Source organism: Brevundimonas sp., from assembly GCF_027484365.1.
In the GTDB taxonomy this organism is placed as follows: domain Bacteria; phylum Pseudomonadota; class Alphaproteobacteria; order Caulobacterales; family Caulobacteraceae; genus Brevundimonas.
On record NZ_JAIXTC010000007.1, the window covers coordinates 217,231 to 272,062 of the forward strand.

59 protein-coding genes and 1 pseudogene (2 of these 60 running past the window's edge) are annotated in these 54,832 nt (G+C 68.5%); 43 read left to right on the forward strand and 17 right to left on the reverse strand.

Annotation, left to right across the window (positions count from 1 at the left end; all coding sequences use genetic code 11):
- Positions 1–1,398, forward strand: the 3' portion of a protein-coding gene (locus Q0044_RS02970) for an AMP nucleosidase (RefSeq protein ID WP_298159359.1). The gene continues 57 nt to the left of window position 1, outside the view; 1,398 of the gene's 1,455 nt are visible here — the last part of the coding sequence; its start codon lies off the left edge, out of view; it ends in the stop codon at positions 1,396–1,398.
- Between the two features lie 236 nt (positions 1,399–1,634).
- On the opposite strand, the gene Q0044_RS02975 is transcribed toward Q0044_RS02970, so the two are convergent.
- Positions 1,635–2,381: an SAM-dependent methyltransferase gene (locus Q0044_RS02975; protein ID WP_298159362.1), complete on the reverse strand. Its 747-nt coding sequence runs from the start codon at positions 2,379–2,381 to the stop codon at positions 1,635–1,637.
- Positions 2,382–2,489: 108 nt separating this feature from the next.
- Between Q0044_RS02975 and Q0044_RS02980 the strand changes: the two genes are divergently transcribed.
- Genes Q0044_RS02980 through Q0044_RS03000 form a run of 5 tightly spaced genes read left to right on the forward strand, consistent with a single transcriptional unit; the run spans position 2,490 to position 6,118 of the window.
- On the forward strand, positions 2,490–3,062 hold the full coding sequence (locus tag Q0044_RS02980) for a hypothetical protein (RefSeq protein ID WP_298159364.1): 573 nt from the start codon (positions 2,490–2,492) through the stop codon (positions 3,060–3,062).
- 27 nt (positions 3,063–3,089) lie between these two features.
- Entirely contained in the window at positions 3,090–3,713 is a 624-nt protein-coding gene (locus Q0044_RS02985; RefSeq protein ID WP_298159367.1) for a hypothetical protein, read from the forward strand.
- A gap of 2 nt (positions 3,714–3,715) precedes the next feature.
- Entirely contained in the window at positions 3,716–4,018 is a 303-nt protein-coding gene (locus tag Q0044_RS02990) for a winged helix-turn-helix domain-containing protein (RefSeq protein ID WP_298159369.1), read from the forward strand.
- A 19-nt stretch (positions 4,019–4,037) separates the two neighbouring features.
- Positions 4,038–4,817 (forward strand): tyrosine-protein phosphatase, encoded by a 780-nt coding sequence (locus Q0044_RS02995; protein WP_298159371.1) that lies wholly within the window; start codon positions 4,038–4,040, stop codon positions 4,815–4,817.
- A 2-nt stretch (positions 4,818–4,819) separates the two neighbouring features.
- On the forward strand, positions 4,820–6,118 hold the full coding sequence (locus tag Q0044_RS03000; RefSeq protein WP_298159531.1) for an anthranilate synthase component I family protein: 1,299 nt from the start codon (positions 4,820–4,822) through the stop codon (positions 6,116–6,118).
- A 140-nt stretch (positions 6,119–6,258) separates the two neighbouring features.
- Here Q0044_RS03000 and Q0044_RS03005 read toward each other — a convergent pair whose 3' ends face one another.
- Genes Q0044_RS03005 through Q0044_RS03015 form a run of 3 tightly spaced genes read right to left on the reverse strand, consistent with a single transcriptional unit; the run spans position 6,259 to position 7,790 of the window.
- Positions 6,259–6,804, reverse strand: a complete 546-nt coding sequence (locus tag Q0044_RS03005) for a TadE/TadG family type IV pilus assembly protein (protein WP_298159373.1) — start codon at positions 6,802–6,804, stop codon at positions 6,259–6,261.
- Positions 6,801–7,352, reverse strand: coding sequence for a TadE/TadG family type IV pilus assembly protein (locus tag Q0044_RS03010; RefSeq protein WP_298159376.1), 552 nt, complete (start codon positions 7,350–7,352; stop codon positions 6,801–6,803). Before Q0044_RS03010 ends, Q0044_RS03005 begins: the two co-directional genes overlap by 4 nt.
- A 3-nt stretch (positions 7,353–7,355) precedes the next feature.
- Complete coding sequence (locus Q0044_RS03015; RefSeq protein WP_298159378.1) at positions 7,356–7,790, reverse strand: pilus assembly protein N-terminal domain-containing protein; 435 nt, start codon at positions 7,788–7,790, stop codon at positions 7,356–7,358.
- Between the two features lie 363 nt (positions 7,791–8,153).
- Between Q0044_RS03015 and Q0044_RS03020 the strand changes: the two genes are divergently transcribed.
- The 11 genes from Q0044_RS03020 to Q0044_RS03070 all read left to right on the forward strand — a co-directional run bounded on the left by Q0044_RS03020 (position 8,154) and on the right by Q0044_RS03070 (position 18,491).
- Entirely contained in the window at positions 8,154–8,318 is a 165-nt protein-coding gene (locus Q0044_RS03020) for a Flp family type IVb pilin (RefSeq protein ID WP_298159380.1), read from the forward strand.
- Positions 8,319–8,663: 345 nt separating this feature from the next.
- Complete coding sequence (locus tag Q0044_RS03025; protein WP_271084324.1) at positions 8,664–8,828, forward strand: Flp family type IVb pilin; 165 nt, start codon at positions 8,664–8,666, stop codon at positions 8,826–8,828.
- Between the two features lie 286 nt (positions 8,829–9,114).
- Positions 9,115–9,279 carry a Flp family type IVb pilin gene (locus Q0044_RS03030; protein ID WP_298159386.1) on the forward strand — a complete coding sequence of 55 codons (165 nt, stop codon included), beginning with the start codon at positions 9,115–9,117 and terminating at the stop codon, positions 9,277–9,279.
- A gap of 114 nt (positions 9,280–9,393) precedes the next feature.
- Positions 9,394–9,906, forward strand: coding sequence for an A24 family peptidase (locus tag Q0044_RS03035; protein WP_298159389.1), 513 nt, complete (start codon positions 9,394–9,396; stop codon positions 9,904–9,906).
- Between the two features lie 104 nt (positions 9,907–10,010).
- Positions 10,011–10,955 (forward strand): Flp pilus assembly protein CpaB, encoded by a 945-nt coding sequence (cpaB, locus tag Q0044_RS03040; RefSeq protein ID WP_298159391.1) that lies wholly within the window; start codon positions 10,011–10,013, stop codon positions 10,953–10,955.
- A gap of 8 nt (positions 10,956–10,963) precedes the next feature.
- Positions 10,964–12,604, forward strand: coding sequence for a type II and III secretion system protein family protein (locus tag Q0044_RS03045; protein ID WP_298159394.1), 1,641 nt, complete (start codon positions 10,964–10,966; stop codon positions 12,602–12,604).
- An 8-nt stretch (positions 12,605–12,612) separates the two neighbouring features.
- The gene (locus Q0044_RS03050; RefSeq protein WP_298159397.1) at positions 12,613–13,290 is read left to right on the forward strand and encodes a CpaD family pilus assembly protein; all 678 of its coding nucleotides are present in this window, start codon (positions 12,613–12,615) and stop codon (positions 13,288–13,290) included.
- Positions 13,291–13,296: 6 nt separating this feature from the next.
- Positions 13,297–14,838 (forward strand): CpaE/TadZ family protein, encoded by a 1,542-nt coding sequence (locus tag Q0044_RS03055; RefSeq protein WP_298159399.1) that lies wholly within the window; start codon positions 13,297–13,299, stop codon positions 14,836–14,838.
- Between the two features lie 3 nt (positions 14,839–14,841).
- On the forward strand, positions 14,842–16,476 hold the full coding sequence (locus tag Q0044_RS03060) for a TadA family conjugal transfer-associated ATPase (protein WP_298159402.1): 1,635 nt from the start codon (positions 14,842–14,844) through the stop codon (positions 16,474–16,476).
- Positions 16,477–16,481: 5 nt separating this feature from the next.
- Positions 16,482–17,462: a type II secretion system F family protein gene (locus Q0044_RS03065; RefSeq protein WP_298159405.1), complete on the forward strand. Its 981-nt coding sequence runs from the start codon at positions 16,482–16,484 to the stop codon at positions 17,460–17,462.
- Positions 17,463–17,471: 9 nt separating this feature from the next.
- Positions 17,472–18,491, forward strand: coding sequence for a type II secretion system F family protein (locus Q0044_RS03070; protein WP_298159408.1), 1,020 nt, complete (start codon positions 17,472–17,474; stop codon positions 18,489–18,491).
- A gap of 6 nt (positions 18,492–18,497) precedes the next feature.
- On the opposite strand, the gene Q0044_RS03075 is transcribed toward Q0044_RS03070, so the two are convergent.
- On the reverse strand, positions 18,498–18,929 hold the full coding sequence (locus Q0044_RS03075; RefSeq protein WP_298159410.1) for an SRPBCC domain-containing protein: 432 nt from the start codon (positions 18,927–18,929) through the stop codon (positions 18,498–18,500).
- Between the two features lie 101 nt (positions 18,930–19,030).
- On the reverse strand, positions 19,031–20,320 hold the full coding sequence (locus Q0044_RS03080; protein ID WP_298159412.1) for an MFS transporter: 1,290 nt from the start codon (positions 20,318–20,320) through the stop codon (positions 19,031–19,033).
- Between the two features lie 104 nt (positions 20,321–20,424).
- On the opposite strand from Q0044_RS03080, the gene Q0044_RS03085 reads away from it, so the two are divergent.
- A complete protein-coding gene (locus Q0044_RS03085; protein ID WP_298159415.1) occupies positions 20,425–20,826 on the forward strand; it encodes an SRPBCC family protein in 402 nt (133 codons plus the stop codon).
- Between the two features lie 190 nt (positions 20,827–21,016).
- Here Q0044_RS03085 and Q0044_RS03090 read toward each other — a convergent pair whose 3' ends face one another.
- Positions 21,017–21,361, reverse strand: coding sequence for a hypothetical protein (locus Q0044_RS03090; protein WP_298159418.1), 345 nt, complete (start codon positions 21,359–21,361; stop codon positions 21,017–21,019).
- Positions 21,362–21,454: 93 nt separating this feature from the next.
- Between Q0044_RS03090 and Q0044_RS03095 the strand changes: the two genes are divergently transcribed.
- From Q0044_RS03095 to Q0044_RS03105, 3 genes are all read left to right on the forward strand, one after another.
- Positions 21,455–22,774, forward strand: coding sequence for an amidohydrolase (locus Q0044_RS03095; protein ID WP_298159422.1), 1,320 nt, complete (start codon positions 21,455–21,457; stop codon positions 22,772–22,774).
- Between the two features lie 84 nt (positions 22,775–22,858).
- Positions 22,859–23,008, forward strand: coding sequence for a hypothetical protein (locus tag Q0044_RS03100; protein WP_298159424.1), 150 nt, complete (start codon positions 22,859–22,861; stop codon positions 23,006–23,008).
- Between the two features lie 38 nt (positions 23,009–23,046).
- Positions 23,047–23,271 (forward strand): hypothetical protein, encoded by a 225-nt coding sequence (locus Q0044_RS03105; RefSeq protein ID WP_298159426.1) that lies wholly within the window; start codon positions 23,047–23,049, stop codon positions 23,269–23,271.
- Here the strand turns inward: Q0044_RS03105 and dapE are convergent.
- Entirely contained in the window at positions 23,268–24,440 is a 1,173-nt protein-coding gene (gene dapE / locus Q0044_RS03110; protein WP_298159428.1) for a succinyl-diaminopimelate desuccinylase, read from the reverse strand. The two genes, Q0044_RS03105 and dapE, sit on opposite strands and share 4 nt — an antisense overlap.
- Positions 24,441–24,555: 115 nt before the next feature.
- Here dapE and Q0044_RS03115 point away from each other — a divergent pair, with 115 nt between their 5' ends.
- From Q0044_RS03115 to Q0044_RS03135, 5 genes are all read left to right on the forward strand, one after another.
- A complete protein-coding gene (locus Q0044_RS03115; protein WP_298159431.1) occupies positions 24,556–25,161 on the forward strand; it encodes an IPTL-CTERM sorting domain-containing protein in 606 nt (201 codons plus the stop codon).
- A 59-nt stretch (positions 25,162–25,220) separates the two neighbouring features.
- A complete protein-coding gene (locus tag Q0044_RS03120) occupies positions 25,221–25,370 on the forward strand; it encodes a hypothetical protein (RefSeq protein WP_298159434.1) in 150 nt (49 codons plus the stop codon).
- A 187-nt stretch (positions 25,371–25,557) separates the two neighbouring features.
- Complete coding sequence (locus Q0044_RS03125; RefSeq protein WP_298159437.1) at positions 25,558–26,349, forward strand: IPTL-CTERM sorting domain-containing protein; 792 nt, start codon at positions 25,558–25,560, stop codon at positions 26,347–26,349.
- Between the two features lie 65 nt (positions 26,350–26,414).
- Positions 26,415–26,897 (forward strand): cupin domain-containing protein, encoded by a 483-nt coding sequence (locus Q0044_RS03130; RefSeq protein ID WP_298159439.1) that lies wholly within the window; start codon positions 26,415–26,417, stop codon positions 26,895–26,897.
- The gene (locus Q0044_RS03135) at positions 26,894–28,189 is read left to right on the forward strand and encodes an MFS transporter (protein ID WP_298159442.1); all 1,296 of its coding nucleotides are present in this window, start codon (positions 26,894–26,896) and stop codon (positions 28,187–28,189) included. The genes Q0044_RS03130 and Q0044_RS03135 overlap by 4 nt, the downstream gene beginning before the upstream one ends.
- Before the next feature lie 5 nt (positions 28,190–28,194).
- Here Q0044_RS03135 and Q0044_RS03140 read toward each other — a convergent pair whose 3' ends face one another.
- Entirely contained in the window at positions 28,195–28,806 is a 612-nt protein-coding gene (locus Q0044_RS03140) for an IPTL-CTERM sorting domain-containing protein (RefSeq protein WP_298159444.1), read from the reverse strand.
- Positions 28,807–28,969: 163 nt separating this feature from the next.
- Positions 28,970–29,989, reverse strand: a complete 1,020-nt coding sequence (locus Q0044_RS03145) for a 2'-deoxycytidine 5'-triphosphate deaminase (RefSeq protein ID WP_298159445.1) — start codon at positions 29,987–29,989, stop codon at positions 28,970–28,972.
- Positions 29,990–30,065: 76 nt separating this feature from the next.
- Here Q0044_RS03145 and apaG point away from each other — a divergent pair, with 76 nt between their 5' ends.
- Both apaG and Q0044_RS03155 read left to right on the forward strand, forming a co-directional pair.
- Entirely contained in the window at positions 30,066–30,470 is a 405-nt protein-coding gene (apaG, locus tag Q0044_RS03150) for a Co2+/Mg2+ efflux facilitator ApaG/CorD (protein ID WP_298159449.1), read from the forward strand.
- Positions 30,467–30,835, forward strand: coding sequence for a VOC family protein (locus Q0044_RS03155; RefSeq protein ID WP_298159452.1), 369 nt, complete (start codon positions 30,467–30,469; stop codon positions 30,833–30,835). The genes apaG and Q0044_RS03155 overlap by 4 nt, the downstream gene beginning before the upstream one ends.
- A 163-nt stretch (positions 30,836–30,998) precedes the next feature.
- Here the strand turns inward: Q0044_RS03155 and gcrA are convergent, their stop codons facing one another.
- Positions 30,999–31,517, reverse strand: coding sequence for a cell cycle sigma 70 cofactor GcrA (gene gcrA, locus Q0044_RS03160; RefSeq protein ID WP_298159455.1), 519 nt, complete (start codon positions 31,515–31,517; stop codon positions 30,999–31,001).
- A 282-nt stretch (positions 31,518–31,799) separates the two neighbouring features.
- Here gcrA and Q0044_RS03165 point away from each other — a divergent pair, with 282 nt between their 5' ends.
- From Q0044_RS03165 to argF, 4 genes are all read left to right on the forward strand, one after another.
- On the forward strand, positions 31,800–31,922 hold the full coding sequence (locus Q0044_RS03165; protein WP_298159457.1) for a hypothetical protein: 123 nt from the start codon (positions 31,800–31,802) through the stop codon (positions 31,920–31,922).
- Between the two features lie 54 nt (positions 31,923–31,976).
- A complete protein-coding gene (locus Q0044_RS03170; protein ID WP_298159460.1) occupies positions 31,977–32,798 on the forward strand; it encodes an ABC transporter permease in 822 nt (273 codons plus the stop codon).
- A 235-nt stretch (positions 32,799–33,033) separates the two neighbouring features.
- A complete protein-coding gene (locus Q0044_RS03175; RefSeq protein WP_298159534.1) occupies positions 33,034–34,215 on the forward strand; it encodes an aspartate aminotransferase family protein in 1,182 nt (393 codons plus the stop codon).
- A complete protein-coding gene (argF, locus tag Q0044_RS03180; protein WP_298159462.1) occupies positions 34,215–35,129 on the forward strand; it encodes an ornithine carbamoyltransferase in 915 nt (304 codons plus the stop codon). Before Q0044_RS03175 ends, argF begins: the two co-directional genes overlap by 1 nt.
- Here argF and Q0044_RS03185 read toward each other — a convergent pair.
- The 3 genes from Q0044_RS03185 to Q0044_RS03195 form a co-directional block, all read right to left on the reverse strand.
- Positions 35,126–35,482 (reverse strand): MmcQ/YjbR family DNA-binding protein, encoded by a 357-nt coding sequence (locus tag Q0044_RS03185; RefSeq protein WP_298159464.1) that lies wholly within the window; start codon positions 35,480–35,482, stop codon positions 35,126–35,128. The genes argF and Q0044_RS03185 overlap by 4 nt on opposite strands.
- A gap of 66 nt (positions 35,483–35,548) precedes the next feature.
- Positions 35,549–36,058, reverse strand: a complete 510-nt coding sequence (locus Q0044_RS03190) for a pyridoxamine 5'-phosphate oxidase family protein (protein ID WP_298159467.1) — start codon at positions 36,056–36,058, stop codon at positions 35,549–35,551.
- Positions 36,059–36,115: 57 nt separating this feature from the next.
- Complete coding sequence (locus Q0044_RS03195; RefSeq protein WP_366941095.1) at positions 36,116–36,313, reverse strand: hypothetical protein; 198 nt, start codon at positions 36,311–36,313, stop codon at positions 36,116–36,118.
- Positions 36,314–36,535: 222 nt separating this feature from the next.
- Between Q0044_RS03195 and Q0044_RS03200 the strand changes: the two genes are divergently transcribed.
- The 4 genes from Q0044_RS03200 (at position 36,536) to Q0044_RS03215 (ending at position 41,859) form a co-directional block, all read left to right on the forward strand.
- Positions 36,536–39,529, forward strand: coding sequence for an SEL1-like repeat protein (locus Q0044_RS03200; RefSeq protein WP_298159472.1), 2,994 nt, complete (start codon positions 36,536–36,538; stop codon positions 39,527–39,529).
- A 166-nt stretch (positions 39,530–39,695) separates the two neighbouring features.
- The gene (locus tag Q0044_RS03205; RefSeq protein ID WP_298159474.1) at positions 39,696–40,622 is read left to right on the forward strand and encodes a sulfite exporter TauE/SafE family protein; all 927 of its coding nucleotides are present in this window, start codon (positions 39,696–39,698) and stop codon (positions 40,620–40,622) included.
- Entirely contained in the window at positions 40,619–41,443 is an 825-nt protein-coding gene (locus tag Q0044_RS03210) for a TIGR02186 family protein (RefSeq protein ID WP_298159476.1), read from the forward strand. Before Q0044_RS03205 ends, Q0044_RS03210 begins: the two co-directional genes overlap by 4 nt.
- Positions 41,443–41,859, forward strand: a complete 417-nt coding sequence (locus Q0044_RS03215) for a DUF3429 domain-containing protein (protein ID WP_298159477.1) — start codon at positions 41,443–41,445, stop codon at positions 41,857–41,859. The genes Q0044_RS03210 and Q0044_RS03215 overlap by 1 nt, the downstream gene beginning before the upstream one ends.
- On the opposite strand, the gene pdeM is transcribed toward Q0044_RS03215, so the two are convergent.
- Together pdeM and Q0044_RS03225 are read right to left on the reverse strand one after the other, a co-directional pair.
- Positions 41,856–42,599, reverse strand: coding sequence for a ligase-associated DNA damage response endonuclease PdeM (pdeM, locus tag Q0044_RS03220; RefSeq protein WP_298159480.1), 744 nt, complete (start codon positions 42,597–42,599; stop codon positions 41,856–41,858). The genes Q0044_RS03215 and pdeM overlap by 4 nt on opposite strands.
- Positions 42,596–45,238: pseudogene (locus Q0044_RS03225) on the reverse strand (ligase-associated DNA damage response DEXH box helicase). The gene pdeM and the pseudogene Q0044_RS03225 overlap by 4 nt, the downstream one beginning before the upstream one ends.
- A gap of 58 nt (positions 45,239–45,296) precedes the next feature.
- Here Q0044_RS03225 and Q0044_RS03230 point away from each other — a divergent pair.
- From Q0044_RS03230 to hisC, 7 genes are all read left to right on the forward strand, one after another.
- The gene (locus Q0044_RS03230) at positions 45,297–48,191 is read left to right on the forward strand and encodes an ATP-dependent DNA helicase (RefSeq protein ID WP_298159482.1); all 2,895 of its coding nucleotides are present in this window, start codon (positions 45,297–45,299) and stop codon (positions 48,189–48,191) included.
- Positions 48,192–48,553: 362 nt separating this feature from the next.
- Entirely contained in the window at positions 48,554–49,153 is a 600-nt protein-coding gene (locus Q0044_RS03235; protein WP_298159484.1) for a hypothetical protein, read from the forward strand.
- A 44-nt stretch (positions 49,154–49,197) separates the two neighbouring features.
- Positions 49,198–49,833, forward strand: coding sequence for a L,D-transpeptidase (locus Q0044_RS03240; RefSeq protein WP_298159487.1), 636 nt, complete (start codon positions 49,198–49,200; stop codon positions 49,831–49,833).
- Between the two features lie 430 nt (positions 49,834–50,263).
- Complete coding sequence (locus tag Q0044_RS03245; RefSeq protein ID WP_298159490.1) at positions 50,264–50,827, forward strand: IPTL-CTERM sorting domain-containing protein; 564 nt, start codon at positions 50,264–50,266, stop codon at positions 50,825–50,827.
- A gap of 434 nt (positions 50,828–51,261) precedes the next feature.
- Positions 51,262–52,311, forward strand: a complete 1,050-nt coding sequence (locus Q0044_RS03250) for a DUF2125 domain-containing protein (RefSeq protein ID WP_298159492.1) — start codon at positions 51,262–51,264, stop codon at positions 52,309–52,311.
- Positions 52,312–52,319: 8 nt separating this feature from the next.
- Complete coding sequence (locus Q0044_RS03255) at positions 52,320–53,027, forward strand: hypothetical protein (protein WP_298159494.1); 708 nt, start codon at positions 52,320–52,322, stop codon at positions 53,025–53,027.
- A 14-nt stretch (positions 53,028–53,041) separates the two neighbouring features.
- The gene (gene hisC / locus Q0044_RS03260) at positions 53,042–54,133 is read left to right on the forward strand and encodes a histidinol-phosphate transaminase (RefSeq protein WP_298159496.1); all 1,092 of its coding nucleotides are present in this window, start codon (positions 53,042–53,044) and stop codon (positions 54,131–54,133) included.
- Here the strand turns inward: hisC and Q0044_RS03265 are convergent.
- On the reverse strand, positions 54,130–54,832 hold the 3' portion of the coding sequence (locus tag Q0044_RS03265) for an isochorismatase family protein (RefSeq protein WP_298159498.1). The gene runs 23 nt beyond the window's last position; the window shows 703 of its 726 coding nt (coding positions 24–726); its start codon lies off the right edge, out of view; its stop codon occupies positions 54,130–54,132. The genes hisC and Q0044_RS03265 overlap by 4 nt on opposite strands.

The window sequence follows — 54,832 nt, forward strand, 5'->3', positions numbered from 1 at the left end:
CAGCTCTACACCCAGTCCGTCGCCGCCCTGAGGGGCGCGGTCCGCACCTTCCTCGCCACCGGCGAGCGGGCGGATCCCGATGCAAGGGCCAACGGCCTCTTCTCCTACCCCTCGCTGAAGATCAGCTGGTTCGGCGACCGGCCGACCCATCTGCCGATCCGGTCCTATGCCCGGATGTCGCGCCAGGGCGTCTACTCGACGACCGTCACCCGGCCGGACCTGTACCGCCCCTATCTGATGGAGCAACTGACCCTGCTGCAGCAGGACTACGACGTCGCCTTCGAGGTCGGGCCGTCGGAGCAGGAAATCCCCTTCCCCTATGTGCTCGACGGATCGGACGTGGTGCTGGACCCGTCGCAGACGGCGGCCATCGCACGTTACTTCCCGACCACGGACCTGGCCCATATCGGCGACGAGATCTCCGACGGCCTGTTCGATCTGGACGAGGACTTCCCCCTGTCGCAGTTCGACGGGCTGCGCACCGACTTCTCGCTGGCGCGGCTGCGGCACTACACCGGCACGCCGGTCGAGGACGTCCAGTCCTACATCCTGTTCACCAACTACAACCGCTACGTCGACGACTTCGTGCGCTGGGCCTGCGAGCAGTTGAAGGACCCGAACAGCATCTACGAGACCCTGTCGTGCGCCGGCGGTCTGGTGATCACGCGCGACACGGCGGACGCCGATGCGGTGATGGATGCGGCCTGGAAGAAGCACCAGATGCCCGCCTATCACCTGACCGCGCCCGGCCATGAAGGCATCACCCTGGTCAACATCGGGGTCGGACCGTCGAACGCCAAGACCATCTGCGACCACCTGGCGGTGACCCGGCCGCACGCCTGGATGATGATCGGCCACTGCGGCGGGCTGCGCCCGTCCCAGACGATCGGCGACTACGTCCTGGCCCACGCCTATCTGCGCGACGACCACGTGCTGGACGCGGTCCTGCCGCCCGACATCCCCATCCCCTCGATCGCCGAGGTCCAGCGCGCTCTTTATGACGCCGCCAAGATGGTCTCGGGCGCGCCGGGCGAGGAGGTCAAGCGCCGTCTGCGGACGGGCACCGTGGTCACCACCGACGACCGGAACTGGGAGCTCCGCTATTCCAAGTCGGCGCTGCGCTTCAACCAGTCGCGGGCCGTGGCCATCGACATGGAGAGCGCCACGATCGCGGCCCAGGGCTATCGTTTCCGCGTGCCCTACGGGACCTTGCTGTGCGTTTCTGACAAGCCGCTGCACGGCGAAATCAAGCTGCCCGGCCAGGCCAACCGCTTCTACGAGGGCTCGATCTCCGAGCATCTGCAGATCGGGATCCAGGCCATCGATTTGTTGCGCAAGGAAGGGGCCAGCCTCCACTCCCGCAAGCTGCGTGCCTTCGACGAGCCGCCGTTCCGCTGATCGATCCGGCTCGTCCGGACGAAAAACACCCTGACGAAACGGACGAAACGGACGAAGCGGACGAGATTTCCTTTGCTCTGCTGCGGGCGAAGGCCCGGATTGCGAGCATTATAGTCCGGCCGGGAGGGGCGCCTGACAAAAGGGGTCTCTTCAGGGCCGGGCCCTGAATTCAAAGGCGGATTCCGGGGATGTGTTGATGGGTATGGGGCGTCCAGACCTCTCCGCCGGGAGAGGGTTCAGCGTTTCCGGAACAGGTAGAGGCCGAAGCTGAGCCAGGGGCGGCCGAAGTCGAAGGTCGCCTTCGTCAGGTCGGCGCGCTGGCGGATCGAAGCGGCGGCCGGGTCGTCGGGATACCGCTCCAGCCAGTCCCGGACCCGCGCGTCGGCGCCGTCGAAGAAGGCGTCCCAGTCGGCGTCCGGTGCGATTTCGGCCGATATGACGTCCAGCCCGGCGCTTTCCGCCGCCGCCAGCCAGCCTTCGTGGGCGGCGTAGTCGCCGGTGGCTCCGATCACCTGACGCAGCGGCTCCGGCGGTTCGCCCTTCCAGGTCAGGTCGCCCCACAGGAGCCAGCCGGGCGAGGCCAGCCGAGACGCCAGTCGCGCGAAGATGTCGGTCGCCGAGCGGATGCCCGGGCCTGCCGGTTCGGTTGACCCGAGCGCCACGATCAGGTCGGCCGGCGCGAGACGGTCGAGGGCGGTGGCCGAGCCCTCCGCGATGACCGTGACCCGGTCGGTGACGCCCGAGGCTCCCGCGCGGTCGCGGATCATGTCGGCCATGTCGGGATAGCGTTCGATCGCCTGCACCCGCAGGCCGAACGTCCGTGCGAGGGCGATCGAGACCCCGCCCGCGCCGGCGCCGATGTCCAGCGCCGAAGCGCCGTCCGTCAGGCCGGTCCGGGCGACGAGCGCCAGGATGGCGTCGAGGGTCACGGGGTTGGCGACCGCAAATCCGGCATAGGCGATGCTGTGGTAGGTCGGCGTCATCGGCCGGTTCTAGCCGAGCCGGATCGACCGTGCATCCGGCGAGAAGAAAGAACTTTACAACACAAAGTGCATGTGGGATTGAGGCTCATCAACAACGGACGCCCCGCGATGACCGCCACGACCTTTGATCCTGTTTCCGGTGCGATCGGCCAGCCGACGCTGCGCGTCGCGGCCGGTCGTAACCTGATCGCGGCCGGCGCGATCTTCGGCGCAGCCAACCTGTTTCAATGGGGCGTGTTGAGCGGCGCCCTGCACCTGCATCCCGCAATGCTGTCCCTGAGCTGGCCGGCGGCGGCCGCCGCCTTCATCATCATCGTGCGACGCCTGCGTGCCGCCGGCGGTGAACCGGCGAAGCGCGCCGCTTCATGGTCGCGCTGGTCGATCCTGTTCCAGATCGTCGCGGCGGCGTCGCTGGCGGTGGCGTCCGGCGTAACGCAAAACTGGGGCCTGATGATGTGGACGTCGCCGGTCGGTCTCGCCTTCTACGGCGTCGCATGGACCGTTGCTGCGGTCCGGGGCGGGCCGGGCTGGATGGTCGGGGTTGCGGCCGGCGCCCTTTGCGGCGCGATCGGCGTCGCCGCACTGGTCGGGACGCCGACCCAATACCTGGCCTATGCCTGCGGCCTGGTCGCCTTCGCCTTCATCCCCGGTCTGGCGCTGGCCTACGGCCGCGCACGCTGAACCGGACTCGTATACGGAACCCTGAGCATGACCGAACCCCATAACGACACCGCCGACATCGCCTGGCTGAGGACCCTCGCCGCCGAGAGCGCCCGGACACCCTATCGAGGGGGCTCCGCCATGGTTTCCGCCGGCCTGATCTACGGCGCGGCCAGCCTGCTGCAATGGGCGGCCCTCACCGGGCTGGTGTCCCGCGACCTGACCGCAAACGGCGTCCAGTGGCTGGTGGCGACCGTTCTCTTTCTCGCGACCCTGCCGATCCTGATCTGGCGGATGAAGGGCGCGGCCGGGGTCAGAACCACCGCCAATCGGGTGGTCAGCACGGTCTGGGGCTGCGTCGGCTGGTCGATCTTCGTCCTGTTCGCCTGTATGGCCATCAGGGACGCTCGGCTGGGCGGCGGCGTGGACGTGGGAGCCTTCTGGCTGGTGCCCTCCATCATCATGGTCTTCTACGCCCTCGGCTGGGCGGTGACGGCGAGCCTGTATGGCAACGGCCGCCTGTGGTGGCTGAGCATCGGGTCCTTTGTCGCGGCTGCGGCCCTGGCCGCCCTGACGGGAGACGCCGGCCTGTATCTCGGTTACGCCGTCGCCCTGTTCCTGCTGATGGCGCTGCCCGGCTATCTGCTGATGCGCGTCGCGAAGCGGGGCTGAGGATGGCCGACGATTTCGATATCGGCCGGATCGACGACGTCATTCACGGACGGGTCCGGCTCGGCATCATGGCCGCCCTGTCCGGCGTCGAGAGCGCGGACTTCGGCACGCTGAAGGCGCGGCTGCAGACGACCGACGGCAATCTGTCGGTCCATTTGCGGAAGCTGGAGGAGGCGGGCTTCGTCGCCGTGACCAAGCGGTTTGTGGGTCGAAAGCCCCTGACCGAGGCCTCGATGACCGAGACGGGCAGGGCGGCCTTCCTCGCCTATCTGGACGCCATGGCCGGGCTGGTCGGGCCCCGCTGAAACACCCTATAGGGAGGCCATGACCTCCCGCATCCACACCTTCGACGCGCTTGATAATTTTCGCGACTACGGCGGGTATGACACCGCCGCCGGCCGGGCTCTGAAGACGGGCCGGCTCTTCCGCTCGGCGCACCAGGCTTCGGTATCCGAAGCGGACCTGGAACGGCTTGCGGCGCTCGACCTCGGCCTTGTCGTCGATTTGCGCCGGCCGGTCGAGCGCCGGAGACAGCCGTCGAAGCGGGCCGCCAACTTTTCCGGTCAGGTGTTCGAGAGCGACCTCGACGAGCGGGGCGAGGCGCCGCACATCACCTTCCTCAAGACGGCCGACCTGACGCCGGACTCGGGCCGACGGTTCATGACCGACACCTATCGTGAGCTTCCCTTCGCACCGGCGCACATCGACCTGTTCAGCCGGTATTTCCGTGCTCTCGGCGAGACCGACCGGCCGGTGCTGATCCATTGCGCCGCGGGCAAGGACCGGACGGGCATGCTGGCGGCCCTGACCCATCATCTGCTGGGCGTCGGTCACGACGATCTGGTGGAGGATTATCTCCTGACCAACACGGCAGTAGATCTGGTCGGCCGGGCCCCGGGTATCGCCGAACAGCTGAAGGGTTTCACCGGACGCGAGGCGTCGCACGACGCCGTGGTCGCCTTCATGGGGGTCGAACCGGCCTATCTGGACGCGGCCATCGCCGCGATCACCGAACGACACGGGTCCATCGACGCCTATCTGGAACAGGCGCTCGGCGTCGACGCCGCCCTGCGCGACCGCATCCAGGAGCGGCTGGCGGCGTGACCATGACCGTCCGCGTCGTCCGGGTGCTGGACTGGGTCGAGCCCCTGGCCGTGTCGGCCGGGCTGGCGGATCGGGAGGGGGCCCTGTGCCTGCTGTCCGACGGAGGCCCCAATGGGCGGCTGTCCTGGGTCGCCTGCGACCCGGACCGGATCGTGACGACACGGATGGAGGCGGATTCGCCCTTCGCCGCCCTGGCCGGGGAGGGGATGGACCGGTTCGTGCTCGGGCTGGCGACCTATGACGCCGGGGCCCGGCCCGCGACCGGAGACCGGGGGGCCTCGCCGGGCGACTGGCCGGATCTGATGCTGGCCCGCTATCCGGCCATGCTGGTCTTCGATCATGAGGCGGGGACGGTCTCGGCCGTCGGGTTGGGACCGGACGAGGCCGGGGCGGCCGCGGCCGCGGACGCAGCCGCCAACTGGATCGACGTCGCGATGCCGGTTCAGCCCGGCAGCAGCCCGGCCGCGCGCTTCGAGCCCGAGCGGCCGGACGAGGCCTATACCGCCGCCGTCGCGGACGTCGTGGCGCGGATCGCGGCCGGCGAACTGTTCCAGGCCAATATCGCCCGGGCCTGGGGCGGCGTGCTCGAACCGGAGGTCGACCCGTTCGCCGTTTTCGTCCGGCTGGCGGGGGGGACGGCGCCCTACAGCGCCTTCTGGCGGGTCGGGGCGCGGGTGCTGGTGTCGAACTCGCCCGAGCTCTTCCTCACCTTCGATCCCCGGACCCGGCGGATCGAGACCCGGCCGATCAAGGGCACGCGCCCCCGAGACCCGGATCCCCGGATCGATGCGGCGAACGCGGCCGAACTGGTCGCCAGCGCCAAGGATCGGGCCGAGAACCTGATGATCGTCGACCTGATGCGCAACGACCTGTCGCGGGTCGCCCGACCGGGTTCGGTCGCGGCCGAGAAATTGTTCGAGCTCGAGAGCTTCGCCACCGTCCACCATCTGGTCTCCACAGTGACCGGCGAGGCCGCAGCGGATGTGGGGCCGGCCGAGGTGCTGGCAGCGTCCTTCCCGCCGGGCTCGATCACGGGCGCTCCGAAGCATCAGGCCATGCGGGTGATCGCGGAACACGAAGGGCCGCGCGGCGCCTGGTGCGGCAGCCTGTTCCTGCTGGACGACGCCGGCGCCCTGACGGCCTCGGTCCTGATCCGGACGATCGCCTTCTGGCGCGAGGGCGAGACATGGGCGTTCCGGACCCTGGCCGGGGCAGGGATCGTGGCGGACAGCGACCCGATTTCGGAGCTTCAGGAAACGGACATCAAGATCGCCGCGATCCGCCGGGCGCTTGTCGGCTAGGGCCGGCAGAGCATGATCGCTTGAGACAGAACCGCAACGCGGTTCTGGCAAAGGCGTGAATCATGCTCTCGCTCATATCTGGAACCTGATTCACCGCATCGGCGGAATCGCGTAGCGATTCCTCCTCAACGGATCAGGCTCTAGCAGTTGGTGCAGGGGATCGTGTTCACCAGTCGCGGTCGCAGCCAGTAGGTGTGGCTGAACTGCTTTGTCGTCAGGACCTGGCTGAGCGGCGAGACATAGTCGTAGGTCCCCTCGCTCATGATGATGCTCTCGCCGTTCTCGATCAGGCCTGCGGGAACTGTTACGGTCCCTGTCCGCGCGGTCATGCCCCGGCCACGGCTCCAGGTCACCCGCGCCACGCCGTCGGTTCCCCGGGTGATGGCTGTCACCCGCAGCTTCAGCGCGCTGTCCGGGAAGGGCGCGAGCACCAGGCTGCCGACGGCGAAGGTGTCGTCGATCAGGGCCGTGTCGACGGTCTGGTACTGGGCCACGATGTCGGCGACCTGGGAGGTCGAGTGCCCCATGCGGCGCTGGGCCATATAGGCCTGGCAGAACTCGGCCAGACCGAAATAGATCAGGATCAGAACGGGGGCGAGCAGGGCGAACTCGACGGCCGACACGCCGGACCCGTCGCGACCGAAGCGGCGCAGGAAGCCGAGGCTGGCGGAGCGGCGCGGTCTCACGGCGTCGACCCCCGGTAGGGTTCGTTGCGGAAGGCGGTGGCGACCGAGATCACGGCGTCGCCGGAGTTCAGTCGGGACATGGCCTGCTGCATGAAGGGCGTCACCAGCGGCTGGGTGTACCAGACCCGCACGAGCATGAGGTCGCCGGGCTGGCCGCGGTCGTAGTCGAGGTCGCCGGTGTTGAAGACGCCGTTGCTGATCGGGCTGTCCGGGATGCCGTCGGTGAACTGGGGCATGACCCGGACATCGACCTGGGCGCGGCTGGCGCAGTCGCCCTGGAAGGCGCTCATCTCGGCGCAGAGGGCGGTCTTGAACTGGGCCGCAGAGATATTGCCGGTGTCGGCCTGACCGGTACGGACCAGCCGGCTGGCGCTCAGCACGGCGTTCTCGAGCGTGGAGTCGATCAGGAAGACCAGACCGAGCTCCAGCACCGCGAAGATCATGAAGAAGAAGGGGGCCGCGACCATGGCGAACTCGACCGCCGCGGCGCCTTCGCGACGGGGGCGGGGGGCGGCCCGGCCGCGCCTGCGGAACAGGGACCGGCTCATGGATCAGGGTGTCGGGGTCGAAGCTGCCGGGGCGGCACCCCCGCCGTTGCGGATGCTGGCGACGCAGGAGGCGGCGCAGGCCATTTCCGTCGCCTGGGCGCCGCGCCACACGCGGACCGATCCGGTCGATCCGCCGGTGACGACGATCTCGCCCTGGAAGATGGTGCGGCCGACGCCGTCGACCGCGACGACCTCGGTCACGCCATACCCCTTGCCCGTGACGAACAGGGTGTTGGCGTCCACCACTGTGACATCGGCGATGGCGGGGTTGCCGACGATGACCGAGGCGGCCGATCCCGTCAGACCGATGCGCGCCGAGCGGTCGATCTCGACGTTCAGGGTCTGGGCCCATGCCTGGGTCAGGGGGGCGGCCCCTGCGGCCAGCAGAAGGCCCGCGAGGAGGGTGGGGCGCAGCAGGGCGGCGATCGATCCGGCCATTCTTGGTTTCCTTCTAGCTGAACGGGCGCGCGCGAGGGCGAGGCGCGAAGATCGCCCCGAAACCTCTACAAATCCTGAAGTGAGAGACCGTCGGCTACGTTTCGTTCACAAGCCTGAACAAACAGGAGCAAATGAACTTGACGGCCGCCGCTCGTGTTTCCGGTTTGTTGAACGGCGGCGGGCCTTTGCTGCCGGAATGAACAGGTTCGGTCGAATTTCTATAGTAAACGATCCGGTAGCCATACCTTCTAGCCCGGCCTTAACAGGTCCGGCGCAATCTGTCCCTGCGTTTGGGGGACAAGCGGGCAACCGAGACTCCCAGCTATCGTTGCTCGCTTCACAGATTTCAAAAGGAAGATCACCATGACCAAGTTCGTTTCGCGTTTCGCCAAGGATGAGTCGGGCGCCACGGCCATTGAGTACGGCCTGATCGCGGCTCTGATCGCCGTCGTCATCATCGGCGCCGTGCAACTCGTCGGCACCAATCTGTCGGCCACGTTCGGCAAGGTCTCGGCCAAGCTCGGCTAAAAAACCCTCACGGGTCTTGAAAGCGGGGGCCGGCGCGGAAACGCGCCGGCCCCTTTGCGTTTTCCGATCCGGTCATCCCGGCGCACCGGACGTGCCCCGCTCCCGGCCTGCCGATGATCGATTCGATGGACTTTCAGGGTGTCGAGCCGGTCAGCGCTGAAGAGTATTTGCTGATGAACCGGACCGGCCAGGACCGCTTTTTACAATGAACAGCCGGGTAACCATGCCTTCTAGCCCGGCTTTAACGGGTCCCGGCCAATATGCCCATGCGTTTGGGGGACAAGCGGGCGACCGAGCCTCCCAGCCATCGTTGCTCGCTTCACAGATTTCAAAAGGAAGAACACCATGACCAAGTTCGTTTCGCGTTTCGTCAAGGACGAGTCGGGCGCCACGGCCATCGAGTACGGCCTGATCGCGGCTCTGATCGCCGTCGTCATCATCGGCGCCGTCCAGCTGGTCGGCACCAACCTGTCGGCCACGTTCGGCAAGGTCTCGGCCAAGCTCGGCTAAAAACCCTTACGGGTCTTGAAACAGGGGGCCGGCGCGGAAACGCGCCGGCCCTTTCGTTTTTCCGGCGGTCCGAAAGGGCTGCGAACCGGTCAGCGCTGGACCGTGTCTGCTGGGGTGACGGACCGACCTGGCCGGGTTTTCCAACAATTAACAGCCGGGTAACCATACCTTCTAGCCCGACCTTAAAGGGTCCGGTCCCAGATACCCCTGCGTCTCGGCGACAGGCGGCGGACCGTGCGTCCCGGCCGTCGTTGCTCGCTTCACAGACTGCACAAGGAACAAGCCCATGACCAAGTTCGTTTCGCGTTTCGCAAGGGACGAGTCGGGCGCAACGGCCATTGAGTACGGCCTGATCGCGGCCCTGATCGCCGTGGTCATCATCGGCGCCGTTCAGTTGGTCGGCACCAACCTGGGCAAGACGTTCGGCAAGGTTTCCGCCAAGCTCGGCTAGGTCCTGACGAATCCTGAAAGCGGGAGCCGTTGCGGAGACGCGCCGGCTCCATCGTTGTCCCGGCCGGGCCTTCGCGGCAACCCGGATTTAACCCGCTCCATGCAGGATGCCGTCATGGACCTCGTTTCACTCGCCCTTCTCAGCGTTCTGCCCGGTCTCGTCATTGCGGCGGCCCTGTCGGACCTGACGACGATGCGGATCCCGAACTGGCTCTCGGGATCGCTGATCGTCGGCTTCTTCCCGGCCGCCCTCGCCGTCGGCCTGCCGCTCGACGTTGTCGGACTGCATGGGGGTGTGGCCGTCATCGCCCTTCTGGTCGGGATGGGGCTGTTCGCATTGAGAGTCATCGGCGGCGGCGACGCCAAGCTGATCGCCGCGGCCTGCCTGTGGCTGGGCCCGTCCGCCTCCTTCGAGTTCATTCTCTGGACCGCCGTATTCGGCGGCCTGCTGTCGCTGGCCCTGATCGTCGCACGGCGCGATGTCGCGCCGCACATCGTCGGCGGCCCGGGCTGGGTCCACACCCTGCTCGAGACCAAGGGCGACATCCCCTACGGCATCGCCATCTGCATCGGCGCCCTGATGGCCTTCCCCTCAAGCGCCCTCCTGACGACCTTCGCCGCAGGCTGACACGCGTCGGCGTTTAGGGCCGCGTTAACCCGCGCCCGCCATGGTCGTTAACGGTAGGCCGTCCGCGTCACGATTCGCGCGCGCGGTCTCGCCGGAGACCGTCGATGAAGCCCGCCCGTATCGCCGTCATCTGCATCGCCGCCGTGGCCGCCATCGGTCTGGCCCTGGTCGTGCGCGCCATGGGATCGTCCTCGGGCGAGCCTGCGGCGGTCGCCGACGCCGCCGAACCCGCCCGCCCCATGGCCAAGGTCCTGGTCGCCGCCCGTGATCTCGCTCCCGGTCAACGCCTGACTGACGCGGATCTGGAGTGGAAGGACTGGCCTGCCGACGAGGTCAATCCCGCCTTCATCACGGACGGCTCCGTCCCGGTGCCCCAGGCCGAACCCGCCGACGGCGAGGAGGCCGCCGAGGCGCCGGCTGAAGACGAGGCGAAGCCTGAAGGGACGGTTGCCCGCGTCGCCCGCGCCGCCGAGGCCCTGACGAGCGGCGGGGCCAAGTCGGAGTATTTCGGATCGGTGGTTCGCGAGCCGATCCTGGCGGGAGAGCCCATAATCGGCCGCAAGATCGTTCGCGCCGGCGACAGCGGCTATATGGCCGCCTATCTGGAACCCGGCATGCGGGCCATGGCCATCGCCGTCTCGACCGAGACCGCCGCCGGCGGCTTCATCCTGCCGGGCGACCGGGTCGACGTCATCGTCACCGTGGAGCTGGAGGGGTCCTCGGAGGACGAGCCCAACCGCGCCAAGTTCGCCAGCCGCCTGGTGCTGCAGAACGTCAAGGTTCTGGCCATCGACCAGTCGACCCGCGCCGAGGACGACCAGCAGGCCGTGGTCGGCGCCACCGCCACCCTGGAAATCGCCCCCGGCGACACCGAGACCCTGGCCCTGGCCAAGGCGGCCGGGACCCTGTCCCTCACGCTGCGGTCCTATGCCGACACCGCGGGTCCCTCAGGCCGCGTTGGCGCCCCGGCCCGGGCGCCGGTCGCCAGCCGCCCGGCCACGGTGCGCATCTTCCGGGGCGGAGAACCCGAAGTGGTGAGCGTCCCATGAGCTCTCGCATGAACCGTATCGTCGCCCTGGCCTGCGCCGGCCTCGTGGTCGCCGGCGCCGCCGCGCCCGTGAGCGCCCAGACCTACGGCGCGCGGCAGACCGTGGCCGCCGGCTCGGGCCCGCAGCTGGTCAACCTGCCGCGCGGCACCTCCTTCGCCGTCGACCTGCCCGCCGATGCGCGGGACGTGATCGTGTCGAACCCGGCCGTGGCGGAGGCCAATGTGCATTCGCCGCGCCGCATCACCGTCATCGGCATCGCGCCCGGCGAAACCGACGCGGTCTTTCTCGACGCCGCCGGCCGCCAGATCCTGACCTTGCGCGTCCGTGTCGACGCCGGCACCTCGGCCCTTCAGGACACCCTGAGCCGCATCGCCCCCGGGGCCCAGGTCCACGCCGAGGCGGTCAACGACAGCATCATCCTGACGGGCATGGTCACCAGCGCCGCCGAGGCCGAACGGATCGTCTCGGTCGCCCGCGCCTTCGTTTCCGCGCCCGAGAAGGTGCTGAACATGCTCAGCGTCGCCGGCTCGGACCAGGTCACGCTGAGGGTTCGCGTGGTCGAGGTGCAGCGCAACGCCATCAAGCAGCTCGGGCTCGCCACCAACGTCGTCTACAATGACGGCAACTCGTCGATCGGATTCGGCCGGGGCAATACCTGGGGCGCGAACGGCAACTATCTGGGCGGCAACGGCCTCTGCTACGGCGAGAACAACGCCCGCACGACCAACTACGACAACCAGGTCCAGACCGGGTCGAACTCGACCAACGGCACGACCACGACCACCAGCAACGGCACGACCAACATCAACCAGGTGCAGGTCGGCATGGAAGGCGAACCGGGCACCTATTCGCTGGTCGGAACCGCCGTCACCGGCGCGATCACCAGCACACTCGGCAGCACGGTGACCAACGCAATCACCGGTCTGGCCCAGACGCTCTATTCGACGGTCACAGGCACCAACACCCAGAACTGCCTCGAGGCGTTCGAGCGCGTCGGCCTGGTGCGCACCCTGGCCGAGCCCAATCTGACGGCCGTCAACGGCGAGAGCGCCAGCTTCCTGGCCGGCGGCGAGTTCCCGGTGCCGATCGGTCGCGACCGCGACGGCAACCTGACCATCGAGTACAAGCCCTACGGCGTCAGCCTCGCCTTCCGGCCGATCGTCCTGTCGGGCGGAAACATCTCGCTGCAGGTCTCGATGGAGGTTTCCGAACTGTCCTCGACCGGCGGACTGACCATCGGCGCGGGCACGGTCTCGGCCATCTCCCTGCCGGGTCTCGGCGTCCGCCGCTCGGCCACCACGGTCGAACTGCCCTCGGGCGGGTCGATGATGATCGCGGGCCTGCTGCAGGAAAGCACCCGCCAGACGGTCGATTCCCTGCCCGGCGTGACCAGCCTGCCCGTGCTCGGCTCGCTGTTCCGGTCGCGGGACTATCTCTCGGGCGAGACCGAACTGGTGATGATCGTCGAGCCCTATATCGTCAGCCCGACCTCGCCCGGCCGGATGCAGACGCCGGCCGACGGCCTGCGCATCGCCAACGACGCCCAGACCATCTTCTTCGGCCAGTTGAACCAGGCCTATGGATCCCCCGCCCCCACCGCCTCGCCCTCGGCCGGATGGCAGGGCCCCGTCGGCTATGTGATCGAGTGAGCGCCGCCATGACCCGTTCTTCCCTGATCGTGCTCGCCTCGGCGATCCTGCTGGCCGGGCCTCTGGCCGCCTGCGGCGGCGCCGCCGGTCCGGGTCCGATCCCCCTGACCCCGACCTCGCGTTTCGCCCTCCAGATCGAGCCCGGCATCGATCGCGTGGCCTTCGCCGTGCACGAGACGGGTCTGTCCGAAAACCAGACTCTGGCCTTGGGCGATATGGTTAATCGCTTCGCCAGCGAAGGCGCGCCCATGCTGACGGTCGAGGCCCCGTCGGGCGACGACCCGGTCTCCTCGGACATCGCCTGGCGGATCAAGGGCGCCCTCGAAGCCCAGGGCGTGCCGCCCTACCAGGTGCGGGTCGTGACCTATGTCGCCCCCGATCCCCGCGCCCCTGTGCTGGTCGGGTTCGACACCGTCCGCGCCGCCGTGCCCCAGTGCGGGACCAGCTGGACCAATCTCGGCCGCACCGGCGCGAACGCCGGCTACGCCAACTTCGGCTGCGCGGTGAACGCCAACCTCGCCGCCCAGATCGCCGATCCCCGGGACATCGTTTCGCCGCGCGCCATCCAGCCGGGCAGCGCCGCGCGCCGGGCCGTGGTGTTCGACAAATACCGGCTGGGCGAGCCGACGGCGGCGACGCGCGAGCCCATGATCGAGAACGAGCGCGTCTCGAATGCGGTGGACTGACGCGACATGACCAACGCCTTCGCTTCGCGCCCCTTCGACGACCTCGACGACGAGTTCGACGCAGATCTTGACTTCATGCCGCCCGCTGCGCCCGTCGAGGGCGGCGACATCAATCCGCGCGAGCCCCTGCAGTTCACGGCGCCCGGCGTCCCGACGCCGGTTCCAGCGCCGACGCCGGCTCCGGTCCCGGCCGATCCGGTCGTGGCCCACCCCGGCCTGCCCGTCACCCAGGGGCCGGGACCCGCGCCCGGATACAATCCCGTGGGTGAACTGGTCGCCGGCGCCTCGGCCGCCCTGGCGCCGCAGCCGGCCGGGCTGCAGGTCGAGGTGACGGTTCCCCGGATCGCGATCCATGTCTTCGCCGAGCGTCAGGACACCCTCGCCGCCGCGGAGCGCGCGGGTCAGGACCGGCGCATGTCCCGCGCCACGACCCAGATCCGCGTGGGCGGCATCCCGGGCGCCCTTGAGGCCTATGCCCACGAGCCGACTCCGCCCCTGATCATCGTCGAATGCCTGCAGGATCCGCAGACCCTGCTGTGGCAGGTCGACCGCCTCGCCGAGGTTTGCGACGCCGGCACCAAGGTCGTCGTCATCGGCGCGACCAACGACATCATCCTGTTCCGCGAGCTGATGAAGCGGGGGGTCAGCGAATATCTTGTCGCCCCGATCCAGCCGCTGCAGCTGATCGCCGCCATCGGCGGACTGTTCTCCGACCCGGCCCAGCCGTTCGTCGGCCGCTCCATCGCCTTCGTCGGGGCCCGGGGCGGGGCCGGAGCCTCCTCGGTCGCTCACAACACCGCCTATGCAATGTCGGAGCGGATCGGCGCCAATACGGTGATCGTCGACTACGACCTGCCGTTCGGCACCGCCGGTCTCGACTTCAATCAGGATCCACTGTCGGGCATCGCCGAGGCCCTGGGTCAGCCCGACCGGCTGGACGCCCTCCTGCTGGACCGGATGATGGTCCGCTGCACCGACAAGCTGTCGCTGTTCGCCGCGCCCGCCACGCTGGACAGCGACTGGGACATCTCGCCGGACGCCTTCGAGGAGGTGACCAGCCAGATCCGCGGGACCGCGCCCTTCGTGGTGCTGGATCTGCCGCACATCTGGACCGGATGGATGCGCAAGACCCTGATCTCGGCCGATGAGGTCGTGGTCGTAGCGACGCCCGACCTGGCCAGCCTGCGCAACGCCAAGAACATGATCGACCTGATCCGCTCGGGTCGCCCGAACGATGCGCCACCCCGTCTGGTGCTCAACCAGGTCGGCGTGCCGGGCCGTCCGGAAATACCGGCCAAGGATTTCGGCGCGGCCCTGGGCATTCATCCCAGCCTGTCCATTCCCTTCGATGCGAAGCTGTTCGGCGCGGCGGCCAACAACGGCCAGATGATCCTGGACGCCGGCGGCAAGTCCAAGGCCGCAGACGCCTTCCAGACCCTGGCCCAGATCGTCTCGCGCCGGGAACTGCCGATGCTGGCGGCCCCCGGCAAGGCGGCCAAGGGCGAGTCGAAGTCGATGTTCGCCGGCCTGTTCAAGAAGAAGACCTGACGGGTGTTCGGAAAGCGTACATCCCAGCCCGGCGGCGTGGCGGTCGAGCCGAGGCCCGCCCCCGCGCCTCCGCCTCAACCGGACGAGGCGTTCGACGACGGCTTCCCGCCGCAGCCGGCGCAGGGCCATCAGACCCAGGCCTTCGCCTTCAACGCCGAGGCTCCGCCCGCAGAGGCCGGGTTCGCCCACACCTCGGGTCGCGGGGCCTCCGCGCCGCCGTCGCCGGCCGCCGACCGGCTGGACGCGCTCGCCGCCCGACCCAAGGCCGCCGCCCCGCCGCTGAACGCCGGTCCCGGCCCCAAGGCCACCCCGGGCTTCGAGCAGCTGAAGAAGGCCCAGGCGGTCGCCGAGATCGTCCGCGAGCAGAGCGACTACTACCACGCCACGAAGACGACGATCTTCAACGCGCTGATGAACACCATCGACCTGGCCCAGCTGGCGCAGCTGGAGACCAAGGCGGCCTCCGAAGAGATCCGCGACATCGTCGCCGAACTCGTGGCGATCAAGAACGTCTCCATGTCGGTGGCCGAGCAGGAGCACCTGGTCCAGGACATCGTCAACGACGTCCTCGGCTACGGTCCGCTGGAACCACTGCTGGGCCGCGACGACATCGCCGACATCATGGTCAACGGCGCCGGCCGGGTCTTCATCGAGGTGAACGGCAAGGTCCAGCTGACCAACGTCCGGTTCCGCGACAACACCCAGCTGATGAACATCTGCCAGCGGATCGTGTCCCAGGTCGGCCGCCGTGTGGACGAGAGTTCGCCGATCTGCGACGCCCGCCTGCCCGACGGCAGCCGCGTCAACGTCATCGCCCCGCCGCTGGCCATCGACGGCGCGACCCTGACGATCCGGAAGTTCAAAAAAGACAAGCTGACGATGAAGAACCTGGTGGAGTACGCCTCCATCAGCCCGGAAGGGGCCCGCGTCCTCGGCGTGATCGGCGCCTGCCGCTGCAACATCGTCATCTCGGGCGGCACGGGTTCGGGCAAGACGACCCTGCTGAACACCCTGACCGCCTTCATCGACCCGACCGAGCGCGTCATCACCTGCGAGGACGCCGCCGAACTTCAGCTGCAGCAGCCGCATGTGGTGCGGCTGGAAACCCGCCCGCCCAACCTCGAGGGCCAGGGCACGATCACCATGCGGGATCTGGTCAAGAACTGCCTGCGGATGCGTCCCGAGCGGATCATCGTCGGCGAGGTGCGCGGCCCCGAAGCCTTCGACCTGCTGCAGGCCATGAACACCGGCCACGACGGCTCGATGGGCACGCTGCACGCCAACTCCCCGCGCGAGGCCATCAGCCGGATGGAATCGATGATCACCATGGGCGGCTACGGCCTGCCGTCGCGGACGATCCGCGAGATGATCGTCGGCTCGGTCGACGTCATTATCCAGGCGGCCCGTCTGCGCGACGGCTCGCGTCGCATCACCCACATCACCGAGGTGGTGGGTCTGGAAGGCGATGTGATCGTGACCCAGGACCTGTTCGTCTACGAGATCACCGGCGAGGACGAGAACGGCAAGATCGTCGGCCGCCACCGCTCGACCGGCATCGCCCGGCCCCGCTTCTGGGACCGCGCCCGCTACTACGGCCTCGAGCGCGAGCTGGCCGAAGCCCTGGACGCGGCGGAGTAGGCGAGATGCTCCCGATCCTCGCGGCCGTCCTGGCCTTCATCACCATCGGCGGCCTCGGCTGGGCCTTCGTCGGCGGCGACGATTCCAGCGGCCAGGCCCTGAAACGCGCCGAGGGCTTCACCTCGCCCGCGACGCGCAACGCCCGGGCCAAGGCGGCCAAGGCCGAGGCCAATACGCCGGAGGCCCGGCGCAAGGTGATCGAGCTTCAGCTCAAGGAGGCCGACCGCAAGGAGCGCAAGGCCCGCATGACGATGGCGGCCAAGCTGAAACACGCCGGCCTGGCCATGACGATCAAGACCTTCACGATCATCAGCATCGCAGCAGGGGTCGTCGTCTTCCTGCTGGCCTTCCTGTTCGGGCCCAACGTCTTCGTCGCCCTGGGGGCGGGCCTGGTGGCCGGCCTGGGCCTGCCGCGCTGGGTCGTGGGCTTCATCGGCAAGAGCCGGATGAAGAAGTTCGCGGCCGAGTTCCCCAACGCCGTCGACGTCATCGTGCGCGGGATCAAGACCGGCCTGCCGGTCCACGACTGTTTCAAGATCATCGGCAAGGAGAGCCCGGCTCCGCTCGGTCCGGAGTTCCAGAAGCTGGTCGAGGGGCTGGGCGTCGGTCTGACCCTGTCGCAGGCCCTGGACCGGATGTACGAGCGGATGCCGACACCGGAGCTGAAATTCTTCGCCATCGTCATCGCCATCCAGCAGAAGACCGGCGGCAACCTGGCCGAGGCGCTGGGCAATCTGTCGACCGTGCTGCGGGCGCGGCGGATGATGGGCGAGAAGATCAAGGCCCTGTCGTCCGAGGCCGTGGCCTCGGCCGGCATCATCGGCTCCATGCCGCCCGTGGTCATGATTCTCGTGTCGATCACCACCCCCAGCTACATGCTGCTGATGTTCACCGACTTCCGCGGCCAGATCATGCTGCTGTGCGGAGGCACCTGGATGGCGATCGGCATCTTCGTGATGAAGCGCATGATCTCGTTCAAGTTCTAGGAGGGCGACATGGAATCCATCATGCGCGCCATCGTCGAGCCGGTGAACCTGATCAGCGGCCTGGTGGCCCTGCTCGTCTTCGCCACGGTCCTGACCCTGCTCGGCGGCATGGGTAGCGGCGTGGCGCTCGAAAAGCGCATGAAGGGCGTCGCCGTCCGTCGCGACGAGCTCAAGCGTCGTTCGCGTCAGGCCATCGCGGCCGGCGGGGGCGGTCTCCGCCACACGGACGACGGGTTCAAGAAGACGGTCGTCGACCGCCTGAACCTGACCAAGATGCTGGAGGACCCCAAGGTCGCCGAACAGATGTCCCAGGCCGGCTTCCGCGGGCCGCGGCCGCTGACGACCTTCTACTTCTTCCGTTTCGCCTCGCCGTTCATCGGCTTCCTGGTCACGGGCATCTACATCTTCTTCGTCAACGACTTCGGCCAGCCGCTGATGGTCAAGGTGGCGATCGTCATGGCAGGCGCCGTGGGAGGGTTCTACGCCCCGAACATGTTCCTCCAGAACGTCATCGCCAAGCGCAAGCAGTCGATCATGGAGGCCTTCCCTGACGCGCTCGACCTGATGCTGATCTGCGTCGAGGCGGGCATGTCGATCGAGTCGGCGATCGTGAAGGTGGCCCAGGAGATCGGGACCAACTCCATCGCCCTGGCCGAGGAACTCAGCCTGCTGTCGGCCGAGCTCAGCTATCTGCCCGAGCGCCGCATGGCCTATGAGGGCCTCGCCAAACGGACCAACCATCCGGGCGTCCGCGCCGTCGCGACCGCCATGGTCCAGGCCGAACAGTACGGCACGCCGCTGGGCTCGGCGCTGCGGACGATGGCCAAGGAAAACCGCGAACTGCGCCTGTCGGCGGCGGAGAAGAAGGCCGCGGCCCTTCCGGCCCAGCTGACCGTGCCGATGATCCTGTTCTTCCTGCCGGTGCTGTTCACCGTCATCCTCGGTCCGGCGATCATCAAAATCCAGGACACCATGGCCTCCAACGCGGCCAAGGACGTGCCCCGGGCGGAACAGGGCGCCGAGAAGTAGCCGGGTCTAGAGGCTGTCGACCTTCAGTCGCAGCGCCTCGCCGATCGCTTCGCAGGCCGTCCGGATCGTCTTCCTGTGCCTGTCGTGGAAGCCTTCGCCGCGGAAGCCGGAGAAGATGAAGCCGTTGGCGATGATGCAGCTGCCGGGCTCCAGCTCCTCGATCTCGTAGTAGCGGACCACGTTGAACAGCCAGCCGCGCTTCTCGGTCCAGACCAGCTGGGCGTTCGGCTGCCAGTCGGCGACGCGGCCGATGACCTGACGCCCGGGCAGGCCGTCGATGGATTCAGTCAGGTTGATCTGGCCGCCGAAGGCGATGGTTCCGCTGACGCCGGTCTCGACCGGGTTCCAGCTGTCCCAGCCCGGCAGGTCGGCGATGACCTCCCAGATTCTGTCGGAAGGGGCGCGGACGCCGACGCGTTTTTCGATCTTGAAGGTCATGCTGACGATTTCGCAAGCCGGTTGAAACGACGCAAGCCCGACCGGCCCGGAAGACGGCCGTCGTTTGCGGCGTGGCCGGTCGATGCCTGACGCCGCGCCCCCTACCGGTTGCCTTCAGGTCCCGGCTGGGAGGCGGGCGGTGCGTCGGGCGGGGGGTTGTCCTCGACGCCGGGCGTGGGGTCGAAGCGCAGCACCGGACTGAGGAAGGCTAGGGCGACCGCGACCAGAAGTAGCAGGGCGTTGCCCGCGAACGGCGCCCATTCGGCCATCTCGTACAGGGCGACCCCCGCGACCGGCGGAGCGAGGAAGCCGATCCCCGCCAGCGACATCATCAGGCCCGCGACCGCGCCCTGCTCGTGCGGCCTGACCGCGATCGAGGAGCCGGCCGTGAAGCCGGGTCGGGCGAATCCGACCCCCATGGAGACGATGGCGTAGCCCACGACGACGCCGTAGTAGCCCGGCGCCCCGATGCTCACGAGATTGCCGAGCAGGGCGAGCGCGGCGCCCCAGCGCATCAGTTCGCGCGGCTGCAACTTCAGCAGCGGGATCAGCCCCCACTGGACCATCAGGGTCGCGGCGGCGCCGGCGAACATCGCCACGGCGATGAAGGGTTGGGCCTGACGCACCTCCAGCCCGGTCGCGGCCATCTCGTCGATGATGTGGAAGCCCAGGACCGAGATGTTCACGGCCTGGGCGCCGGTGACGAGGATGCCGTAGATCAGGAAATCCCGGACGCGACGGTCGCGCCACAGCCCCTTGTCGCCGCGATCGCCGCTGGGCGAGGGCCGCCGCACGACCTCGCCGCTGGGGAGTTTGCGCCAGACGACGATCAGCACGATCAGCCCCAGCAGGGCGTAGGCGTACATCGGTCCCGCCAGACCGACGAGCGGCAGGATGAAGATCGGGGAGATCACCGGACCGATCACCGTCCCCAGCCCCTGGGCCGAGGCCAGAAGCGACATGGCCTGGGTCCTCTGTTCCGGACTGGTGCGGTCGGCGACATAGGCCTGGGACGCGATCGGCGAGGCGGAGCCGAAGACGCCGTAGATGGTCCGCGCCGTCGCCATCAGGACGAAGGCGACGATCGCCCCGAGCCAGCCTTCTATGCCCGAGGTTGCGGCCAGGCCGAAGCCGGTCATCGACACGACGAATCCGGTCAGGCCGATGAGAATCACCTTCTTGCGTCCGATCCTGTCGGACCACCGGGCCCAGACCGGCGAAGCGATCGTCCACATCAGGGCGGAGATGGCGAAGGCGCCCGCGACCAGGGTGTCGGACAGCTGGAACTCGCGTCCGATCGCCGGCAGCACCGACTGCAGTCCCATGTTCCCCGCCGTCGCGATCAGGCTGACGGCGAACAGGATCATGAAGGCGGGGGATCGGGGAGACATTCGGGATGCATAGCCTGATCCGCTCCCTTCGGGGAGGATTTGGTCCGAAAGCCGCGAGACATCAGACGACGGGTTCGCCACCTTGCAGCGAACGGGAGACAGACATGGCTACAATCCATATCGAGCGGATCATCCAGGCGCCGGCGGATTTCGTCTGGGACCGGCTGCGCGACTTCGGCGCCCTGCACACCCGGGTCGCGCCGGACTTCATCCTCGACACTGTGGTGGAGGGCGACGTCCGTACCGTCACCTTCCACGGCGGCCTCGTGATGCGAGAGCGACTGATCGCCATCGACGACGAGCATCGCCGCATCGTCTATTCGATCCTCGCCGACCTGTTCGAACACCACAGCGCCTCGAACGCCCTCGTGCCGGAAGGCGAGGACCGGTGCCGGTTCATCTGGATCGTGGACTTCCTCCCGGACGAACCGAAGGCGCGGATCGAGGCCATGATGAACGCCGGGGCCGACGCCATCAAAGCCGCGATGGAGAAGGCGGTGGGTTGACGACAGTAGTCCCTTCTCCCCTTGTGGGAGAAGGTGGCAGCCGAAGGCTGACGGATGAGGGGTCGTGCGGGCGGCTGGAATTAGGACCATGCGAACGGTCTGAGCCGGTGCGACCCCTCACCCGATCGCGCGAGGATGACGGCTCCGCCGCCGTGCGCGATCTCCCTCTCCCGCAAGGGGAGAGGGTCGGTCAGATCACCGTCAGCGTCGGTTTCAGCCGTCGTCCGTCGTCGAGACGCAGCCGCGCCTTGACCTCGAACAGGTCGGCGCCGACCGGGACGATCAGCAGGGCCTTGGGCTCCGCCGCATTGACGCAAACGACCGCATTTTTCGGACAGATGTCGAAACAGGCCGTTTCGATCACGGCCAGCTCGGCCTTGCGGCCCTTGCCGTCGCCGGGCTTCAGATACTTCTTCAGCGCCTTCTTCAGGCTCTTGTCGCCGTGCGGGCCGAAGCCGCCGTCGAGCTTCTTCTGGCACTTCTTGCAGACCAGGACGACATCGCGCCATTTCGTCTTCGAGGTCTTGATGGCCATGACCTGATGTCGGTCAAGGCGCGGCGTTACGCAAGTCGCTTGCGTCCGGTCGTCGGGCGCCGCCATCATCGGCGGACCTTCCCGGGAGCCTTCATGATCCGCACCGCCCGCCTCATCGCCTTCGGCGCCGCCGCCCTGACCCTGCTGACCGCGCCCGCCTCGGCCCAGACCGTCCCTGCCGCCGATATCGCCTCGGCGGCGCAAGGGGTGGAGGCGGACGTGATCGCCTGGCGCCGCGACCTGCACGCCCATCCGGAACTGGGCTTCGCCGAGACGCGCACGGCCGCCTTCGTCGCCGGACATCTGCGCGAAATGGGTCTCGAGGTGCGCGAGGGCGTCGGACGGACCGGCGTCGTCGGCGTGCTGCGCGGGACGGGATCCGGGCCGCAGCATGTCGTGGCCCTGCGCGCCGATATGGACGCCCTGCCGGTGCTGGAGGCGACAGGCCTGCCGTTCGCCTCGACCGCGACCGGGACCTATCAGGGCCAGACCGTGCCGGTCGCCCACGCGTGCGGACACGACGCCCATGTCGCCATGCTGCTGGGCGCCGCGCGGGTGCTGAGCGGGATGAAGGACCGGTTCTCGGGGACCGTCGTGTTTCTCTTCCAGCCGGCCGAGGAGGGGGCGCCTCCGGGTGAGCCGCTGGGCGGCGCCCGGCTGATGATCCAGGACGGGGCGCTGGAGAATCCGAAGGTCGAGGCGATCTTCGGCCTGCATGTCGTGCCGGGCCGGGCGGGGACGGTCTTCTACCGGCCGCAGGGCTTCATGGCTGCGTCCGACCGGGTCGATATCACCCTGCACGGTCGCCAGACCCACGGTGCCTGGCCGTGGCGCGGCATCGACGTGATCGCCGTGGCCGGTCAGGTGATCCAGACGGTCAACACCCTGACGGCGCGGACCATCGATCCGACCACCACCCCGACCGTCTTCACCATCGCCACGGTCCAGGCCGGCGTCCGCTACAACATCATCCCCGAGGAGGCGGTGCTGTCGGGCACGCTGCGCACCTTCGACGTGGCCCAGCGCGACGACCTGGTGACGCGCGCCGAGGCGGCGATCGACCATGTGGCCGCCGCCTATGGCGCCACCGCCGACTTCTCGATCCGTCAGAACGCCGCCCTGGTGTTCAACAACGAAGACCTGTCCGCCTGGCTGGCCCCGGTCCTGACCGAGGCCGCGGGCGAGGGGAACGTCAATCCGGCGACCCCGCCGACCACGGTGGCCGAGGACTTCTCCTATTTCCAGAACGAGGTCCCGGGGGTCTTCTATCATCTGGGCGGCACAGCCGACGGAGTCGATCCGGCGACGACGGCGCCGAACCATTCGCCCCAGTTCGACGTCAACGAGGACGTCCTGGTCCTGGGGGTGAAGACCCACGCCCTGTCGGCCTTGCGCTTCCTGGAGCGGGAATAGGGTCAACGGCGCGTTCGCCATAGTCGTATACGGACGTTCAACACAGCCGGTGCACCGTCCTGAGGTTACGCCCGGAGAATGACCATGAGGGTTCTGAACTTCCACCTGCCCGCCATCGAGCCCATGCCCCGTCATGAGCTGTGGAGGGAGACCTTTTTCTTCCTCGCGTCGTTCATCGCGACGATGGGCGGGGCCATGGTGATGATGAACCACGCGGCCGCGGTTCTCGCCTGAAGCTTGACCTCCGACGCCAGGGCGGCGAGGGGAGGGGGATGAGCTCCCCCGACACCGAACTCGACCGGTTCAAGGCTGCGCGCGTCACGGCCATCCATCGCCTCGACCTGATCGCGAGAGGGGCCCGGATCACCTACGAGGACGGGACGCCGGTGGACATGGCGTCGGAGAAGGCGCGGCTGGAAGCGGTCGTCGCCGACATGGACCGCCGCATCGCGAAGCTCGATCTGGCCACCGCCAAGCCCGTCGGACCGCTGAACTAGACGGCGGTCTGCACCGTCTCGATGACCCGGCGATAGGTCGCGGTCAGGGCTTCGAGTTCGGCGACCGGCACCCGTTCATCCACCTGGTGCATGGTCTGGCCGACGAGGCCCAGCTCCAGAACCGGACACATCGCCCGGATGAACCGGGCGTCCGAGGTGCCGCCGGTGGTCGAGGCCTCGGGGCGGAGGCCGGTGGCGGCCTCGACCGCGTCCTGGACCGCCGTGACGAAGGCGCCGTGGGGCGTCAGGAAGGCTTCGCCTGAACACATGTGCTCCAGGGTGATCTGAAGTCCGGTCTCGGCCTGCACCCGGCCGGCCTCGCGGTTCAGCCAGTCGATCAGGCCGTCGCCGGTCTGGGCCGGGTTGAAGCGGATGTTCAGCCGGGCCCGGGCCTCGGCCGGGATGACGTTCGTCGCCGGATTGGCGATGTCGACGGTGGTGATTTCGAGATTGGACGGTTGGAAGGCCTCGTAGCCGGTGTCGAGCACGTGGGCGTCGAGGGCGGCCAGCAGGCGGACCAGCGCCGGGGCCGGGTTCGCCGCGCGGTCGGGGTAGGCGACGTGGCCCTGTTTGCCGTGGACGGTGATCCAGGTGTTCAGCGAGCCGCGCCGGCCGATCTTGATCATGTCGCCGAGCTGCCGCTGCGACGACGGTTCGCCGACGACGCAGGCGTCGATGACCTCGCCCTCGGCCATCAGGGTCTCGACGACCCGTTTGGTGCCGTGCAGCGCCGGACCCTCCTCGTCGCCGGTGATGAGGAAGGACAGGGAGCCGGGCAGATCGCCCTCCGCCAGGACCTGCGAGACGGCGGCGACCCAGGCGGCGATCCCGCCCTTCATGTCGACCGCTCCCCGGCCGAAGAGGACACCGTCCCTGACCTCGGCCTCGAACGGGCCGGAAGACCATGCGGTGTGTTCCCCGGTCGGGACGACATCGGTGTGGCCGGCGAAACAGAGGTTGGGCGAGGCGGTTCCGCGCCGTGCGTAGAGGTTCTCGATCCGCGCTTCCCGGCCCTCGCCTCCCGGCCCCTCGAAGGCCATGCGGCGGCAGGTGAAGCCGAGGTCGGTCAGGACCCGCTGCAGGGTGTCCATGGCCCCGGCGTCGGCGGGTGTCACGGAGGGGCGACGGATCAGGTCGCGGGTCAGTTCGACAGGATCGATGATGCTCATGGACGACGCCCTATCTCACCCTGCGAGGCCGCGCCATGGAACGCGCCCGACGATCTGGATTCGCAGAAGGTCCGCATGCTAGCCAGAGCGCACCACATGTTTGGGGGAACGGTTCATGAGTTTGTCTTCCAGGCTTGCAGTTGTCCTGCTTCTGATCGCGCTTCCGGGCGCCGCAATGGCCCAGGCTACGGTCGGCAATATCGGGCCCGGAAACGCGAGCGCCTTCGGCAACATCAACGATGTCCAGTCGTTGCTCGCACCGGCCGATGCGGCGACCCTGACCGAAGTCAGTCTGGGGATGGCCCACCCAACCTCTGCGCAAAACTACACAGTCAGTATCCATCGCGACAACGCGGGTTCCCCGGGACCGGCCGTCGCCACGTCCGGCACATTCACGACGACGACTGCCGTCATCAACTACGGGGTCCAGGTCTATACGCTCTCGACTCCGCTGACGGTCACGCCGAACGAGCGACTCTATATTCAGGTCAATGCGCCGGCCAATACAGCCTGGTGGGCTGTGACCAACGACTACTATCCGGATGGCGGCCTGATCGAGAACGGCACGAGCCGTCCCGAGTATGACGCCTATTTCCTGGCCCAGTTCACGACCATCCCGACGCCGGTTCCCACGCTGACGGAGTGGGCCATGATCCTGTTCGGTCTGGGTCTGGCGGGCGGCGCTGTCCTGATGATCCAGCGCCGGCGGCTGACCGTCTGAGGTTTGACCGGGGCCTCGGGGGCGGCGCATAGGTCGGCGGCTCCCGCAAAGGCCGCGCCATGCCCAAGATGGACATCGAGACCGCCCCGACCGGCCACGGGACCTCCTGTCCCGAAGAGCACGCCGGGCCCTGCAAGCCGCGTCGGCGGTGGCGGCTCGGCGACGCGGCGGGGCTGGATCAGTTCGACAGGATCGATCACAGGAGCTGATGCGCCGCTCATGCGGTCATGCTTCAGGGGGACTTCGCAGCCGCGAGACGTGCATTCCCAGGATCGACATCGACCGGGCTCGCCTGAATGCCAGTCAGGTCTTTGTCGTACGCCTGTGCTTTCCCAGCCCTAGCTTGATCGAATCGATCTTGGCACGCTTGGCCGTACCAGAGGGAGGAGGGTGGTCGTGATTGCAAGACTGGTTTTCGGATTGCTTTTGGCAGGCTTCCTCGGCGTCAGCCAGGCAAGTGCTCAGACCTACCGCCTCTCTGGGGATTTCAACACCGGAACGGGCTCGCTTTCCGGCAACATCACGGTCAATCCGGCCACGGGACGAGTGACGCGGGCGGACGTGGCCGTTACGGCGGGAACGGGCGCTTCGAGCATCTCTGGGCCAATGTCGGCACGCAGCAGCACGCTCGTTGTTGAGGACGGCCCTAACGTCGTTAGACTCCGTGAAAGCCCGGTCAACACGGGTGTGTTCGGCCTTTTTCTGGTCTTCAACCCTCAACTTGACCAACTGGCGCCGGTCTTTACTGCTGCCATTGAAACGCGATGCTTTAATGCTGACTGCAGTGTGACCGACACGGGCCGTCAGAACCTGATCAACCGGGTTCTGACCCGCATCCCCGGGATCACCAGCCTTTCCAGCAGTGCGGCCCCGCCTGGCTCGACCGTGGTGATCACGGGCACCGACTTCACCGGTGCGACGGCGGTCGCCTTCGGTGCCACGCCTGCTGCAGCGTTCACCGTGAACAGCGCAACCCAGATCACCGCGACCGTTCCGGCCGTCGCGCCGGGCACGACGGTGGACATAGCCGTCACTGGACCGACCGGGTCCAGTCCGAATACGACGGCCGACAACTTCCTGTTCCCCGCCCCCGTTCCGACCATGGCGGAATGGGCCATGATCGCTCTTGGGTTGCTGCTCGCGATGGGCGCTGCGGTTACAATTCAGCGCCGTCGTCTGGCGGCCTGATACATCGGGTTTGATCCTGGCTTCCGGGGGCGGTAACGCGAGGGACAGCCGTCGGGAGCCCACCTTTGCCGAAGATCGACATCGATGCCGCACCCGAGCGCAACGGAACCGCCTATCCGCCGCCTTTTGACGCTCCTTGCCGGGAACGGCGTCGCAGACGGTTGGGGAACGCGGCGGGCCTCAGCCAGTTTGGCGTCAACAGGCTGATTCTGCCGCCGGGCGGCTGGTCCTCCCAGCGCCATTGGCACACCGCCGAGGATGAGTTCGTCTGGATCCTGTCCGGTGAGGTGGTGCTGGTTGAGAATGAGGGCGAAACGGTGCTGAGGGCGGGGGATTGCGCCGGTTTTCCGAAGGGGGTGGCGAACGGCCATCAGCTGGTCAACCGGTCGGAGGAGGTCGCCGTGGTTCTGGAGGTCGGCGGCCGAAATCCTGATCAGGACGCGGTCGATTATCCCGACATCGATCTGATGATCGCCGGCCAGGGCGACACCACCTATCGGCATAAGGACGGCACGCCCTACGAGACCGCCCCGGGCCGGGTGAAGTGACGGACTCGCCTGAGGCGCCCGAGCCGAACACCAGGCCGAACGCCGAAGCCGCGCTGGCCGCCCATGGGACCAACCCCTGGGTCATCAATGACTTTCGCCTGATCTGGCTGGGTCGGATTGCGGCGGTGCTGGCGATCCAGATCCAGTCCTCGGCCCTGCTGTGGCAGGTCTATGAGATCGCGCGCCGCGACCATCCGATCGAACAGGCCAGCCTGTATCTCGGCATGGTCGGACTGGCCCAGTTCATCCCCCTGCTGTTGCTGACCCTGCCGGCCGGCGAGATGGCGGATCGGCGGGACCGCCGGCGCACGGTGGTCTGGTCGATCCTGGCCGAGGCGACGTGCGCCCTGTCCTTCCTGGCCATGGCCCTCCACGGCCATCCGCCGCTGTGGGGCCTGCTGGCGGTGGCGGTCGGCTTCGGCGCGTCGCGGGCCTTCCTGGCTCCGGCGAGCCAGGCCTATCTGCCGATGGTCGTGGGTCGGGCCGCCCTGCCGCGCGCCATTGCGGCCCAGTCGATCGCCTTCCAGACCGGGGCGATCGCGGGGCCGGCGCTCGGCGGCGTGATCGTCGGCATCAACGTGCCTCTGGCCTACGGAGTGTCGCTGGCCCTGTTCGGCGTCGGCCTGGTCTGTTTTCTGATCCTGAAGACCAGCGGCAGGCCCGCACCGATGGAGGCCGTCGGCAGCCGCTGGGAGGCGGTCAAGGACGGGCTGAAATACGTCTGGGACACCAAGATCGTGCTGGGCGCCATCTCGCTCGATCTGATCGTGGTTCTGTTCGCGGGGGTGGCCCTGCTGACCCCGATCTTCGCGCGCGACATCCTGCATGTCGGACCGGAAGGGTTCGGGTTGCTCCGGGCGTCGTTCGGCGGCGGCGCCTTCCTGATGGCCCTGGTCCTGGCCCGTTATCCGATCCCGGGTCGGGGCGGGATGCTGATGTTCGCCTCGGTCGCCGTGTTCGGCGTCTGCACCATCGTCTTCGGGCTGTCGAAGGTCGTCTGGATCTCGGCGGCGGCCCTGTTCATCGGCGGCATGGCCGACATGGTCAGCGTCAACATCCGCCAGACCCTGATCCAGCTGTCGACGCCCGATCACATGCGGGGCCGGGTGTCCTCGGTCTCGATGCTGTTCATCGGCGCGTCCAATGAGCTCGGCGAGGCCTACTCCGGTGTGATGGTGCGGTTCCTGGGACCCATCGGCGCGGCGGTGTTCGGCGGGGTCGGGGCGCTGGCCGCGACGGGGCTCTGGGCGAAGCTGTTCCCCGACCTCAGAAAGGCGGATCGGCTGGTGTGAGTCCGTCAGGCTCCAGCGAGGCGCGCGCGCCGCTGGAGATGCACAGCCGCCGCGCCGGCCAGCGCCAGTCCGAGCAGGATCATCGCCCACTCTGACAGGGTCGGGACGGGAGCGGCAGCGACCTGCACGACTTCGAAGATCAGGTCTTGAGCCTGGACCATGTCTCCATTCGCGAACCAGGCTCCCCCGGGGTAGGAGTTAACGTCATTGTTGCGCGTCAAAGTCGACGAGCCGAAAGCGAAGGCATAGGTGGACCCGGCCGTAACCGGCAGCGGAGTGCCGAGAACGAATTCATCGAAGCCGCCGCCGGTCCGGTCAGTCAGACTTACCGCTTGCGATGAGACGAACGCACCTGCAGCGTTGAACGCGCCGGTATTTGCCCCGTTATAGAGATAAAGGGTGGTGTTCTGGGCGGCACCCGGCCTTACCCGGATCCTGGTGACCGTGCCCGTCACAGTCGCCGTGAAAGACTGGCCCTGGAAGCTGATCGAATTGGTCACAAACGGGTTTGCATCCGGCGACGCGATCGTCTGGGCCGATGCCTGGGTTGCCATGCCTGTCCAGAGTGCGGCCAGCATGACCGCTACAATGGCGATGTTACGAGCGGTCGAGGACAAGGTGCATTTCCAAAGCATCACCGGCCAGTGCCGGCCAATGCGTTTAGTATATCCGCGGTTGTGAAGGCCTGACAATCGGGACAAGGTCCGACCGAGTCCGTGTCCGGCAGCCCCTCCGTGACAGTCCTGCGCACCCTGCCGCCTCCCTGCGAGAGGGAGGTGATTACCAGGCGCGGAAATGTTTGCTCAGCTTCAGCCCCTGCCGCTGATAGTGGCTGCCGCCCTCGCCGTAGAGGCGTGACGGGCGTTCGGTCAGGGGTTCGTAGACCAGCCGGGCGACGATCTGGCCGTGTTCCAGCAGGAAGGGGGTGTCGTGGGTACGGACCTCCAGCACGCCCTTTGAGCCCGCGCCGTGCGCCTCGTCGGTGCCGAAGCCGGGGTCGAAGAAGCCGGCGTAGTGGACGCGGAACTCGCCGACCGACGGATCGATCGGGGTCATCTCTGCCGCCTGATCCACGGGGATCTCGACCGAGTCCGAAGACGCCAGGATGTAGAACTCGCCCGGATCGAGCAGCAGTTCGCCGCGACGCAGGGTCAGCGGCTCCCAGAAATCCTTCGGGTCGTGGCCGTCGATCCGGTCCAGGTCGACGACGCCCGCGTGACGACGGCCACGGAAGCCGATGATGTCGCCGCCTTGCAGGTCGACCCCGACGCTGCGGGTCTCCAGCTTGGGCGGTTCGCCCGCCTTGAGCCGCAGCTGGTTCAGCCGTGTGCCGGGACGCACGAGGATTGAGAAGGTCTGGGGTGCGATCTCCAGATAGAGCGGCCCCGCATAGCCCTCGTCCACATCGTCGAACGAACCGCCGCGATCGGTCAGCAGGCGCACGAAGACATCGACACGGCCGGTCGAGGACTTGGGGTTGGCGCGGGCGATCAGGCCGGGCGGCAGGCTCAGCCGCTCCTGAAGCTCGGCGATATAGACACAGCCTTTTTCCAGAACGACGCCGTGGGTCATGTCGATGGGGTGCATCTCGACGTCGGCGATCCGCTCGGACACCAGCCGCTTGCCGGGCAGGAAGGAGGCGCGCACCCGCCAGGCGCGGTCGGACAGGCGCAGGTCGAGACTGGCCGGCTGGACCTGGTCGGCGTCCCAGGGCGTGGCCGAGGATATGGCGCCGCCCGCGATCAGGGCTTCGATGGACTGGGAGGGCAGGATGCCGTGCGTGGGGAATTCAAGAGACATGGCGAACGCCATACACACGGATCGCCGGACGCGCGACCACGCTTGAACTGCGGCCTGCATCGGGCGACCATGGATCATGCACGACACGCGACCCTATGTGGCTGAAACGGAAGGCGTCATCGTGCGCGTCCGCCCCAGCTATCTGGCCGGCCAGTCCGATCCGGCCGAGGGCCGCTGGGTCTGGGCCTATCAGATCGAGATTGAGAATTGCGGGCCGGAGGCGGTGCAGCTGATGGCGCGGCGGTGGGTCATCACCGACGCCACCGGCCATGTCGAGACGGTGCGGGGGCCGGGCGTGGTCGGGGAACAGCCCCTGATCGCGCCGGGCGACAGCTATTCCTACGCCTCGGGATGCCCCTTGCCGACGGCGTCGGGGTCCATGGAGGGGGCCTATACGATGACGGACGCCAGCGGCCGGTCGTTCGAGGCGGTTATTCCGGCCTTCAGCCTGGATGTGCCTGGCGGGAGGGTCCTGAATTGACGGATCGACTGATCGACGCCGCGCCCTTCGTTCCGGCCAGGGAATTCGAGGTCAGCAAGGCCTTCTATCGTGCCCTGGGCTTCGAATGTCTCACGGACGGAGAGGTCGCGATCTTCCGCACGGGAACCAGCCGCTTCATCCTGCAGAATTACTGGCAGGAGGGCTGGGCCGCCAACTTCATGATGCAGCTGGTCGTCGCCGATCTTGACGGCTGGTGGTCGCGGATGACGGCACTGGATCTGCCGGGCCGGTTCGGGGTGCAGCGGCCGAAGCCGCCTGTCCTGCAGCCCTGGGGCCTGATCGTCGGCTATGTCTATGATCCGGCCGGCGTGCTCTGGCACGTCACCGGCGAACGGCCCGCCTGAGGCGGGTGGGGGGCTGCGTCAACCCGGAGAACCGCAGCCCCGCCCCGATCTCGCCAGGGGACCCTGACGAGGCGGATGCGGCCCCTTACGGGATCGGCATGACGAAGGCGCGACGCACGCGACACGGATCGCGCCCAGGCAGCGAGCGACAGCGCCCCTTGAACTAGATGTAGCGCCGCAGGCTGCGGGCCAGCTCTTCCTTGCCGCCGCGCTTCATCTGCGGCTGGTAGGCGACGCGGGCGTGTTCCTGGCAGTAGACGCCTTCCGAGGCGCGGCGGCCGCAGAAGCTGAACTCGGTCGAGGACGGGTCGCCGATCGGCCATTTGCACATGTGGGCGCCCAGGGTCATCACCGTGGCCGTGCCGGGCATCTCGGCGACGGCGGGCAGGGCCGGAGCGGCCACGACCGGCCGCGGCGCGGGCTGGGCGGCTTCGATGCGGCGGGGCGCCGAGGGCTGGGCCGGGGGCGTGGTGCGCGTACGGGCCGGGCGGAAGGTGGTGGCGGTGCGCGCCGGCTGCGACGGCGTCGCGCGGCCCGACAGGCCGAGGCGGTGGACCTTGCCGATCACGGCGTTGCGGGTGACGCCGCCGCCCAGCTGTTTGGCGATCTGCGAAGCCGACTGCCCTTCCAGCCAGAGCTTCTTCAGCGCGCCGACGCGATCTTCGGTCCAGCCTGCGGTCATGCCACCCTCCGGGGAACAGTTTTGATTCAACATTTGGCGCCTGAGGCCCCTCCCGGGTCTCGTCGGCCACAACTAATCGTAAACGAGACCTTAACAGACGCAAGATGTGCGAATCAGTCGTCCACAGGAACTACATCTTGAATCGGCGTTCGCTGAGCGGACCAAGCGCCGCGATACGGAACGGGCCCCGGCGCCCGGGGTTGAAGACCCATGTCCGACACGCCGCACGCAGCCCCGCCGATTACGCGTAAACCTTTGACTCCCCTGGCGGGGGACGGCTGTGTGCGTGTGGTTGATCCGCCCGAGATCGCCATCACCCTGACCCCCGACGCCGCAGAGATTTCCGGGCTGCGCCTGATCGCGGAGGCGGACGCGGCGCGGCGCAAGGTCAACCCTGCCGGTTGAGGCCGGGTGCCGGAGCCCTTGCGCACCGCGCCCTGCGGCTGCATCTGACGGCCCATGACCGATCTCGCCTCGACGCGGCCTTCAGGCCTTCCGACCCCACGCAACTATGCCGGGGTCAACTGGATCGGGGTCCAGACCCTTTATCTGCGCGAGGTGCGCCGCTTCTGGAAGGTCGGGGCCCAGACGGTCGCCGCCCCGGTCGTCACGACCCTGCTCTACATGCTGGTCTTCGTCGTGGCGCTCAAGGGCACGCGGCCGCCGCTGCACGGCACCCCTTTCTCGGAGTTCGTGGCTCCCGGCCTGATCATGATGGCCATCCTGAACAACGCCTTCGCCAATGCATCGTCCAGCCTGATCCAGGCCAAGATCATGGGCACCTCGACCGACTTTCTCACGCCGCCGCTGAGCCCGCTGGAGCTGACCATCGGCTTCTCGCTGGGCGCCGCCACCCGCGGCATCGTGGTCGGCCTGGTCACGGCGATCTGCGTCATGCCGTTCGCCCGCCTCGGGGTGAGCCATGTTGCGGCCATCGTCTGGTTCGCCCTGATCGCCTCCCTGCTGATGGGGATGGTGGGGGTGCTGGCCGGTCTCTGGTCCGAGAAGTTCGACCAGTTGTCGGCGGTCCAGAACTTCGTCGTCCTGCCGATGACCTTCCTGTCGGGGGCCTTCTATCTGGTCGAGAACCTGCCCCAGCCGTTCGCGGCCATCAGCCACTGGAACCCCTTCTTCTATCTGATCGACGGCTTCCGCTACGGCTTCATCGGCCATGCCGAGGGGAACCTGATGGTCGGGGTGGTGATGAGTGCGGTACTGACGGTCGGGATGGCCGTCTGCTGCTGGCTGGTGTTCAGGTCCGGGTGGCGGTTGAAGAGCTGAGCGAGGCAGTAGGCGGTAGGCAGTAGGCAGTAGGGGCGCTGCGTCTGCAGCCTCCCGCCGCGTCGAGCACGATGCTGGCCGGAAACGACCTACTGCCTATTGCCTACTGGCTACTGCCTCACCCGGTGTTGACTCCCCCACGCTCCCATCCGACAACCTCCGCTCCTGAAAAGTCCCGTCGCACCCGCGCCGGGGCTTCGTTTCTTTTGGAGGTCAGTCCGTGTCCGGTCATTTGATGGGTGTCTACAATCGCGCGCCGCTGGAAGTGGACCGCGGGCGAGGCGCGCGTCTGTGGAGCGTGGACGGGACCGAATACCTCGACTGCGTCCAGGGCATCTCCACCAACGGTCTGGGCCATGCCCACCCGGTTCTGGTCGAGGCTGTGAAGGCCCAGGTCGAGAAGCTGTGGCACGTCTCCAACATCTACAAGATTCCCGGCCAGGAAGAGCTCGCCGGCAGGCTGACCGACGCCAGCTTCGCCGACGTGGTCTTCTTCACCAACTCGGGCACCGAGGCGGTCGAGTGCGCCCTGAAGACGGCGCGCAAATATCATTCGGCCAACGGCCAGCCCGAGCGGATCGACATCTACGGCTTCGACGGCGCCTTCCACGGCCGGACCTACGGTGCGATCAACGCGGCCGCCAACCCGAGCTACACCGAGGGTTTCGGCCCGAAGATGCAGGGCTTCCACCAGCTGAAGTGGGGCGACCACGAGGCGCTGAAGGCCGCGATCGCCGAGCCCACGACGGCGGCGATCATCGTCGAGCCGGTGCAGGGCGAGGGCGGCTGCCGGGCCATGCCGGACGTCTGCCTGCGCGGGCTGCGCGACCTGTGCGACGCGCACGGCGTCCTGATCATCTTCGATGAGGTCCAGTGCGGCATGGGCCGGACCGGCAAGCTGTGGGCCCATGAATGGGCCGGGATGACGCCCGATATCATGGCGGTCGCCAAGGCCCTGGGCGGCGGCTTCCCCATCGGCGCCTGTCTCTCCACCGCCCATGCGGCGAAGGGGATGACCGTCGGCGCCCACGGCTCGACTTTCGGCGGCAATCCCTTGGCCATGGCCGTCGGCAATGCGGCCTTCAGCGCGATCAACACGCCGGAGATCCTGGGCAACGTCAACGAGATCGCCGGCTACCTGAAGCAGCAGCTGCACGGACTGAAGGAACGCTTCCCCGATGTGATCGTGGACGTGCGCGGCAAGGGTCTGCTGATCGGCCTGAAGCTGGTCCCGAACAACCGCGACTTCATGGGCTGGGCGCGCGACGAGCAGCATCTGCTGATCGCGGGCGGCGGCGACAACTGCGTGCGCATGCTGCCGCCCCTGAACCTGACCCTCGACGAGGCCCGCGAGGCCGTCGAACGGCTGGAGCGGACCTGCGAGTTTGCGCGGGACAAGATCAAAGCGGTCGCCTGATGGTCAGACACTTCCTCGACATCCACCGGCTGGAAGCGGCCGAGCTGCGCGCCATCCTTGACGACGCCCATGCCCGCAAGGCCGCGCGTCAGGGCAAGCCCCAGGGCTGGGTCGACGCCGACGCGCCGGGCAGGGACCGGGTGCTGGCGATGATCTTCGAGAAGAACTCGACCCGCACCCGCTTCAGCTTCGACGCCGCCATTCGCCAGCTCGGCGGAGACTCGATCATCGCCACGGCCTCGGACATGCAGCTGGGGCGCGGCGAGCCGGTCGAGGACACCGCCAGGGTCCTGTCGCGCATGGTCGATGCCGTGATGATCCGGGCCAACACCCACGAGGACGTCGAGCGGTTCGCCCGGGTCGCCACCGTGCCGGTGATCAATGGTCTGACCGACCGCTCTCACCCGTGCCAGATCCTGGCCGACATCATGACCATCGAGGAGCAGCGCGGTCCGATCGAGGGCAAGACCCTGGCGTGGATCGGCGACGGCAACAACGTCTGCCACAGCTTCATGCACGCCGCGCCGAAGCTCGGCTTCCACCTGAACGTGGCCTGCCCGGCCGAGTATCACCCCGACCTGCACGACCTGGCGAAGGGCGGCAGTTCGGTCAGCCTGACCTCCGATCCGCGCGATGCGGTCAAGGGCGCCGACGTCGTGATCACCGACACCTGGGTGTCGATGGGCGACAGCGACTATGAGGCCCGTCTGCAGGCGTTCGAGAGCTACACCGTCGACGAGGCCCTGATGAACCTGGCCGATCCGGACGCGGTCTTCCTGCACTGCCTGCCGGCGCACCGGGGGGAGGAGGTCACCGACGCCGTGATCGACGGACCGCGCTCGCTGGTCTGGGACGAGGCGGAAAACCGCATCCACGCCCAGAAGGCCGTGCTGGCCTGGTGTTTCGCGGGCTAGATCGCCTTCGATTTCCTGAACGACGGCGGAGCCTGGATGCGCCACCCGGCCTCGAGCAGGGCCTGCAGCTCTGCGACCTCGATCGCCTCAAGCCGGACCAGCACCGCCGGATAGCCGCGATAGTGGTCGTCGTCGAAAAACCGGTCGGGCGCGGCCTCGATCAGCATGTCCTTTGCGGCGATGTCGCAGCGGATGGCGACGACGCCCGGCACGGCCTCGCGTTTTGACTTCGGTCTGGCGCGGGCCAGATAGGCCCAGCAGACCGCCCTCCGGCCGACGCCGAAATTGACGCCCTCGCCCTCCATACCGGGCAGGGCGAGGGCCAGTCGGGACAGGTCGGTGGTCGTGGCCATGGAGGCCGACCATACAGGAAAAGGGGCGCCGTCGCGAAACGGTGCCCCTGGTCCCGGTGCGCGAACCTACTGCAGGTTGACGTCCGCGACCCCGCCGGCGTCCGGGATGGTCCCGGTCAGATTGGCCCTGGCGATCTCGAAGGCGAACTTGACGAGCCCGCCCTTCGATACCCAGACCCGGCCGTCGTCGGCGTCGAAGCGCAGGATGGTCAGGTTGGGGTCGTCCTTGCCGCCCGGATACCAGGCGGCCAGCACCGGGTTCCAGTAGCGGTCGACGATCTCGCGGTCCTTGCCGTGGACCGACAGCTCCCCGTGGATACAGGCCCAGGTGTTCTGGTCCTTCGAGCCGTAGTGGAACATGGCGCTCTGGCCGCCGCCGACCCCGGCGTCCTTCGCCAGATCGGTGTCGTCGCGGGTGAAGAACCAGATCGTGCCGGTCTCCTCCTCGCGATGGGCGGTCATCGGCTGGGCGTGATAGCCCGGGGTGTCGATGCCCAGCATGCCGGTGTTGGAGTCCTTGAGATGCTTCCAGAACTCTTTTTCGGCATCGGCGGCGGAGAGGGGTTCGTCAGCCATGGTGGCTCCTGCGTGATTGTTCGGCCGGGATAACCGCCCAGCCTCCACGCCGTTCCGTCAGCCTCCCCGGTGCGTGACACCCAGCAGGGTTCCCAGATGGATCAGCAGCAGGAAGGCGAGCGCCCCGGCCAGCAGCATGACGAACCGCCAGGGCACCATGCGGGGCTTGAGGAAATCGCTGGGCTGCGCGCCGCGCCAGCCGGCGAAGACGCCCACGATCAGGGCGCCGGCGAGCAGCGAAAGGGTCAGGGTCATCGACATGGGCGCGATGTGGCGGCAAGTCCCCGGATGCGCAAGCGAACTCTTACCGGGGTCTTAATCTTCACCGCCCGTTAACCACGTCGGCGCGATGAAATGAGCTGTGACGGGGGCTATCCACAGATGAATGGGCAACCGTCAAGATGTTGGGGTTAACCACACGTTTACACCCCGGATATGGGCGATTAGCGTGATGCCTATGGGTCGGGAGTCGAATCAGTGAGCGCAGCCGCAGCGCCTTGGAGCGTGAAGGGCATCGACCCGAAAGCGCGCGAGGTGGCCAAGGATCTGGCGCGTCGTTCGGGCATGACCCTGGGCGAGTGGCTCAACACGATGATCATGGACGACGAGGATGACGGCGTCTCGCCGTTGCCGCGTCGCCCCCATGCCGCCGAGACCTTTGATCGTCGCGGCCGGTCGCGCCGTCTGGACGACGCCTACGAGATGGACGGTCGCGGCTACGGGCGCGACGACGAGACCCTGCAACGGGTCGCCGCCTCGGTCGAGGCGATCGCCTCCCGCCTTGAGGCTGCCGAGCGTCGCTCGACCATCGCCATCCAGGGCGTCGATCAGGCCGTCGCCGGCCTGGTGCGCAAGATGGAGGCGCAGGACCAGCAGGCCGGTCAGTACGGCCGCCGCATCGACGACATCTCCGAAGAGCTGAAGGAAGGCCACAAGCGCCTGCGCCGGTTCGAGCAGGACGCGGGTCCGAAGACCGCCGAGACCATCGGCAAGGTCGAGCAGGCCCTGGGCGGTCTGGCCGGCCGTCTCTACGACATCGAGGAGCGTCAGCGGTCCGGCCTGAACGAGGTTCGCCAGCGTCTCGAAGGCGTGGAGAAGGCCGACGCCTGGGGCAAGACCGACACGGCCGTCGCCGCCCTGACCAGCCGTCTCTACGACCTTGAAGAGCGGAACCGCGCGCACAGTCAGACCCTGCTGTCGCGACTGGAAGCCGTCGAGAAGGCCGCGGGCCCCGGCGTGGGCGCGGACGTTCTCGCGCGCGTCGGCCAGCGACTGGACGCCGCACAGGGCCAGACGACCGAGGCTCTGCGCAATCTGGAGCGCTCCTTCGCCGGCCTCGATCAGCGTCTGCGCGCCACCGAGACCCGCGTGGAGCCGGAAGGCGTGCGGGAGGCCGCCCGCTTCGAGAAACTGGCCGAGACCCTGTCGCGTCAGGTCGACGCCAACCGCACCGAGATGATGCGTCGGCTGGAGACCGCCGAGAGCGAAGGCCGGATGGCCCGTATCGAGGCGACGATCGCCTCGCTGGGCGAACAGGCCCGCTCCGCCGAGCAGCGCTCCGCCCAGGGCATCGACGCCATGGGCCGCGAGGTCCTGCGCATCGCCCAGAATCTCGACAGCCGCGTCGACAAGATGGAGACGGCGGGCGATTCACGCCTCGGCAAGTTCGAGGAGGCCCTGACCCGGACCCTGTCGGACAAGATCGCCTCGGACATGGGCCGCTACGGCCAGGCGATCGAACACCGGCTCAACCGCGCCGACGACCAGAACGCCATCGCCCTAGAGAAGCTGGGCGTCGAGATTACCCGCATCTCTGACCGGCTCGCCGACCGTATCGCCCAGTCGGAGCGCAAGTCGGCCCAGGCGCTGGAAGACATCGGCCGCCGGATGGTCGAGGGCTCCGACCGGATCGAGCAACGCTACGACCGCGCCTCCGGCGAACTGGCCGAGCGGATGCGCCTGTCCGAGGAACGTACGGCGAAACTGCTGGCCGAGGCGCGTGAGACGCTCGACCAGCGCCTGACCCAGCCCGCCGCCTTCGACCCGACGCCCCAGCCCCTGCCCCAGGTCGAACCCCCTGCCGCCGCCGAGTTCGCCCAGCCCGACTGGCGCGCCGCCGCCTTCCCGGTCGAGGACTTCGCCTCGCCGGAGGACGGCTGGTCGATCGATTCCCTCGCCGCCGACATCGAACCCTTCCCTGAAGCCGCGCCGGAGCCCGCTTTCGGCGCTGCGCCTGCGGCTGCGGTCGCTTCGATCCTGCCGGAGGAAGACAGTTTCGACGCCCTGCCGCGCCGGTTCGAACCGGTCGCGCCCGAGCCGGCGCCGTTCGGTTCGGCGGCCCAGCCCTTCGGCGGGTTCGGCGGCGCAGACGTTTCAGACGCGCTCGACGCCATTGCCGAGGCGGCTCCTCCGGCCGCGCCGCAGCCCGCCTTCACCGGCGCGGTCGCCGAAGCCTTCCCCTCGCCGCGCGCCTACGATGACGGCGACGAGGACTTCGCGGCCGAGACCGAATTCGTCGATGCCCGCCGCCTGCGCGCCGGCCTTGTCGGCGGCGCCGCAACCGGTCGCGCCGCCTCGACCCGCGACGCCATCTCGGCCGCCCGCGCCGCCATGAACACCCCGGCCGCCGCCGAGGTCGCGCCTCGGTCCGGCTTCGGCCTGGGGGGGCTCAAGAAGGGCGGCAAGTCGCGGCTGCAGGAGCGTCTGGACAAGCAGGCGTCGCGCGACGGCACCGTCAAGAAGGCCTTCCTCGCCTCGGTCACCGGCGTCGCCGTCGTCTGCGGCCTCTACGCCACCGGCCGCCTGACGGGCTACGAGATCATGGACGTCGGCCAGTTGCTGGGACAGGCGGGCGGCGATACTGAAGCGACGCCGATCGCGGCCCTGGCGCTCAGCCCGAACGATGCCCCGCTCGAGGCTGCGCCCGCCGACGCCACCGAGGCCCAGACCCTGTTCGCCCAGGCGACGGAACAGCTGGACCGCAACGACCCGGCCGGGGTCGAGACCCTGACCCGCGCCGCCAATCTCGGCGAGCCCCAAGCCCAGCTGAAACTGGCGAGCCTCTATCAGTCCGGCGAAAACGGCGTGTCCGTCGACGCCGAAGAAAGCCGTCTGTGGGCCCGTCGCGCGGCAGAGGGCGGCGACGCGCGCGGCATGCATGCCTTCGGCATGTATCTGTTCGACGGCGTCGGCGGCGCCCGCAACCGGCCCGAGGCTCTCGACTGGCTCAAGAAGGCCGCTGACCTCGGCCTCGTCGACAGCCAGTACAATGTCGCCCGCATCTATGAGAACGGCGACGAGGGCATCGCGCCCAATCCGACCCAGGCCTACCGCTGGTACCTCATCGCGGCCCGTGCCGGCGATCCCCAGGCCCAGGCCGCCGTCGACCGACTGGCCCCGACCCTTCCGGCGGCCGCCCGCCAGACCGCCCGCGCCCAGGCCGAGGCCTTCGCCCTGGAACCGCTCGCCTAGACCCTTCCTTGATTTCCGCTCATCCCCGCGAAAGCGGGGACCCAGTTCTTTCGTTCCTACGGTGCGTCGGATTGACCTTCCGTTCAAACCCCGCCCATTGAACGCCCACAGCACTGGGTCCCCGCTTTCGCGGGGATGAGCGGTTAAGAAGGGGAAGGCCCGCCCTTTGGAGATCTATCTGCCGATCGCCGAGGTTTCGGTGAACTGGCCGTTCCTGGTTCTGCTGGGCGCGCTGGTCGGATTCGTGTCCGGCCTGTTCGGCATCGGCGGCGGCTTCCTGATGGCGCCGGTGCTGGTTTTCCTCGGCATCCCCCCGACCGTGGCCGTCGCCAGCCAGGCCAGCCACGTCGTCGCCTCCTCCACCTCCGGGGTCATCCGCTACACCGGCCAGGGCGCGGTCGATTTCAAGATGGGGGGCATCATGGCCGCCGGCGGCGCGGTCGGCGCCCTCGGCGGGGTCGAGGTGTTCCGCTACCTGCGCCTGCTGGGCCAGGCGGACCTGGTCGTGGCCCTGTCCTACCTCGTCTTCCTCGGCGCCATCGGCCTGTTGATGCTGCGCGAGAGCCTGACCGAGATTCTGCGCCGCCAGCGCGGAGAGATCGCCCCGCACAAGGAGCGCCGTCGTCCGCTCTGGCTCTACGGCCTGCCGTGGAAGGTGCGGTTCCCGAAATCGGGCCTCTATATCTCGGCCATCCCGCCCCTGGGCCTCGGCGTCTTCGCGGGCGTCCTGTCCGCCATCATGGGGGTCGGCGGCGGCTTCATCCTGGTCCCGGCCATGCTCTATGCGCTGCGCATGCGGGCCGGGGTCGTCGTGGGCACAAGCCTGTTCCAGATCATCATCACCACCGCCATCACCACCATCCTTCAGGCCGGTCGCAACCAGACAGTCGATATCGTCCTGTCCACACTGTTGCTGATCGGCGGCGTGGTCGGAGCCCAGTTCGGCGCCCGCTATGCCGGTCGGTTCCGGGCCGACATCCTGCGGGCGGCCCTGGGCCTGCTGATCCTGTTCGTCGGGATCCAGATGGGGCTGGAGCTGTTCGTGCGGCCGAACGACATCTTCCTGCTGGCCCCCGGGATCTCGGACCGATGATCCAGGTCCCGCCCCCTCCGCCGCCCGCGATCGAGGCGCCCCGTCTTGCGGAGTCGGGCCCGGAGATGTCGGTCGGGACCCAGGGCGAACTGCGCGTCGCTGCGGCCCTGACCGATGCGCGGGTCCAGGTTGATTCCAGCTTCCGCGGCGCCTCGATCGTTCTCTACGGCGCGGTCTTCAACCCGACCGACGACCCGACGGACGTGGTCGTCGTCGTGCGCGGTCCCGACGCCCCGATCCGTCTGGTCAAGAAGACCCGCAACCTCGGCGTCTGGCTCAACAGCCGTCCGGTCCTGTTCGAGGGCGCGCCCGGCTTCTACATGACTGCCTCGACCCGCCCCCTTCCAGACATCGCCGGATTCGGCCAGCTGAGACGGCTCGGCGTCGGCGTCGATCACCTGCGCATCGACGCGCCGGAGGAGAGCCGGACGGTCACCCGCTACGGCGTGCGCGACGTGGTCATCTCGCGCCTGGGCGAGGACTATCTCGACTGGCGCCGCGCCGTGATCCGGCTGAAGGAGGCGGCGGCGCTGTACGACACCGATCCGGACGGCGTCACCTTCGTCGATCGCGGCCTGTTCCGCGCCCAGGTCGAACTGCCGGCCGTCGCGCCGACCGGAGAGTATCATGCCGAGGTCTGGCTGTTCCGGGACGGCGAGCCGGCGGGCGTCTCGCACCTGACCCTGACGGTCGAGAAGGTGGGGATCGAACGCGACATCTACGAGTTCGCGCACCGGCGGCCCTGGACCTACGGCATCCTGTGCGTTCTGCTGGCCGCCGGCATGGGTTATCTGGCCAGCCGGGTCTTCAGGAGAAGCTGATGGATCGAACGCGGACGACCGCCTGGGCCCTGACTCTGGCCGGCCTGATTCCCTTTCTGGCCGGGGCGGGACTGATCGTCTTCAATCCCGGCGAGGCGGCCCGCTGGGTCGAGCCCCTTGCCGCCTATGGCGCGATTATCCTGTCCTTTCTGGCGGGGACCCGCTGGGGCAAGGGACTGGCCGAACGCGATCCGCGGCCCGCGACCCTGATCCTCAGCAACCTGCCGCCGGTCGCCGCCTGGCTGACCTTCCTGCCGGGCGTGCCGGACGGGCTTCAGCTGGCGGTGCTCATGGCCGGCCTTGTGGCCATGCTTTACTGGGATGTCAGGGGATCGACCGACTGGTACGCCCGGCTGCGTTGGGTCGCCACGAGCGGCGCGGTGCTCAGCCTGGGGTGCGTCTGGTTGCTGCTCTAGACCAGCCCGGCCCAGGCCAGGGCATGGACCCTGTCCTTTCCCAGCGCCGCCGCCATCGGGGCTTCCCCGAACAGCCCCGCGATCGCCGCATCCCGCACGTTCAGCCCCCCGGTGAAGGCGCCGAAGGCCGGCAGGATCAGCCTGCGCCCATCCGTCACGAAGCAGGGTCGCCGCACCATGCGCGCATGGGCAACGACCCGGGCGCAGGGGTGCAGGTGCCCCGCCACCTCGCCGGGTCGGGCGTCCGGCATGGGTTCGTGGGTCAGGAACAGCGCTCCCAGTTCCATCTCGCCGACGACCCGGCCGGGCAGGCGGGACACGGCCTCCGCATCGGCCTGTGTCAGGGCCTCCCGGTCGTGGTTGCCCTCCAGCCAGACCCAGTCGCGACCCGCGGCCAGCCGCTCGAGCGCGTTTCGGTCATCCTCCGCCATCCGCCCGATCGAGCGGCTGTCGTGGAAACTGTCGCCGAGCAGGACGATGCGGTCGGGCTTGAGCTCGGCGATCTCCGCCGCCAGTTTGGCCAGTGTCGCCCGGCTGTCGTAGGGCGGCAGCATCTGGCCGCGCGCGGCAAAGGCGGACCCCTTCTCGAGGTGCAGATCGCCCGCGACCAGGGTCCCGTGATCCGGCAGCCACAGGGCCCCCGAACAGCGCAGCACGCACAGTTCGCCCATGACCCGGACCGACAGGGAGCCGCAGGGTCGCCGCGCCGGGGTCAGCGTCTCTCGCAGGGCCGCGTTCATGCCGCGCCCTGCAGTTCAGGCGGCGCGTCTTCCATGACCTCGTCGATCAGGTCCTGGGCCGAGGCCTCAAGGATCATGTCAGCCGCGTCGCCTCCGACCCGCTCGCGCCCGATCATCACCAGGACCGGCACGCAGAAGGGCGAGGCCCGCTCCAGCGCGGCATGGCGGATGTGGCCTGCGATACGGCTCAGCAACTGCCCCAGTCGCGCGACATCCAGCAGGCCGGACGCGGCGTCCGACCGGGCGGTTCTCAGCAGCAGGTGGTCGGGCTGATGGCGGCGGAGCACGTCGTAGATCAGGTCCGTGGAAAAGGTCACCTGACGCCCCGTCTTCTCGGCGCCCGGCTGTCGCCGCTCGATCAGGCCGGAAACGAGGGCGCAACTGCGGAAGGTCCGCTTCATCATGAAGCTCTCCTCCAGCCAGGCCTCGAGGTCGTCGCCCAGCATGTCGGGCTGGAACAGGGCGTCCCAGTCCAGAGCATCCATCGGCTTGATCGACCAGATGGCGAAGGAATAGTCGGTCACGACGAAGCCCAGCGGCCCGACGCCGAGCCGATCCAGCCTGCGGGTCAGCAGCATGCACAGGGTGGAGTGGGCCAGCCTGCCCTCGAATGGATAGGCGACCATGAAGTGGCGACTGCCGCGCGGGAAGGTCTCGATCAGCAGACTGTCGGCGTCGGGGATCATCGACCGCTCAGCCTGCAGCTCCAGCCATTCCTGCACATCGACGGGCAGCACCCGCCAGTGGTCGCGGTCCTGGATCATGGCCCTGACGCGCGCGGCCAGAGAGGTGCCCAGCGGAAACTGGGACCCGCCCCAGCTCGGGATCTTGGGATCCTTGCCGGTCGCATGGGTCACCAGGGCGTCCATGCCGTTGATGCCCTGGAAGGCCCAGACCTGACCGGCGAAGACGAAGGTGTCGCCGGGCGTCAGCTGTTCGAAATACCATTCCTCGGCCTCGCCGACCTTGCGCCCGCCGATCAACTGTTTCGAGGCCCCTCCTCGCCGTGAGGCGACCTTCACGTTCAGCGTCCCCGCCGCCACGATGGCGCCGACATTCATCCGGTGCCGCTGGGCGATCAGTTGATTGCGCACGGTCCATCGGCCTTCGGGCGTTCGCACGATCCGGGCGAACCGGTCGTAGGTGCGGAGCGCATATCCGCCGGTGGCGACGAAATCGACCACCTCCTCGAACGCCTCATAGCTCAGCCCGCGATAGGGTGAGCAGCCGGTGACCTCCGTATACAGATCATCCATATCGAAGGGCTCGGAACAGGCCACGCCCATGACGTGCTGGGCCAGGGTGTCGAGGGTGCCGATATGGTGCGGCTCCCAGTCGAAGGCATTGTCGGCCACGGCCTCCTTGGCCGCCTGGCATTCCAGCAGCTCGAACCGGCTGGCCGGGACCATCAGGGCGCGGCTCGGCTCGTCGAGCCGATGGTTGGCCCGGCCGATACGCTGGACGAGGCGGCTCGATCCCTTGGGCGCCGCCATCTGGATCACCAGGTCGACGTCGCCCCAGTCGATGCCGAGATCGAGCGTCGAGGTGCAGACTACGGCGCGCAGATCGCCCCGGGCCATCGCCGCCTCGACCTTGCGTCGCTGCTCCGCCGCCAGCGACCCGTGGTGCAGGCCGATCGGCAGACTTTCATCATTTATCGCCCACAGCTGCTGGAACACGAACTCGCACTGCCAGCGGGTGTTGACGAAGATCAGAGACAGGCCCGACCGCTGGATGGCGGCATAGACCTCGGGGATCGCATGCTGGCCCGTGTGCCCGGCCCAGGGCACGCGACCTTCCGAAACCAGCACGTCGATGATGGCAGGCGCGCCGGGGTCACCGCGGACGATGATGATTCTTTCTCCCCTCGGGGGAGAAGGTGGGCCCGAAGGGCTCGGATGAGGGGGTTGCCTCAGTGAACTCGCTGGCGAAAGCTGGCGCACGGACCCGGCCCCCTCATCCGTCTCGCTCCCCGCTCCACCTTGCCCCCCGCGGGGAGAAGGTCACCCCGGCACCAGCCATTCCGCGATCAGATTCGGATCGTCGATCGTCGCCGACAGGGCCACCCGTCTCAGCCCCGGCGAAAAGCTCTGCAGCCGCGCCAGCCCGAGGTTCAGCAGGTCCCCCCGCTTGCCCGACCAGATGGCGTGGACCTCGTCCAGAACGATACATTTGAGGTCGGCGAAATACGCCCGCGCGCCGCCCCAGGCGCAGAACAGGGCCAGCTGCTCGGGCGTGGTCAGCAGGATGTCGGGCGGGTTGTCCCGCTGGCGCTGCTTCTTCGATTGCTTGGTGTCGCCGGTGCGGCTCTCGACATGGATGTTCAGCCCGATCTCGCGGATCGGGGTCATCAGGTTGCGCTCGACGTCGGTCGTCAGGGCCTTCAGCGGCGAGACATAGATCGTGTGGATGCCGCTGCCCGGCCCGTGCTCCGGCCTCGGCCCACGCTCGGCCAGATCGATCAGACTGGGCAGGAACCCCGCCAGCGTCTTGCCGCCGCCGGTCGGGGCGACCAGCAGGGCGTGGGCCCCGGCCTCGGCGGCCGCGATCATCTCCAGCTGATGGCGGCGCGGTGCCCATCCCCGCGAGGCGAACCAGTCGGCGAACAGAGGCGGCAGACTGGCGGCGGGCGACGTCACGAGCGGGATATAGCATGTTCCCGTTCCGTTTCACCCCGTTAGACGCTATCTCTCTGCCGTGTCCGACGAATCCGTCCTTTCCAGTCCAGCGGGGGCCAACCGCAGCCTGACCGGAGCCGAACCGTGGCTGGTCCTGCCCCCTGCCCTGGCCGTGCCCCCGGGGGCGGGGGCGATCTGCGACGACGAGGGGGCGAGGAAGATCGGGCGCGGCGCGGCCGAGGGCGTGTTCACCGGCGGTCCCGTGCTGGTGGCCCACGCCAGCCTGACCGCCCGACGGCTGGGCCTGTCCGCCCCGCCCCGGTCGCCGGACCTTCTGGATGTGCTGGAGCTCTGGGCCTTCATCCGGCCGGCGACCTTTTGCGCCCCCTCGCCGAGCGGCCTGGCCCTGGCGCTCGGCATGGCCGAACCGAAGGGGGCGGAGGCCCAGGCGGCGGCCCTGCGCGCCGCCGCCGCCGTCCTGCTGAAGGAACTGGCCGACCCGGCCTACCCCCACCGTGAGGACGCCTTCACCCTGGCCGAGACCCTCGGCCGCGCCGGCTGGTCCTGGGCCTGGCGGGTGTCCGGGGCCTTGCAGGCCGGTCCGCTGCGGGCCCGCCAGCATCGAGGCTCGGGCCTCGACGCCTGGTCGCGGCTGGCGGAGTGGGAGGACGAGGCGCCGCGCGGGGAGGCAGGCTCGGCCCCGGTCGATTCCGAATCCGCGCGTATCCGGCTGGAGAAACTGCTGCAGGCCTCGGGCCTCGACGAGACCCGCCCGACCCAGTCCGACTATGCCGCCGAGGCCGCCTACGCCTTCTCGCCCCGCAACGAGGAGGGCAAGCCCCGGATGCTGCTGGCCGAGGCGGGGACCGGCACCGGCAAGACGCTCGGCTATCTGGCCGCCGCCTCCCTGTGGGCCGAGCGCAACCAGGGCGCCGCCTGGGTCTCGACCTATACCCGCGCCCTCCAGCGCCAGATCGATCGCGAGAGCGCCGCCCTGTGGCCCGATCCCGTGGAGCGGAAACGCAAGACCGTCGTCCGCAAGGGGCGCGAGAACTACCTCTGCCTGCTGAACCTTCAAGACATGGTCCAGGCGGCCCAGCTGGGCAACGGCGACCTGATCGGCCTGGCCCTGACCAGCCGCTGGGCGATGCATACGCGCGACGGCGACATGACCGGCGGCGACTTCCCCGGCTGGCTGCCCGGCCTGTTCGCGGTCGGCCCCAGCCATCAGGCCTCGGCCGGGAACCTCGTCGACCGGCGCGGCGAGTGCGTCCATGCGGCCTGCCCCCACTACCGCACCTGTTTCGTCGAAAAGACCATCCGCGCCAGCCGCCGGGCCGACCTCGTCGTCGCCAACCACGCCCTGGTCATGACCCAGGCCGCCTTCGACGGTGCCCGCACCGCGCGCGGCCTGAAACAGGACAATGAGACCGCCGCCCTGAAACGCATCGTCTTCGACGAGGGCCACCATCTGTTCGACGCCGCCGACTCAGCCTTCTCCGCCTGCCTGTCAGGCCAGGAGGCGGCCGAGCTGCGCCGCTGGATCCGGGGACCGGAGGGCCGTGGCCGTCGCGGGCGGGGTCTGGAACAGAGGCTGGGCGATCTGTGCGCCGACAACGATGCGGCGGCCAGGGCCCTTCAGGACGCCATCCGCGCCGCCGCCGCCCTGCCGGGCGAGGGCATCTCGGGCCGCATCGCCCCGCCCTCGGGCGAGGTCAATCCGGTCGGGCCGATCGAACAATTCCTGATGGCCGCCCTGGAGCAGATCCGGGCGCGGACGTCGGAGGCCGCCTCCTCCGGATCGTCGGAGTTCGGCACCGAATGTTCGGTCCGTCCCGCGACCGAACCCCTGCTGGAGACCGCGCGGCGCGCGGCCCAGGCCATCGCCGCCGTAGAGGCCCCCCTGCTGGCCCTGGCCCGCCATCTGGAGGACATCCTCGACGACGAGGCGTCCGAACTGGACGGGTCCGCCCGCGCCCGGATCGAAGGCGCCCTGCGCGGTCTCGACCGGCGCGCCCGCATGACCCTGCCCGGGTGGCGGTCTATGCTGGCGGCTCTGGAGGAGGGCGGCGACGAACCCGACCCCGACTTCGTCGACTGGCTGTCGGTCGAGACCGCCTTCGGCCGCATCCATGACGTGGCCCTGCGCCGCCACTGGATCGATCCGACCGTGCCGCTCGAGGCCGCCGTGATCCTGCCGGCTCATGGCGTGCTGGTCACCTCCGCCACCCTGTCCGACCCCATCGCCGAGGCGGCGGGCGGCGACCAGTTCGGCATGGCGCGGATGCGCACCGGGGCCGCGCGCCTGATCGAACCCGCCCGGACGCTGAAGGTCGAAAGCCCGTTCGACTATGCGTCGAACAGCCGGGTCATCGTCGTCGGCGACGTGGGCAAGGACGACCCGCGCCAGACGGCGGCGGCCATGCGCGAACTGTTCCTCGCGGCCGGGGGCGGGGGGCTGGGCCTGTTCACCGCCATCCGTCGGTTGAAATCGGTCTATGAACGGCTGGGTCCCGATCTCGCCAAGGCCCAGATCCCCCTCTACGCCCAGCATGTCGACCCGCTCGAGGTCGGCGCCCTGGTCGACATCTTCCGCGCCGAACAGGACTCCTGTCTGCTCGGCACCGATGCGGTACGCGACGGCGTCGACGTGCCCGGCCGGTCGCTGCGTCTTCTCGCCTTCGACCGCGTGCCCTGGCCCCGCCCCGACCTGCTGCACAAGGCCCGGCGCGAGAAGTTCGGGGGCATTTCAGACAAGGGGCGGGGCTATGACGACGCCCTGGCCCGCGCCCGCATCGCCCAGGCCTTCGGACGCCTGATCCGCCGTGCCGATGACAAGGGCGTCTTCGTCATGCTCGACGCCGCCACCCCCACCCGCCTCTTCGCCGCCCTGCCGCCGGGGACCGAGGTCCAGCGCATGAGCCTTGTCGAGGCGATCGAGCTGACCCGGGAGTTCCTGAACCCCCTCCCATAGAGAGTGTGAGCCGGGGCCCATCTGTCGTCACTCCAGGCCTGAAGCCGCGCAGACACTGTGTCCGCGCGACGGTCTCCCGCGAGGCCCGCTTTCCGCCAGGCGCCTGTGACGCCATTCGATCCGTTGCGGACGCTACCGTTCGGCCGACAGACCGTTCCTGCTCATTGGCTGTTATCGCTCCGGGGGCGGCCGCTTCCTGAGATGACGAACGAAAACTCTGTGGGCGTAAGCCCGGGCCCGGGTGGTAGACAGTCGAAAAGGGTTAATATAACCGTGGTCAGGCGGGTCTCCGACTTCCCCCGGCATTCGCCTGCCAGGAGAAAAGTGAAGTCTCGCAGGGGCTTGAGAGGGTAGCTGACCGAATGGATCCGATCACTTCAATCGTAGCCGCCATGCTGATCTCCGGTGCCGCGGCCCCGGCGGACGGCCATGGCTGTCCCGAAGCGCCCCATTACGGCGATGCGCCCTGCTCGTGCACGCGCGTCGTCGACTTCTACGGCCCCTGGACCGGCGGCGGCGCCGGCTGGCCGGGACCGGGGGGCTGGGGCCCGCCGATCAACAATCCGGGACCCGCGATTCGCGTCTCGTCGCCGGGCGTTCGCGTGATCGGCCGTCCGATCAACGTCGCCGGCCCGACCGTCTACATCGCCGGACCTCCAGTCTATGTCGACGCGCCGCCGATCCGCATCGCCCCGGCCCAGATCTACGTCCAGCGCCCGGACGTGATCGTCCGTCCGTCGGAGATCCAGGTCGAGCCGCCGCAGGTCTATTTCTCGGACTGCGCCGACGGCACGGTCTGCACGCCTGTCGACGGCGGCAGCGGCGTGGGCATGCCGGCCGCCGAGGCCGCTCCGCCGCCGGCGGGCGACTCCGCCGTGCTGTCGTCAAGGGTGTCTCCGCCCGCTTCGCCGCCCGCTCCGCCGCGCCTTCCGGTCTATCCGCCCAAACAGGATCGCAACTGACTGTGACGGCCGAGGCCCGCACAGGGACGAGCAGGCTCCGGCGAGTGGCCGGCGTCGCTGGACTGGCGCTTGGGCTCCTCGTCGCCGTTTCCTCCACGGCGGCCGCGGGACAGCCGCCGGCGCCGGGCCAGGCGGACGCCGTCGAACCGGAGGCCTCGCCCGTCGTTCAACGGTTGAAGTCATGGGTTCTTGAGACCGGCGACCATCAGGGCCTGCCCTTTGTCCTCATCGACAAGGTCAACGCCCGGGTCTTCGCCTTCAGCCGCGACGGGCGGCTGCTGGGGGCCACACCGGTCCTTCTGGGTCTGGCGCGAGGCGACATCGCGCCGCCCGATATCGGCGATCGCCCCCTGTCCGCCATTGCGCCGGAAGAACGCATCACGCCGTCGGGGCGGTTCGTCGCCTCGACCGGCGAGAACCTGAGCGGGAAAAGCATACTCTGGATCGACTATGCCGGCGCGCTCTCGCTGCATCCCGTCGTCACGGCCCGGCCGGCCGATCGTCGTCTGCAGCGCCTGGCCACGCCGACCTCCGAGGACAACCGGATCTCCTACGGGTGCGTGAACGTCCCGCCGGCCTTCTACGAGGACGTCATCGCACCGGCCTTCAGAGACACAGCGGGGATCGTCTACATCCTGCCCGAGTCCCTCTCGATGGCGGAGGTCTTCCCCGGGGTCTGACGGGTTTTGCGGACGATGGCGCGACCGGGAAGCCCGGCCGCCGTTCGTTCTCCCGGCGGACGCTCGACCTCCCCGGCAAAGTCAGGCCCGTCCCGCGCGGTGCATCCATGACGACGTCAGGTGTCAAACGGGATTTCGACGCGAGCGGCTGCAAGGTCGCGCCAGGACAAAGGCTAGACCCGCGTCCCACCCGAAAGAGACCTTCGGCTGATCCGGTAACGGGCGGGGCGGCAAATGTCTGGTTTCGGGCCGAGGTCCAACCGCCGATCCCGACCCGATGCGGTCATCGGCTCATGATGGCGTGCTAACGGCTGGCGCAAAAAATCGGGCACGAGCCGAAAGGTAGCCTTGTTGACCCTCGTTCTTTGATGTGGGATCGGAACCCTCTGGAAGGGGCACAATACCGTGTTCCAGTGACGTTGGAGGATACGTGTTCAAGAAAGTCCTTGCTCTTTTCGGCGCACTGTTCGTTCTCGCCGCGCCAGCCGCTGCGCTGGCCCAGACTGCCACCTACAACATCAGCGGGACATTCACCGCGCCAGCAACGGGTTCATTCTCCGGCTCCTATGTCGTGAATACGGGGTCTAACACGATGGTCAGCGCCAACATCCAAGTGACGGCAGGCAAGGCGAATGACGGCGTAACTGATCTGCCTGCCAACACGTACATTTACGCAAACGGAGAGTCAGCAAACGCATTCTCTTATGCCGCAGCAGTGCCTGCTACAGCAAACGTAACGCGTGGGGGCTTCTTGATCGTGTCCGGTACAAAGGCTTCGCCGACAGCGGTGACCACGTTCGGTGATGGAGTTTGTTTGAACACCAACTGTGTGTCGCTTGCTCCCGGAACGACGACCACGCGCGGCGGCTCCGGCACGGTGGTATTGGCGCCTGCGCCAGTCCCTACTCTGTCGGAATGGGCCATGATCCTGTTCGGGCTGCTTCTGGCGGGCGGGGCGGCGCTCTACATCCAGCGGCGGCAGTTGACCGCCTGAGCGACGTCTCACCGCGTTTTGGAACGGCCCCACTGGCGACGGCGGGGCCGTTTGCGTGTCTGCTATCCACCCGTAGGCGACAGCCTGAAGGTCTGTTCCCGGGACCCCCTCGCCTCTGAGCTCGACCGTCGGTCCCGGGGCGTGCCACGCCTCGGCAGGGTCAGGTCCGGGGCCGGGTCGGCCAGGGGTGCGCCGCCTGCAGAACGGCCACCAGGCCATGTCACAGCTCGCTCCTGAGCCGCCCCCGCGCTTGCGGCCGGGCCAGAGCGGCCCCATATCCACCCGCCTCTGCGCCCAGGCTCCAGCGAACGCTTCGGACGCTTCGGACGCTTCGGACGCTTCGGACGGTGTTTTGGGGTCCGGTGTTGCGGACGCTTCGAACGCATCGGACGCTTCGGACTGTATTTTTCGACCTCTTCAGCTCAAAGGACCGTATGACCGACGCCCCGCCGCCCCGCCACAAGCGCTCCGGCCTGTTCGCGCCGATCGGCCTGTTCCTGATCGCCCTGATCGCCTGGTCGATCTGGTGGTTCGTGCTCGCCGGTCAGGTCCGCAGCCAGCTGGACCAGCGGGTCGAGGCCATGCGCGCCGGCGGCTGGGATGTGACCTATACCGGCCTCGGGACCTCGGGCTGGCCGTTCCGGGTGCGGCTGGGGGCGGAGAACGTCTCGATCACAGCGCCCTCGGGTCTGGCGGTCGCCGCGCCTGAACTGGCGGCCGAGGCCAATGCCTGGAACCCGGACAAATGGGTGCTGATCGTCGGTGACGGCCTGGTCATTGACCGGCCCGGCAAGGGCAAGGTCGCCGTGCGAGGCCGGTTCATCCGCGCCAGCGTCCACGGCCTGACCCAGCGCTGGCCCAATGTCGCGGTCGAGATGGCCGATCCCGAATTCACCTCGCACGAGGGCGCGGAGGTCTTCCCGATCTCGCGCGCCGGCAAGGTCGAGCTCTATCTGCGTCCGCATCTGGCGCCCGCCGGGACGCCCGGCGCCGACACCAGTGTCGACCTCCTGTTCCGCCTGATCAACGCCGAGGGGCGGCCCGGCGGCCCGGTGGAGGGCATGGCGCGCAACGGCAAGCTGACCGCCCAGATCGAGACCGTCATCGAGGACGCCGACCAGCTTCAGGGCGCGGACGCCGCCGGGGTCTTCGCCGCCTGGACGCGGGCGGGCGGCCGCTTCACCGCCGTGCGCGGCGAACTGTCGGCGGGTGACAGCCGCGCCACCCTGTCCAGCGACGCCCTGTCCGCCTCCGCCGACGGTCGGCTCCAGGGCGTCATTTCCCTGCAGGCCGTGAAGCCCATGGCCGCCATCGCCGGCCTGGCCGGATCGGACGGCGGCTCGGTCAATCGCGTGGGGGCTGCCGGAGCCGCCGCCGCGACCGCCGTCCGGGGCGACGACGACATGACGCTGGAACTGACCTTCCGGGACGGCCGCACCTTCCTCGGACCGTTCGCCATCGTCCCGGCGCCCAAGCTGTTCTGAGCGGGTCGATGGCGAGGAAGCACGGCGCACTGCTGGAGGAACCGAAGGTCGACACCGACCGGCTGGTGCTGGACCAGGCCCTGATCGAGGCCCTGACCGACCGGCTGGCGGCGGGTCCGGAGACCTCGCCCGACGCCTCGACCCTGGCCCTGCGCGCCCTGCTGGCCGAGACCTATGACGCGCATCAGTCCGCCATGCTGCGGGCCCTGTGGGGTCGGATCGAGGCCCGCACCGGAGCCCCGCTGGTCGTCGCCGGCCCCGCCGCCGGGCTTCTCGCCGCCGACCGGTTCGGGTTGTCGACCCAGGTCGCCGCCGATCCCGACGCGGCCCTGGCCCAGGTCGCCTCCGGGGCCCGCGCCCTGATCGACCTCGCGACCGGTCGTCCCTGGTGGGGCAAGCTGCTGGCCCGGCCCGGGCTCCAGGTCATCGCCGCCCTGCCTGACGACCGCCACGGTGTCCCTTCGACGCTCATGATCGCCGCCACGCCCACCGGCCCGACCGGCGAGGATCGCACCTTCTGGGTGACGGATTCCGGCCTCCCGGACGGCCGGATCGTCGAGGCCCTGTCAGCCTGCGGCTTCGTCGCCCGGCCGCTCGCCTCGGCAGGCGGCTTGAAGCTGTTCACATTGGCGGGCTATGTGCAGGCCGAAGACGGGCGGCTATCGGCGGCCCCCGGCGCTCTGAAGGGCGTGATCGGCGCCGCTCCCCTGTTCTGACCGCAAGGCTCTCCATGACCGACGCGCCCGCGCCCAAGCCCGGCATCCTCGACATCGCCCCCTATGTCGGCGGCAAGTCGTCGATCGTCGGCATCGCAGAGCCGATGAAACTGTCCTCGAACGAGAACGCGCTCGGCGCCGGCTCCAGGGCCCGCGAGGCCTTCGAGGCGGCCGTGAAGAACATCCACATCTATCCCGATGGCCGCGCCACGAAACTGCGCGCCGCCGTGTCGGAGCACCACGGGCTGGAGCCCGAACGGCTGATCTTCGGCAACGGCTCGGACGAGGTTTTCGCCCTGCTGAACCAGGCCTATCTGACGGCGGGCGACAACATCGTCACCGGCCAGTACGGCTTCCTCGCCTATCGGATCAGCGCCCTGGGCTGCGAGGCCCAGGTCAAGCTGGCGCCCGAACCGGGCTACAAGGCCGAGGTCGACGCCCTGCTCGAACAGGTCGATGAGCGGACGAAGATCGTCTACGTCTCCAACCCGTCTAACCCGACCGGCAGCTACAACTCGGGCGAGGAGATCCGTCGCCTGCACGAGGCCCTGCCGGCCCACGTCCTTCTGGTCGTCGACGAGGCCTATGCCGAGTTCGTCACCGAGGCCGACTGGGAGACAGCCTTCCCGCTGGCGCGCGACGCCTCGAACATCGTCGTCACGCGCACCTTCTCGAAGATCCACGGCCTCGGCGGCCTCCGCATCGGCTTCGGCTACGCGCCCCTGGCCGTGGCTGAGGCGGTCGACCGCATCCGCCTGCCGTTCAACGTCTCGGTGCCCGGCCTCGACGCGGCCACCGCCGCCCTCGGGGACGAGGCGCACCAGAAGGCGTCACGCGACCTGGTCCAGACCTGGCGTCCGCGCCTGACCCAGGCCATCCGCGGCTTCGGCTTCGAGGTCCTGCCCTCGGCGGGCAACTTCGTCCTGGTCCTGTTCCGGGACGAGAAACGGAACGCAGCGGCTGCCAGCGACTACCTGAACTCCAAAGGGATCATCGTCCGCCCGGTCGGCGGCTACGGCATCCACGACGGCCTGCGCATCACCGTGGGCACCGAGGACCAGAACCGCGCGGTCCTCGATGCTCTCAGCGAGTTCGCCGCGACCTAGTTGCGGGGCAACTGCATGCCATGGCCGTCCGGGGTGGTGTCGTTCACCACACCGGTGGTCGAGGCGGGCCAGTGGGCCTGGATGATGCCCATCATGCCCTGACCGTACTGTGCGTTGGCGAAATCCTTGCCGAGACTGGTCAGGATGGTCAGCCATCCGCCGGTCACGGCGCCGGCGGACCGCATGGTGGCCAGCGCGTCCGCCTCCGCCAGCGCGCTGTTGGATCCCGACACGTCGGAGATCACATAGACGCTGTATCCGGCCCGCCTCAGGTCCAGCACCGTCTGGAGCGTGCAGTTGTCGATCGAGATGCCGCCGATCACGATCGTCTTGCGGCCCGTACCGGCCAGCCATGCGGCGACCTCAGGCGTGTAGCCGGACACTCCTGTCCGGTTGAAGCGGTGGATGTCGTGCGTCACGTTGTCCGTGATCTCGGGCAGGAACGTGCCGTAGTAGTCGTTCTCCTCGCCCAGAACGACCGTCGGCACCTTGAACAGCGGGTTGAACTTGGCGAAGGCGGTGATGTTGTTCCGGAACTGGGGTCCCGGGATCGTGGTGATCAGGTTGTCCAGGCCGGTCACGTAATCCACATAGATCAGCACGGTGTCGTCGACGTCGGGGACGGCAAGGGCGGCGACCGCGTCGCGGCTCTGGGCGTGCGAAGGGCCTGCGGCGAGGGCCAGCATCAAGGCAGTGGAG

Coding starts and splice junctions, on each gene's coding strand:
- Q0044_RS03100 (WP_298159424.1), top strand. CDS start 22,859: ATGAGGGTTCTGAACTTCCACCTGCCCGCCATCGAGCCCATGCCCCGT.
- hisC (WP_298159496.1), top strand. CDS start 53,042: ATGACCGACGCGCCCGCGCCCAAGCCCGGCATCCTCGACATCGCCCCC.
- Q0044_RS02995 (WP_298159371.1), top strand. CDS start 4,038: ATGACCTCCCGCATCCACACCTTCGACGCGCTTGATAATTTTCGCGAC.
- Q0044_RS03010 (WP_298159376.1), bottom strand. CDS start 7,352: ATGAGCCGGTCCCTGTTCCGCAGGCGCGGCCGGGCCGCCCCCCGCCCC.
- Q0044_RS03145 (WP_298159445.1), bottom strand. CDS start 29,989: ATGTCTCTTGAATTCCCCACGCACGGCATCCTGCCCTCCCAGTCCATC.
- Q0044_RS03050 (WP_298159397.1), top strand. CDS start 12,613: ATGACCCGTTCTTCCCTGATCGTGCTCGCCTCGGCGATCCTGCTGGCC.
- Q0044_RS03070 (WP_298159408.1), top strand. CDS start 17,472: ATGGAATCCATCATGCGCGCCATCGTCGAGCCGGTGAACCTGATCAGC.
- apaG (WP_298159449.1), top strand. CDS start 30,066: ATGCACGACACGCGACCCTATGTGGCTGAAACGGAAGGCGTCATCGTG.
- Q0044_RS03120 (WP_298159434.1), top strand. CDS start 25,221: ATGCCCAAGATGGACATCGAGACCGCCCCGACCGGCCACGGGACCTCC.
- Q0044_RS03035 (WP_298159389.1), top strand. CDS start 9,394: ATGGACCTCGTTTCACTCGCCCTTCTCAGCGTTCTGCCCGGTCTCGTC.
- pdeM (WP_298159480.1), bottom strand. CDS start 42,599: ATGAACGCGGCCCTGCGAGAGACGCTGACCCCGGCGCGGCGACCCTGC.
- Q0044_RS02990 (WP_298159369.1), top strand. CDS start 3,716: ATGGCCGACGATTTCGATATCGGCCGGATCGACGACGTCATTCACGGA.
- Q0044_RS02980 (WP_298159364.1), top strand. CDS start 2,490: ATGACCGCCACGACCTTTGATCCTGTTTCCGGTGCGATCGGCCAGCCG.
- Q0044_RS03075 (WP_298159410.1), bottom strand. CDS start 18,929: ATGACCTTCAAGATCGAAAAACGCGTCGGCGTCCGCGCCCCTTCCGAC.
- Q0044_RS03030 (WP_298159386.1), top strand. CDS start 9,115: ATGACCAAGTTCGTTTCGCGTTTCGCAAGGGACGAGTCGGGCGCAACG.
- Q0044_RS03190 (WP_298159467.1), bottom strand. CDS start 36,058: ATGGCTGACGAACCCCTCTCCGCCGCCGATGCCGAAAAAGAGTTCTGG.
- Q0044_RS03210 (WP_298159476.1), top strand. CDS start 40,619: ATGATCCAGGTCCCGCCCCCTCCGCCGCCCGCGATCGAGGCGCCCCGT.
- Q0044_RS03115 (WP_298159431.1), top strand. CDS start 24,556: ATGAGTTTGTCTTCCAGGCTTGCAGTTGTCCTGCTTCTGATCGCGCTT.
- Q0044_RS03090 (WP_298159418.1), bottom strand. CDS start 21,361: ATGGCCATCAAGACCTCGAAGACGAAATGGCGCGATGTCGTCCTGGTC.
- Q0044_RS03185 (WP_298159464.1), bottom strand. CDS start 35,482: ATGGCCACGACCACCGACCTGTCCCGACTGGCCCTCGCCCTGCCCGGT.
- Q0044_RS03045 (WP_298159394.1), top strand. CDS start 10,964: ATGAACCGTATCGTCGCCCTGGCCTGCGCCGGCCTCGTGGTCGCCGGC.
- Q0044_RS03015 (WP_298159378.1), bottom strand. CDS start 7,790: ATGGCCGGATCGATCGCCGCCCTGCTGCGCCCCACCCTCCTCGCGGGC.
- Q0044_RS03195 (WP_366941095.1), bottom strand. CDS start 36,313: ATGACCCTGACCCTTTCGCTGCTCGCCGGCGCCCTGATCGTGGGCGTC.
- Q0044_RS03250 (WP_298159492.1), top strand. CDS start 51,262: ATGACCGACGCCCCGCCGCCCCGCCACAAGCGCTCCGGCCTGTTCGCG.
- Q0044_RS03000 (WP_298159531.1), top strand. CDS start 4,820: ATGACCGTCCGCGTCGTCCGGGTGCTGGACTGGGTCGAGCCCCTGGCC.
- Q0044_RS03025 (WP_271084324.1), top strand. CDS start 8,664: ATGACCAAGTTCGTTTCGCGTTTCGTCAAGGACGAGTCGGGCGCCACG.
- Q0044_RS03105 (WP_298159426.1), top strand. CDS start 23,047: ATGAGCTCCCCCGACACCGAACTCGACCGGTTCAAGGCTGCGCGCGTC.
- Q0044_RS03175 (WP_298159534.1), top strand. CDS start 33,034: ATGGGTGTCTACAATCGCGCGCCGCTGGAAGTGGACCGCGGGCGAGGC.
- Q0044_RS03085 (WP_298159415.1), top strand. CDS start 20,425: ATGGCTACAATCCATATCGAGCGGATCATCCAGGCGCCGGCGGATTTC.
- dapE (WP_298159428.1), bottom strand. CDS start 24,440: ATGAGCATCATCGATCCTGTCGAACTGACCCGCGACCTGATCCGTCGC.
- argF (WP_298159462.1), top strand. CDS start 34,215: ATGGTCAGACACTTCCTCGACATCCACCGGCTGGAAGCGGCCGAGCTG.
- gcrA (WP_298159455.1), bottom strand. CDS start 31,517: ATGACCGCAGGCTGGACCGAAGATCGCGTCGGCGCGCTGAAGAAGCTC.
- Q0044_RS02975 (WP_298159362.1), bottom strand. CDS start 2,381: ATGACGCCGACCTACCACAGCATCGCCTATGCCGGATTTGCGGTCGCC.
- cpaB (WP_298159391.1), top strand. CDS start 10,011: ATGAAGCCCGCCCGTATCGCCGTCATCTGCATCGCCGCCGTGGCCGCC.
- Q0044_RS03055 (WP_298159399.1), top strand. CDS start 13,297: ATGACCAACGCCTTCGCTTCGCGCCCCTTCGACGACCTCGACGACGAG.
- Q0044_RS03080 (WP_298159412.1), bottom strand. CDS start 20,320: ATGTCTCCCCGATCCCCCGCCTTCATGATCCTGTTCGCCGTCAGCCTG.
- Q0044_RS03215 (WP_298159477.1), top strand. CDS start 41,443: ATGGATCGAACGCGGACGACCGCCTGGGCCCTGACTCTGGCCGGCCTG.
- Q0044_RS03235 (WP_298159484.1), top strand. CDS start 48,554: ATGGATCCGATCACTTCAATCGTAGCCGCCATGCTGATCTCCGGTGCC.
- Q0044_RS03020 (WP_298159380.1), top strand. CDS start 8,154: ATGACCAAGTTCGTTTCGCGTTTCGCCAAGGATGAGTCGGGCGCCACG.
- Q0044_RS03170 (WP_298159460.1), top strand. CDS start 31,977: ATGACCGATCTCGCCTCGACGCGGCCTTCAGGCCTTCCGACCCCACGC.
- Q0044_RS03255 (WP_298159494.1), top strand. CDS start 52,320: ATGGCGAGGAAGCACGGCGCACTGCTGGAGGAACCGAAGGTCGACACC.
- Q0044_RS02985 (WP_298159367.1), top strand. CDS start 3,090: ATGACCGAACCCCATAACGACACCGCCGACATCGCCTGGCTGAGGACC.
- Q0044_RS03065 (WP_298159405.1), top strand. CDS start 16,482: ATGCTCCCGATCCTCGCGGCCGTCCTGGCCTTCATCACCATCGGCGGC.
- Q0044_RS03095 (WP_298159422.1), top strand. CDS start 21,455: ATGATCCGCACCGCCCGCCTCATCGCCTTCGGCGCCGCCGCCCTGACC.